The organism is Candidatus Thermodiscus eudorianus (assembly GCA_015521085.1).
Classification (GTDB): domain Archaea; phylum Thermoproteota; class Thermoprotei_A; order Sulfolobales; family Acidilobaceae; genus Thermodiscus; species Thermodiscus eudorianus.
In genome coordinates this window covers 56,439-109,958 of the sequence record WAOW01000001.1, presented here as the reverse complement: position 1 = coordinate 109,958, position 53,520 = coordinate 56,439, and the positions used below count along the sequence as shown (strand labels likewise).

The window sequence follows — 53,520 nt, the reverse complement described above, 5'->3', positions numbered from 1 at the left end:
GGACCCTCTGGCCCCGGGCTACTGGGGGACCCTCCCCTGGGGGACCGTGCGCCTCCTCAAGGGTGTCTTGGTTTGAAGGGGGAGTGTAGGGGCCTGGAGAGGAGGGCTTATGAGGTTATGAGTACCCCGGTTGTGTCGATCCAGCCCGATTCTACGCTTGAGGAGGCTAGCAGGGTTATGTACGAGAGTAACGTTGGTAGCGTTGTCGTGGTTGAGCCCGGGGGGAGGCTGGCTGGGATACTTACCAGGAGGGATGTGTTGTACCTGGTGGCGTCGGGGGAGGCTAGGAGGAACCCGAGGGTGTCGACTGTAATGGCTACCAGCGTCATAACGGGGAGCTTGGACGAGGAGCTCTCCAGCATCCTATCCAAGATGAAGACTGCCGGGGTCAAGCACGTGGTGGTAGTAGACGAGGAGGACAAGCCTATAGGGGTAGTGAGCATGTGGGACGTGCTCATGTCCGTCGCGAGGGAATGCCTAATGGACGACTACTAGCCCCCAACTAAACCCGGGGCTCGGCGGAGAAGAGGGTCCCTCTACCCCGTGGGGTGAGCGCTGTTGAACGTGCTTGTATTGGGTGGGTGCCGGTTCATAGGATACGATGCTGCTCGAACCCTCGCGGAGAGGGGTTATCGCGTGTCCGTCCTCGACGATAGGAGGTGTCCTGGGCCCGTTGAGGGGTTAGAGGTCCATAGGGCCGGGCCGGCTAGCGTGGGTTTACTGGACTATGTTAGGGGTGTCGATGTCGTCGTAAACGCCTATGAGTTCGAGGGCGTGAACGAGGCTAGGATGAGGACCGGCGATGCGTATAGGGCTAACGTCGAGCTCGCCTACAGGATACACGAGGCCGTGATCGGCTCCAGCGTCGAGAAGGTTATACACCTATCCACGGCCGCCGTCTATGGCGAGGCGGAGCACACGCCAATACCCGAGAGCCATAGGACCCTCCCCGTCAACTGGTATGGTGCTAGCAGGCTCGCAGGGGAGACTATAATATACTCGCTCTACACCGAGAGGCGAGTCCCCGTCGTCGTACTGAGGGTGTTCAACGTCTACGGGCCCGGGGAGTGGCTGCGAAATAATCCAGGTGTCGTGTATGAGTTCATAACAGCGGCCCTGGGGGGAGGCTATATTAGATTGGAGGGTGGTGGGGGCCAGGTGAGGGATTTCGTGCACGTGATAGACGTCGTGAGGGCTGTCGAGGAGTCTATGGACCTGGCCCCGGGAGTCTATAACGTGGGGTCGGGGAAGGGCGTGTCCATAAGGGACCTCGCCGACCTCATAGTCAGGATACATGGGGAGCCTGTCGAGGTCGTCATAGCGAACCCGAGGCCCGGCGACGTCTTGAGAAGCATCGCTGATATAGCTAAGATAACGGGAGCCTCCAGGTGGAGACCCCTCGTACCACTAGAGTATGGGCTTGAGAAGCTATACCAGCTATACAGGGAGAAGCTATCCACGGCGGCCCGATAGGGCCCGGCAGACCTCTCCCTCCAGGCCCCTAACCCTCCTATACAAGGCGCCGACGACCCGGCTGTTCACATACCTCCCATGGGGCCTCAACGCCCCGGAGAAGGTCTTGGGTATGTGCAGCAACTCGTGCAGCAGCGTCTTCAGCTTCCCACGGCAGTCGAGGCTATCAAACCTCTCCGAGACCACCTCTATCACATACCCGGGCTCTAGGCCCGCGACAATCCAGGGCCTCGGCAACCCGTAGATCCTGGCCACCACCCTCGTGGAGGAGCCTCTACTCCTCACGCAGTGGATCCTAGACGGGTCTATGTGTGGGAGTAGCCCCATTGATAGTATGAGTTTAATGGCCTCGCAGACGTCGTCGGCCCTCTCGTAGCGTACCCTAGGCACTAGAGGGACCCTCCGGGGCCCTACAAGACCCTTCCAAGGGCTAGCGAGGCTATCATGGCCCCGTAGATGTTTAGCGTGACCGGGTCGGTATCCACTATTACCTTGTCGATCTTGACCTGGCCTAGGCTGGCCTTTAAGAGGAGGTCCCTGTAGTTGTGCTCGTCGACCCCGGCGATGTACGCCAGGTACCTGGAGCTGGGCCTCGCCCTGGCCACCTCGTCCAGGGGACGGGCTGGTGTGCCTGTTAGCATGCTGTGGTAGAGGGCCGCCGCCTCTATGGATGGCGTGTAGAGGAGTCCCTCGTAGCCTCCCTTGGAGGCCAGCTCTATCTCCCTGGAGTACCTGGATTCAACCCACTCTAGCGCCTCTGGCAGGGCCTCCACCTCGCTCCGAACCCTCTCTTCCCGGGCGCCCAGGAGGCGGGGCCTCCAGAGGAGTGACGCTACCATCATCGTCATGAGGGGGTACTCGCCGGGTACCGTGATCCTTTTGGCGCCTGTCTGGTCGAGGGTCTCCTCGACGGCCGGGTGCATCTCGGGGCCTACAACGTAGGCTTCTAGTCCTAGCGCCGAGGCCGCCATTGCAACGTTCACGACTCTAACATCCCTATCGCTGGAAGTGTATGCTATCACGGTGCCGGTCTCCCGGTATGGTAGTATATGCACGCTGGCCAGGGCGGCGTGGGCTAGCGTGGTCCTCAGCCCGGCGTGTAGTAGTGTTATATAGAGTATGTGGGCCGCGGGCTTCGCGTCCCAGGTGTAGGTTATTATCGCGTCGTCCCGTATGGGGGGTCCCTCTAGCCTCCTGGCCTCCCTAATCGCCTCTAGTATGGCTTCCCTCGCTGTGTTAGACGAGTGCAATGTCGAGCGCCCTGCAACAGCTACATTCCTCCCGGCGGGGGTCCCTCCCGAGCCTTGGTATTAGCTTGTAGAGGATTTCCCTGGCCCTGGATACGTTCTGCTTCATTATCCTCTCGACCTCCTCGGCCGTGACCGGGTGGTCGGCCCACACGTCGTAGTCGGTCACCATGGCTAGGGTGGCGTAGCATATCTGGGCCTCGCAGGCCAGGTTCACCTCGGGGACGAGTGTCATGCCTATTATGTCGGCTTTGAACACGTCCTTCCACACCCTGCTCTCGGCCCTAGTCGAGAACCGGGGGCCCTCTATGCAGACGTAGGTCCCCTTGTCGTGGACCGGGTAGCCTAGGCTCCGTGTAGTCTCTACAATCTCCTTCCTTAGGTCTTCGCAGAAGGGGTCCGCCATGCTCACGTGGGCAGTCACGGGCCCGTCGAAGAACGTGTACTTCCTCGACTTGGTCATGTCGATGAACTGGTCCGGGACAACAAAGTCGCCGGGCCTATAGTCCATCCTCAGGCTGCCCACCGCCGACACGCTCACAATCCACTTTACCCCGAGGCTCTTCAAAGCCCATATGTTGGCCCTGTAGTTTATCATGTGGGGCGGGATCCTATGCCCCCTGCCATGCCTGGGCAGGAAGGCCACCGGCACACCGGATACCTTGCCCACGGTTATGAAGTCGCTCGGCTCGCCATAGGGCGTGTAGACGCGGACCTCAACGGGATCCTCCACAATGCCAGGATCATATAACCCGCTGCCACCGATTATACCCACGAGGGCCCTAGCCCCCTCGGGCCTCACTATAGTCCCAGAGACATAGGCCATCCTGCAACCCCGCCTACACGATACTATACCAGGCCACTATTAATCCATCCCGCCGAGGCCGCCAAGCCACTCCACGTATGAAAGGGCCCTGACAACCATGGTAGCGTAGAGGCCCCTCGGGAGGGAGACCCAGAGCCTGGCCCTAGCAGGATCCAGGACCCTACAGGCAAGCCTGCAAGGCTCGACCCCGACGGGCCTCATCGGGGCCCTAGCCGGCAGGATCCAGGGAGAGAGCGCCTCCCCAGAGAGAATCCTCCGGAGGAGCCTAGCCCAGTCGCCCCGGGACCAGTAGAGCCTCCTACTCGGGAGCCTGGAGGCCCAGGCAGTCCCCCTTTCAGGGCAGAGGGCCCCCGTCTCCCTCTCATAGACGAGGGGAGGGTCCCTCAGCCTGTAAACCGTGGAGACCATCCGGTTCCAGATGTAGGATTGGAGCGCCTCCACAGCAATCGACGCAGGTAGTCCCTTCAGAACCCTTAGAGGGTCCCCCGCGGCCCGGACCTCCCTGAGGGCTCTCTCCTCGTAGCCACCACTATAACTCCCCTGGAGGGGATACCTGTAGCGATACTCCGCGACTATCAACCCGTATCCGGCTAGCTTGAGGAGGAGGCCTACTAGGTGGGTGTTTGGCCTGTCAACGCCGAACCTCTGGGGGCCGTACAGGCCCGGTACAACCAGGCCCTTAGCGGCACTGCATAGGCCATCCGGGTCCCCCTCTACGATTTCAACGTCGAGGCGGAAGTTGTTCCACAGGTGGCCCCCCAGGGCCGGGGGCTTCTCTCTGTATCCCACTAGCCATGCCTTGAAGCCCCTCCCCTCCACTACCGTGGGAGGGTCCCTCCCGGCTCGGACAAACATGTACTGGTAGGTCACCGCGTTGGAGTCCTTCAAGCCGAGGAAGCGGACTTCTCCTCCGAGGAGCCTGGAGAGCTCGCGGGCCACCCGTAGCGTTGTGTGGCCCTCCTTCCCGACCAGGTATACCGCGTAGGGTCCCCTAGGGGAGGCTTTGATCCTCCTCTCGGCCACTATGAATCCCTTGGGCCTGGAGAGTCTTGAGACCATGGGTGTGGCTGGCTCGAACTCTAGTCCCCACAGCCTCTCCAATGCCCTCTCCAAGCCCCAGTCCAACCCTAGAGGGACCCTCCCCTCAACCGTGTGGAATGGGTAAGAGTATAACTATGCCAGTCATACTCCTCTCGGAAGTGGCCGCGGTGACTGGGCCCCTACTCGCCGAGGCCGGGTGTACGGCTCGCCGGTTGTTGAGGAGGTGGTCCTCTTACACTCCAGGAGCGGCCCACTCTAGTAGAGCTTGAGGGACCCCGTTATCCTGTCCACGAGCGCTGAGGGGGCCGGGCCTATGGCTACCGCCGTCCTGGTCCCCGGGGGTAGCTGTGTGTGCCCCGCGTCCACCACTATCGACGCCGGCAGGCCGTCGACCCTAGCCCTCTCATAAAGCTCTAGGAGCTCCTCCAGGCCCTCGACCCTCAGCACGACCTTCTTCTGCCCCTCCCTCCTCCAGGCCTCAAGCCACTCAAGCCACCTCCTATTCCTGGAGTCAAGTATCTTGAACACCGCCTCACACGATGCATGGGCTGCCTGGGCGGCGGCCTTCCCCCTACCCATGTCAAGGTCCCTCCTCAGGACTATCGCCTGCTTATACACCGCACGCGACCCCCATACCATTCTGGCTTGTATGGCGGCGTTAAGTTATAGCCCTCCACCCGGGCCTCTCCACCGTGGGGAGGCTGGTTGGCGTGGTTCGCCCTCGTAGTGACTAGCGATAGAGTCTACCGGGGGGAGAAGGAGGACAGGCTAACTCCCCTGGCAAGGGAGTACTTGGAGGAGATGGGCCACCTATTAGCGTATAGGAGGGTTGTCCCGAACAACCCCTTCATGATAAGACAGGCAGTTGTCGACGCCGCCAGCAGGGCCGATGTGGTCCTGGTGACGGGAGGAACGGGCCTGTCAAAGCGTGACGTCTCGATAGACGTGTTGGAGGCTATAGCCGACCGCCGGGTGCCGGGCTTCGGGGAGCTGCATAGGATGCGTAGCGTGGAGAGCGTGGGGCTACGAGCCACCCTCTCCAGGGCCTCCGCCTACATGATCGGAGGGACCCTCGTAGCCGTGTCGCCCGGTAGCCCCGACGCCGTTAGAGTGAGCCTAGAGATACTCGCCGAGATTGCCGGTCACGTCAGGGACATGGCCCGCGGCAAGAGCCACTGGGACGCCAAGGCCTGTGAGGGACATGCTTAAAACCCTCGGCGTAGTGCCTGTAGGGCTTATGGGAGGGCTGCAGAGTTGAAGGGAGACTACATAGTAGGGCGGCACGTCTACGGGAGCCTCTACGGCATACCAAGGGAGAAAGCCGTAGACGAGGAATACCTCAGAGACCTCATAAAAAGGGCCGTGGAGGCGGCCGGCGCCACACTACACGACTTGAAGAGCTGGAGGATTGAGGGAGAGAAGGGGGGCGTCAGCGTTATAGCCCTAGTCCTAGAAAGCCACGTGGCCCTCCACACATGGCCCCACTACGACTACGCCACATTCGACGCCTACACCTGCGGCGACAGTGCAGACCCATGGAAGGCCTGGGACCTCATAATCAAGGAACTCAAACCAAAATACTACACAGTAGGCTACACAGACAGGAGCCAACTCCCAGTAGAGTAGCGGATGCCAGTGAACGAGCCTATACACCGAACAGTACATAAACTAGTGTATCAATCCATACACAGGATCCGTTGACAATGTACACCCAAGGATAGGCCGCAAGACATTCTCCCTCATGGTTAGATTGCTGCCTATAAATAAATTTACTATCACTATAATCTATATTGTTAATGTTATTCTAATATATAGAACTAACTCCATACGTGCTAGGTGTATATCAAGGTGAGTCTATACTGGGAGCGTGCATGATATGGATAAACTTAATTTATTTACAATCGTCCTCGTAATACTATTCTTCCTTTCGACAACAGGACATGTAGCACAGGGCCAGCCAAAAGACCATTGGGACAGCCTCGTCACTCTACCCTCAGGAAACCTCGAATTAAGAGCCCTCGCATACTACAAGGACCTAACCGGCGAGGATAGGGTCTTCGCAGTCTACAGAGTAAGCTCGGAGACCGACTCCTTCTACATCGAATCCTTCTACTGGGATAGCGGGAAGGCATACCTTGCTGACGATACATATGAGACAGGCTACATAAGATACACAGGGTCCGGAATCCCCACATCGGCTACATGCAACGGCACATACCTCTACGTGGCGACCGATAGAGGATACATCTTTAAGATACCCGCGAAAACCTATGGTATAAGCGAGGAGCGCATAGAAGTCTACCAAATCACCTTACCCTCAGAAGTGTACCTCAACATTACTCGGATAAAGTATAATCCCGACTACGGGTTCATCGTATCTGGCTTCGACGGAGAGGGATATGCATACAGCATAATCTTCAATAGGTTCTCCTCGACGGGCTCCCCTGTCTATTATGCACTACAGTTCAAGTGGACTACCGATGCACTGATCGGGTTGGATGCAGGCGTACTCTATAACCCCGACGACGAGACATCCTACCTCTACAGTCTCATCGGCAGTAAATTAGGTGCACTACACCTGGACGTATTCGATATAAAAGCGGAGAATTATGTAACCACGTATAGGTTCACGAAGGAGGAATGGGCGACCAAATACATACCGGGACTCGCAATAAACGAAAGCAATCACTTAGTTGTTGCCGTGATGCCCTTCAAGAACACGGCTGGAGGGATTTATACAAGGGTCTTCGCGCTCCGCGCCGCGGACACACCGCTCTACTACAGGGAATACGGCTACGACAGCGGAGATCTGCTAATCGGGGTCAACATAGTCCCGGCATACAACGGGAAGATCTACATAACTGGGTCCTTCATGAAGGGCACGGGCAGCTACGATCTGTTCATGATGGAGCTTGACGGTAGAGACCTGGCCCCGCTAAAAGCACTCGTCTATTATGGATACTATAATGATATTGAAGTTAGAGCCTCTCAGTCGGTCATAACTGACTATATATTCCTCGGAGCGACTACAGACTCCTTTAGCGACGCCGAGGGGTCCACATCCGTGTTAGCCCTGCTAGCGAGTCCAGCCCAGAACGGAGGAGAGCTCTATAAATGGGTGACTGTACCAAGTTTCAGCGCGCCCAGCGATGGTCTAAATGTTGACTCATTGGGCACTCCTGTCGTCTCTAGCCCCACCTATGAGACGACAACCGAGATAACCCATGCAGGTGTCTCGGATCGGGTCTCGGCTGGGATAATAGACGTGATCGCGGCCACGGGGGATAACACTCCCAACAGCTATCTAGGCGACGATGTTACGGATCCTGTTCCTGTGCCGGAGCCTGTCTTGGCTGTTGCCGGGGTTTTGACAGGGATCCTGGTTGTTTTAGTGAGTCGTAGTAGGGCCTTGAGGGCCTAACTCTCGTTTAACTCTTTTTCAACCAGTGCCGCAGTTAGTTTTCGGTTAACTCTACCCTTTCTCGCGGGGGTGGTAGAGTTAAGGCCCAGTTAACTCTACCCTCCCAGAGTACAAATAAAATAATCAATATAAAATAATAAATAATGACTAAATAGCTTGGAAAAGACCGGTAACACCCCCGCCGGACAACGCCCCTACGAGACCCACACAATACAGCACACGTGGCGGGCAAAACCACCCAGACGCCACGGTACGTAACACCAAAAAACTAATACATGTACAGGGAAACAGGTAATATAAAGCCCAGGCCAACACCCAAGTCATGCCCCATTCAGCTATACAAGACAGTCCAGGGATAGGGCTAGGCGTTGATAGAATAATACCCTAAAACGACGCTATATATATATAAAAATAATTACTATACAAGGTAATACAGGCGGCCCCACGAGGAGGCCCTACAGGGGCTATGAGCTATATCAAGGGTAACCTAGTCAGCGCCCAGGCCCCATGGGGTAACACCAGGGTACAGTGTACCAGGCCCAGTACACTACCCGGTGGATTGAAGGGTGGATCGACTAGTACACGAGCCTCCCTCCAAGGCAACGAATACTAGGGTACTAAAGATGCCGGATAATCGAGGTGTAGTGCAGGGCATCCCTCTTGCCTACCCTTCCTCTCAACGCGGGTTGTGCGGGATAGCTTAATGGCGCTGTATCTGGCTAAGTGCTTTTATGGAGTGTAGCGCTATGCTAGGTAATGTGGGAGGAAGGTTGTCTAGCCCGGAGCTCTTGTCTGAGATCAGGGAGATAAAGGAGAGGCTTGCTAGGCTGGAGTCAATGCTGCGTTTTATCATGGAGAAAGGTATAGAGGAGGAAGAGCCTCTTCCGGATGAGATCGAGGCTATAGAGTCAAAGGACGAGCTAATTGACCTTAACGAAGTCAAAAGAAAGCTAATGGAAAAGTCCTAATGCGAGGGCTGCCTCGAACGATAACGAGGACCGACTTTTAATTCTGTAAACTAGATTCGGGGAGAGAAAATGGCCGGTTCCAAGCCTAAGGACGAATTTTCCTCATTTTTCAGTGTAAAGGTGAAACGCCGCGCCTTCAAAGCTCTAGAACCACTCCCCACAGATTACAAGCTTAGAGTACTAGAAGTACTCGATGAACTGTCGAGTAATCCTATCCCATACAAAAGATACGATCTAAAGAAGCTCAAAGGATACAAGGACACCTTTAGGATCCGCCTAGGAGACCTGCGCATCGTCTACACCATAGATTGGAGTTCGAAAAGCATCACAGTACACTACATAGGTCCCCGAGAACGCGCGTATAGATAACCGAGATGCACACCCCTAGAATTTCGAATACGTCCCGTAAAGACCCTTAAAAACCGGACTCGGAACCTACCCGTCTGTGGAGGAATACGAGGCAACTCCAAGCAAACTAGAAGAACTAGAATCTACCGGCTAGCTCCTCCAGCAATTTAACAGACACGTTATAGAGCACATCATCCGTCTCTTTACAGTTCAGATACGACAGCTTAACAGCCTCCTCAGCACTCCCAGCACCTGGAATATAATGCACCTCTATGATATCATAGTTGAGGCCCGCGTGGGCGACGAACACCCTGTGCTCAGGTTTCTTAACATTGCAATTACCGGTGCAGTTGTGGCACGAGTCCCTGCCCCCTGGAGGGATGCATACAGCCTCGCCTACACCCTGAGCTAAGTATCTGGCGGCTCGACTTACACGTATGTTCAAGTCATTGTCTCCAGCCTTACCACCCAATTCTATGTTAGATTTTGGCTCCGAAAGCAAAAATACCAAAGAAGAACCACAAAGCTTTCAATTCTATGTTAGATTTTGAAGCTACGGACTGCTGCTAACATGATTGTAGATTGCCAGCTTTCAATTCTATGTTAGATTTTCGAGGGGCTCAAAATGATCCACAGAATATACACAGAGATATGGCACTTTCAATTCTATGTTAGATTTTGATGTACACGTCCCGGTAGTAGACCGTGGAGTTCGGCTCCACGACCCTTTCAATTCTATGTTAGATTTTGATGGTCGAGGACTACATCGCTAATGTTCCAGCTGGCAACTATACTTTCAATTCTATGTTAGATTTTGCCATGTATGTGGCTAGTTGGAGGCCGGACTTGTAGCTTTCAATTCTATGTTAGATTTTGGGCTAAGCTAGATTATCCCAGGCTGGCTGAGGAGGAGCTTTCAATTCTATGTTAGATTTTGATACCTCGGTTGGCGGCGAACTATAGCAACTTCGTCATCTTTCAATTCTATGTTAGATTTTGTCCTTGTAGTTGGAGACCCTAATTGTATAACAAAACTGGACTTTCAATTCTATGTTAGATTTTGGATATGACAACTATCCGGAATTTGATATAGATGAATTGTATCTGTCCTTTCAATTCTATGTTAGATTTTGCACTTCGTCTTGAGGAATTTCTCTAGGAACGCGGGATAGGTGTAGATTCTTTCAATTCTATGTTAGATTTTGGGCAGCTAGCACTAGGGACCCTCCTCCCACCCTTACACTTTCAATTCTATGTTAGATTTTGTTCAGCGTCTTCACCAAAAACGAATAAACTATAATGACGTTGAACTTTCAATTCTATGTTAGATTTTGAGAACAGGTTGAGGGAAGGAAAACCGCTGGAGTAGGAACTTTCAATTCTATGTTAGATTTTGATAAACGAGAAATATATGATTATTACACCAGAATTGTTGTCCTTTCAATTCTATGTTAGATTTTGCTCCTCTTCCCCGCCATGGCTAGTACACCCGTACGCGGCCTTTCAATTCTATGTTAGATTTTGCTACGCCTCAGCCGATCGTATGGCTTATAGATTTCATCCTTTCAATTCTATGTTAGATTTTGAAGCGTAAACCTAGGGAGTACAAGAGGTTCAAGTATATCTTCTTTCAATTCTATGTTAGATTTTGGGGAAAGAGCCCCGGTCAAAGCGGAAATAAACGCCCCCGTTAGCTCTTTCAATTCTATGTTAGATTTTGGGGTTGGTAGATATGTGAGCGTTGATGGGGAGATTCGTGTTCTTTCAATTCTATGTTAGATTTTGTAGACTAGAAAAAGGAATATGACTATGAGACCATCTTTCAATTCTATGTTAGATTTTGCTATCGTGACTGCGAAGGAACGGGATGTCCGCATTGACCTTTCAATTCTATGTTAGATTTTGCTTAATTCATTGGCCAGGAGGAGGGGCCCCGGGGGGCTTTCAATTCTATGTTAGATTTTGATGGTTCTCAAGTAGAGGACCTCAAGGGAAGTGGTATACTTTCAATTCTATGTTAGATTTTGACGTATGCATTTCCTTCATCGTCTACGTCCACGCCATCAGCTCTTTCAATTCTATGTTAGATTTTGGCCATTGCTACTCTTTCTCTTGACCATAGTGCTGATGGCTGGCTTTCAATTCTATGTTAGATTTTGGCGCGGGGCTCGTCGCCAAGATGCTAGACTGCCTCGAAACTTTCAATTCTATGTTAGATTTTGCGCGACAATACTGGTCACGGGGCTAAGGCCGCACGAGGTAACTTTCAATTCTATGTTAGATTTTGTGTATAGTTCGGGCTAATGGTTTTCTTTAGGCCTCTTCTATCGGTCAGATTCCACGTTTAAAGGGGGCCTTTAACCCCCATTAAACACACATCCATACAGTGGATTCTTCATGGAGTTCATGGTATGGGTTGTCCTCATCATATTTATTCTTTTCCATCATTGTTGTATGTGTTTTGCCCGGCTGGGCCCGGAATTCCCGGGAATCCAGGGAATTCCACCCCACAACTGATGGTGAACGTGTAGAATTCCCGGGGACAAGGCCTAGTTTTTCCATTAACCCCCGGGGTATGCGGGTTACGCCTAATTCCCTGGAAATCAGGGAATTGGAGTTGTTGGGTGTATGGTTTATTATTGTTTTTCTTGTTGGTTTGTTTTGGGGATGATGTGGCCGACATAGTGGCTACCTGTTGTTGGGGGATGGCCTTGGGTCAATGGTCTGACCCTCTTGTGGTCGGGTTGGGGGTGTGGTTGGTTTGAGTGGTGGGGCTTGTCTTGTGGGTGTTGTGTCGGGGCTTCACGGTGTTGGTGTTGTCGAGGGGCTCATGTCTAGGCTTGCCGGGGTGTTTGAGGGTTATGGCGTCGTCTATAGGGGTGTCTATACCGGTCCCGGCGGGCTTCGTAGGGCTGTGGGTGATTGCCGGGCTGTTGCTGTCCTCGTGGGGAGTGGTGGTACCGAGCACGTGGTCTTGGAGGCCTTTGAGGGGTTTGGGGGTAGCGTGTTACTGCTCAGCTATGGTGGTAATAATAGCTTGGCTGCGGCTGTCGAGGTGTTGCCTGCTTTGAGGCTTCGGGGTGTTAGGGCTTCGCTGGCCCATCTGCGCGGTGATTTGGCTAGGGTTGCTGGGGGTTATGCGGCTGTCGTCGGGGGTGTTTCTAGGTTTAGGGGTGCTAGGGTTGGCTTGGTTGGCGGGCGCCCGCCTTGGATGGTGTATAGCGTTGTCAACCCCGAGAGTCTTGCAGGGCTGGGTGTTGAGATCGTCGAGATACCCCTTGAGGAGTTGTATGGGAGGTATCGTGGGGTCGGTGAGGGGGAGGCTAGGAGGGCTGCCGGGGAGTACCTGGGCTTTATTCGGGGTCCCTTGACTGTGGAGGGGCTTGTGAGGGCTGTTAGGCTCCACATGGCCCTTGAGGGGCTGGTCTCTGATTACGGGCTTGATGCGTTCACTGTGGAGTGTTTCAGGGTTATTGAGGCGTTGGACGTGTCGCCGTGCTTGTCGTTGGCTATTCATAATTCTAGGGGTGTTGTGGCGGGGTGTGAGGGCGATTTGAACGGGCTCCTGGGGATGATGGCCGCGTCTTACGTGTCGGGTGAGCCGGCGTTTATGGGTAACTTGGCGGACCTCGTGGATGAGCGTACCGCTGTCTTCGCCCACTGTACTGCTCCGTTGTCTGTTGGAGGCTACACCCTCACGACCCACTTTGAGAGTGGCGGGCCCTTGGGGGTGGCGGTTGAGCCCCCTGTCGGGTCTGTTGCTACCGTGTTGAAGGTTGACCCTGTTAGGGGGTGGTTTATCGTTTCTAGGGGCGTGGTTCTAGGTGGTGGGGGTCGTCCTGGCTTGTGTCGCTCCCAGTATGTTGTGGGGTTTGAGGGCGGGGTTGAGTGGATGGTTCGGGATAGCCCGGGTAATCATTACGTCGTGGTGTTGGGTGATTATGTGGAGAGGCTTGTGTTGGCGGGTGAGCTCCTCGGCTATAGGGTCTTGGTTAGGTGATCCCTTGCCTGGGCTTTCTAGCCTAGTCGTTCTTTTATCTTGTCTCTTAGGGTTGCTAGCGTGTCTATGAGGCTTGGCCCGTAGTGGGCTAGGCTGTCGGGCTCTAGTATTACTATGTTGCCTTCGCGGAGGGCTGTGGTCTTGTCGAGTCCCCGGGCTTTCAGGTCTTCCAGTATCTTCTCGTCTTTGTAGGGCTTGTAGGGGGCTTTCTCGTAGATTATGACCTGGGGGTCGTATTCTATTATCTCCTCTGGGCTCGGGTTGATTATCCAGGACTGCCTCTTGTCCTTGAAGGCGTGGTCTAGGCCTATCCTGTCGAGGGCGTCTCCTATGTAGCTGTTGGCCCCTATGCTGACCGGGCCTCCCAGGTCTATCTCGTAGTATGCCCTCACCGTTCCCCCTAGGGGTTTGATCTGTGCTAGCTTTTCTGTGAGGGTTGAGGAGAGCCTCCTGGCCCCTGCTATCTCCCCCGTCACCAGGCCTACCTGGACTGTCATGTCTATCACGCCTGGGACCGATACTGGTAGTGGGATTGGGTAGACCCTGTAGCCCTTCTCGTCGAGTTCTAGTGCGAGGCGTCTCTGGGCCCCTGTGGTGACTAGTATTAGGTCTGGGTTGAGCTCGTCTAGCTTCTTGTAGTTGACCTGGAAGTAGCTCCCCAGCCTCGGCTTCTCCTTGGCTCTCGGCGGCTTGTTGCAGAAGTGGCTTACCCCGGCTATCCTATCCTCTAGGCCGAGTAGGTATAGCGTCTCTGTTATGGCGGGTGCTAGACTCACTATCCTCTCCGGGTGCTCGGGGACTTCTACCTCCCTCCCCAGCACCTCCGAGTAGAGCTTCACGCCCACACTGGACACCCCATCCAGCCGCGTCTATAGCGTTTAAGTGATAGACTAATTAGCCCACGCCCATACAATAACACCACACGGGATAAATACACGCGGGCTTCACAGGGAAGTGATTCAAGATGCCCCCACTCTTCGACAAGAAGGAGCTTGAGAGGATTGAATCCGAGTACGAGAGGTGGGAGAGGGAGCTAGTACCCCAGTGGCTTAAGAAGCTGCCCGAGAGGATGAGCGAGTTCACGACACTCTCAGGGATTCCCGTCAAGAGGCTCTACACGCCAAGGGACCTGCGGGACTTTGACTACTTCGAGAAGCTGGGCTTCCCAGGCCAATACCCCTACACCAGGGGAATACACGCTACAATGTACAGGGCCAGGCTATGGACCATGAGGATGTTCTCCGGCTTCGGAGGACCCGAGGAGACCAATGAGAGGCTGAAATTCCTCATTAGGCACGGCGAGACGGGGCTCAGCCTGGCATTCGACTACCCCACGCTGATAGGGATCGACCCTGACGACCCGCTGGCCGAGGGGGAGGTCGGGATAGTAGGGGTGAGCGTCCCGAGCCTCAGGGACATGGAGATCATATTCGACGGGATAAACATGGGAGAGGTGACCACCAACATGACGATAAACCCGCCCGCACCAGTACTCCTAAGCTTCTACGTGGCCACCGCCGAGAAGCAGGGCGTGCCCCATGAGAGGATCGGCGGGACCACGCAGAACGACCCCCTCAAGGAGTTCATAGCCCAGAAGAGCTACGTCTTCCCTCCCGAGCCAGCGGTAAAGGTGGCGATGGACCTGATAGAGTGGAGCGTCAAGAACCTGCCCAAGTGGAACCCCATCAGCATATCCGGCTACCACATAAGGGAGGCGGGCTCGACTGCCGTGCAGGAGCTGGCCTTCACGATAGCCGATGGTATAGAGTATGTGAGGCAGCTCATCAACAGGGGGCTTGACGTGGACGAGTTCGCCCCGAGGCTCAGCTTCTTCTTCGACTCCCACATAAACTTCTTCGAGGAGATAGCGAAGTTCAGGGCGGCTAGGAGGATGTGGGCCAAGATAATGAAGGAGTGGTTCGGCGCCAAGAAGCCCAGGAGCATGTGGCTCAGGTTCCACACCCAGACGGCCGGGGTCAGCCTGACTGCCCAGGAGCCCTTCAACAACATAGTGAGGACCGCTATAGAGGCGCTGGCCGCGGTGCTGGGCGGGACCCAGAGCCTCCACACTAACAGCTTCGACGAGCCCTTCAGGGTCCCGAGCGAGCTGGCGGCTAAGATAGCGCTGAGGACGCAGCAGATAATAGCTTATGAGACCGGGGTGGCCGATACGATCGACCCCCTGGCTGGGTCCTACTTTGTGGAGTGGCTAACCGATGAGATGGAGGAGAGGGCGTGGAGGTATATCGAGAGGATCGAGAGGATGGGTGGGATGCTTGAGGCGGTAAAGAAGGGGTTCCCCCAGAGGGAGATAACCGAGGCGAGCTACCAGTTCCAGAAGGACGTGGAGGAGGGCAGGAAGTTCATAGTTGGGGTGAACATCTTCACGAGCGAGGAGATAGACGAGCTGAGGAACGTGCCCCTGCTAGAGTTCGACCAGGAGGAGATAGAGAGGAGGCAGAAGGAGAGGATAAAGAAGCTGAGGAGCACGAGGAACCAGCAGAAGTGGCAGAGGGCTTTGGATGAGCTGAGGAGGGCTGCCGAGAGGGGCGAGAACATAATGCCCTACGTGCTACAGGCGGCCAAGGCCTACGCCACCCTGGGAGAGATAATGGGCACGCTCAAGGAGGTGTACGGAGTCTATGTCGAGCCCCCAATCTACTAAGGCCAAGCTGGAGGCCCTCCTGGCCCCCAGGGAGAGGCCCTACAAGGTGCTAGTGGCGAAGCTGGGCATAGACGGGCACGACAGGGGGGCCAAGGTCATAGCGCGTGCATTGAAGGACGCAGGCTTCGAGGTCGTCTACACGGGGATAAGGCAGACGCCCAGGCAGGTAGCCATAGCGGCCGTGCAGGAGGACGTAGACGTCATCGGGGTGAGCATACTCTCGGGCGCCCACATGCACCACGTAGAGAAGCTGATGGAGGAGCTAGAGAAGCTGGGCGCCCGCGACATACCAGTAGTGGTCGGGGGGACCATCCCGGTCCCCGACGTCGAGCCCCTGAAGAGGATGGGTGTACGGGAGGTCTTCCTACCCGGCACTAGCCTGCGCGAGATAATCGATATCGTGAGGGAGCTGGCTAGGGAGAAGAGGGCCAGGGAAAAGTACTAGGCGGGCTTATACACAACCCCGGTTACCACTATATTTCCCCGGGCTACTAGTCTAGCCGTTCTTATAGGGTATCACCATCGACTAACACTATCCCTGGAGGTCCGTAGACTGTGCAGCTAATACACCTAGCAGACACCCACGTAGGCGCCAGGCCCTACCACCTAGACCGGCTTCAGAGGCACGTGATGGAGGCGTTCAACAAGGCGGTAGAGTATATCCTGGAGGTCAAGCCGGGCCTGGTCGTGGTAGCCGGAGACCTACTCGACAGGCCGAGGCCCGAGAACGAGGTCTTCATACACGTGCTAAGGAGCCTCAAGGAGATCGCGGGCAGGGGCGTGAAGGTGATCCTAGCCCATGGAGAGCATGATACGCCGGGGAGGAGAGACAGGACGATGCTTGAGGTCATAGCCGAGGCCGTGGAAGGCGTCTACGCTCCCAGGCCGGGCGGGTCCAGCGTGGAGGAGAGGGTCGCGGCCTCGATACTAGAGCTGGGAGGAGCCACGGTGGGCGTGTACCAGTTCTACAAGACCCATATAGAGAACCAGAGGGCCTTCGCCCAGAAACTACTACCACTGTACGGGAGGATGCTGGCCGCGAGAAGGAAGCCGAGGGTATTCGTCGCCCACATCGGGCTTGAAGGCGCCCTCATGCCCGACGCCGCGGTGGCTAACGTGAGGGACCTGCCGCGCGTGGAATACGCGGCGCTTGGCCACCACCACGGGAGGTGGATCATCAGGCCTGAGGAGGGTCCCTCCCTAGCCGTCTATCCCGGCAGCCTGTACCCGCTTAATGTTAGGGAGGCCAGGTCGCAGCATAAGCGTGGGCCTATACTGGTGGATCTATCGGGTGATGAGCCGGTTATACAGGAGGAGTATGGTGTTGTCGTTGCGAAGCATATAGTGGCCCCCGAGACCAGGCTAGAGGACCCGCTGCACGTCGAGGCCCGGTTAAGGGAGGCGGTTGCCAGGGCCCTCAAGGGGCGTAGGGGTGTTGAGGAGGCTGTCGTCCACCTCCCGGTTGCTCTGGCCCCTTCAGTACCCCGCGCCAGGGTGGAGTCATCCGTGTCTAGGGTCTCTAGGGCCTTGGGGGTTGTGGTTGTACCCCATATCCATAGGCTCGTCTATGGGGTCCAGGAGAGGGTTGCCGGAGACGTCGTGGAGGCCGGGTTGGATCCGGTGGAGCTAGTTAAGAGGCTCTACGGGGTGGGGGATGAGACTGCTAGGCTCGTGATTGCTTTGAAGGACGCCCTGGCTAGTGGAGACGTTGAAGAGGCGAACTCTATCATCGATAGGCTGGCTGAGAAGGGGGAGCTCCTAAGGATAGCCCGTGAGAAGGGGTTGAGGTGAGAGGAGGGGTTGACGCGTAGGTACAAGATCAAGAGGATCACGCTACAGAACATAACAACCCACGAGAACACCCAGCTAGCCCTGCCAGGCTCCGGCAGCCTAGCGCTTGTAGGCCCCAATGGGGCCGGTAAATCCAGTATAGTAGAGGCCGTGTATGCGGCCCTCACGCTGAAGACTCTCCGGGGCAGGGACTATGACCTCGTAACCAGGGGGCGGCGTAGTGGTGTTATCAAGCTGTTAATGGAGGCCGACGGCGACCTGCTTGAAGCCATTGTAAGGTACGAGGTGGGCGACCGGAGGAAGTCCAAGAGCGTCGCGTTGAAGAGGAACGGCAGGCTAGTGGCCAGCACTATACAAGACTACACTGCTAAGATGGCAGAGATACTGGGGATCAAGAACATACGCTCAAGAGACTACGAGGACCTCGTGAAGTCGACCACGATAATCCCCCAGGGCGGGTTGAGGAGTATAGCCGAGAAGATGTCAAGCCCAGGCGAGTTCAAGAAGCTGATAGAAGCCGCCATCGGCCTCCCCGACTACAGGAAGGCCCTCGAACAGCTGAACCGGATGACCATAACCTACAGGGACCCCCTGTACACCTACCCCGTGCCACGCATATCGACGAAAGACCTCAAGAGAATGGCCCAGAGCCAGAGGTACCGGGGCCTCAACAGGATACTCGAAGAGCTGCGGGAGAAGATGGCCGGCGAGAGGGAGAGGCTTGAGAAGAACAGGATAATGGCGGAGGCGCTCGAAAAGGAGCTGGCCACGGTGAAGAACCAGCTAGACACTATACAAGAGGAGATACGAGAGAGGGAGAGGAGGACTGTACAACTAGAAGCCAGGGCAAGGGAGCTCCGCAGGAAGAAGGAGGAGCTAGAGGAGCTCCGGAGAGAATACCGGGATCTCGCGGGGAGGCTGGAAGAGGCTGTCCAAGCTAGGAAAAGGCTGGAAGAGCTGAAGACGATAATCAGGCTGCAGGAATCCATAAACCGGTACTATAGGCTCCTCGCCGAGAAGGCCAGGCTAGAGGCCAGGCTGGGCGAGGTCAAGGCCATACTAGAGGATGCCAGGACCGTGGAGGAGGCCCTTGAGAGCGCGAGGGAATACGAGCGCCTCAACGAGAAGCTAAGGGAGTTGATCGACAAGCAACTGGAACTCTCCAAGCGGAAATCCTCTATAGAAGAGAGGAAGAGGCAGATAGAGGACCTAGCCAGCAGGACCAGGGCGCTCATCAGGCAAGCCAGCAAGAAACTGGGGGTAGAGGCTCCAGGCGATATAGAGGCTGGCTTGGAGGCGGTGAAAAAGGCGTATGAAGGCCTAGAGTCTAGGATAGAGGAGGCGAGGAAGAGGCTAGAGGACATACTCAGGGAGGAGGCCATAGCCAGGTCCAAGATAGAGGAGGCGAGGAGGGCCCTTGAAGCCGTGCTAAAGGCGACAGAACCCCGATGCCCAGTGTGTGGGAGGCCGCTCAACAAGGAGCATAAGTCCAAGGTGATAAGCGAGCTCAGGGACCGACTCGGCAAGGAAGAGGCCAGGCTAGAGGAGCTACGAGGCCTCTCCCATAGGCTGAGCATTGAGATAGAGAGGCTGGAGGGCCTAGCCGGGAGCGTCGAAAGGGTCATCAGGCTAGCCGAGGGCCTAGCCAGAGAGCTGGATGCCGAGATACATGCAAAGCTCGTAGAGGAGCTAGAGGAGATAAACAAGGAGCTAGCCGAGATACATAGAGAGATAGAGGAGAGTCGGAGGAGGCTGAAAGAGCTGGAGGAACCGTGGAGGCGATACCATAGCGCCCTAGAGAGGCTCTCTAAGAGGGGAGTAGATCCTTCTAACGTTAAGGCCCTGGAGCTAGAGCACGCTGAGCTGGAGGAGCGGCTAGGGCGGACGGAGGAGGAGCTAGAGGAGCTGAAACGGGAGATACTTGCTGTGACGGGCTCGGCTAGCATGGCTGATGCTAAGCGCCGTGTAGACAGGGCTGCGGAGGAGTTCTCAAGGCTCTCGTCTCTGGCGGGCCAGGTTGAAGTGCTGAGAGAGGGAATGGAGAGGCTCCAGGGCAAGATCAGGGAGTTGGAGTCCGAGGTTGAGGGCATTAGGGAGCTGGAGAAGGAGCTGGAGGGTATAGAGAGGGAGCTGGAGGAGTTGCAGAGGAGGAGGGAGGAGTTGGAGGAGAGGAGGGATGATGTCGTGAATGAGATAGCGAGGGCCAATAGGGAGATAGAGGATGCCTCCCGGGAGATAGAGCGTTTGAAGGGCGAGGTCGAGTCGTGGAGCGAGGTGAAGAAGAGGGTTATCACGGCTATGGTGGCTGGGGCCATATTGATGGATGTGCAGGAGAGGCTTCTGGAGAATGCTAGGCTCTCCATAGAGGGGTCTATGAGCGAGATACTTGAGAAGTTCGGGTTAGAGTACCACGCCGTCGACATACGGGATACTGAGAAGGGGTTCGAGGTCTCGGCGCTATCGAGGAGGGGGAGCCAGCCCATGCCCGTATCCGCGCTTAGCGGCGGGGAGCAGAGCGCTCTGGCCCTGGCTTATGTGATGGCGCTGCAGAGGACCCTGGCTTTGAGGGTCGGCTTCCTGGTATTGGACGAGCCGACGAGCGAGCTGGACATGGAGAGGAGGGAGACCTTGATGGAGTTGATCGGCAGGGTGTCCTCTGAGGGCGTCGCCGAGCAGTTGATCGTGGTCACCCACAATGAGGACGTTATAGACAAAGTTGACCAGGTGTGCCGTGTCAGCAGGCCGAGGGGGGTCTCCAAGGTAGACTGCGAGGATTGAGGGGAGGAGGACCGCGTTGCAATAATTTATAGGAGCCTCGGATACAGGCTCCGGGGGAGGAGAACCTGGTGTGGGAATGAAGCGCATCCCCCTATGGATCCCCATAAGGAGCCTGGGAGCCATAAACGTCTACGCATTCTACCGCGGCAGGAACAACGGGGTGTCCCTCGTAGATGCTGGCATGCTCTCGGGGAGGAGCATTCTAGACCTCGCGTGGGGCCTCAAAGGCCTAGGCTTCAACCTGTGTGATGTTGAGAAGGTTGTGCTAACGCACTTCCACGTCGACCATTCAAGCCTACTAGCACTCCTCCTATCGTGCGGCGTAGAGGTCTACATGGGGAGGAGGGACGTAGAGGTCGTTAAGGGCGGTGTGAGGAACTTCGTAGAGGCGGCGACAAACCTATACCTACAGCATGGGACGCCAGTCGAGGAGGTTGATGCTATGCTCTCAAACCATCCAGCCTTGAAGCTGGAGTACGCCTATGACAGGGTGAAGGGGGCCGATATACACGAGCTGAGGGACGGCGACACCATAACCCTGGGCGGTAAGAGGCTGGAGGTCATAGAGGCCCCGGGCCACACGCCGGGTAGCATACTATTGTATAGTAGGGGGACTAGGGAGCTGTTCACGGGCGACACCCTACTCCCCGGTATAACCCCCCACGTCACAATACACGACCCCAGCTCCGATCCCCTCGGCGAGTACCTGGAGAGCCTGGAGAGGATAAGCGGTATAGAGGCCAGGATAGCCTATCCGGGGCATAGAGAGCCCCTGGAGGACCCCCGGGCTAGGGCGTTGGAGTTGATCAGGCACCACCAGGAGAGGCTCTTGGAGATAGAGGAGCTCGTCAGGACGTTGGAGCCGGTTACGGCCTATGAGGTCGCTAAGAGGGTTAGGTGGAGGACTAGGTATAGCTCGTGGAGCATGTATCCTCCGCAGGAGAAGTTCTTCGCGATGGGCGAGACCCTGGCTCACCTGCGCAGGCTTGAGGTCGAGGGCAGGGTTGTCAAGGGGCTGGAGGACGGTATATACTATTGGCGTCCCGCCTAGATTGTAGGGTGTTATATACCTGTTTTCAATCCTCCTTTATAAAGGGGGCTGGGGTTCCGCCGGGGAGTAATTGTTGAGTGGTATAGCGGAGATCGTTGACGAGTGCGCCGACGAGTACATGAGGCTTTACACCCGGACGAAGATACGCGATATAGGTGTTGAGATGCACGAGGTCCCCGCGGGGCCGGAGCCCAGCGAGATAGAGGTCTACATAAAGAGCATCAGGGAGATCAGCATAGACGAGATACCAATAGTCAAGGGGATCCTAACGGCTTTCGAGGGGCGGAGGCTGATCATATACGAGTACGAGAATATAAGGAAGAGGGATGACAGGGCCAGGCTCGCCTCACGCCTCGTCGAGAGGGGCGTGGCCGAGGATAAGAGCTTCATACTAGTCATGCCCAGCCTCATGCCCGTCAGCCTGGCCACGTCGCTGCCCTACGAGGTCCAGGAGACTGTCGGCGATAGCCTCGCGCTGACGGTTAACATAGTCTATGATAACCTGCTCTACCTGCCGGAGTCCAGGAAGAGGGCTATCGAGATCGTGGCCAAGGAGAACAGCGAGGCCAGCTATGAGAGGGTCAAGTGGCTGAGGGAGGTGGCCGAGGATTCGGGTATCATGGTGGCCAGGGAGGTGTTCTTGTCTGACAACAAGGAGATATTCGAGTACGTGACCAGCCTGGGGCCCGATGGAATATACGAGAGGATACCCGTCAACAAACTGGCCACTTACATAATCGGCGTCTCACGGTGCCTGAGGATACCCGGTATAAGGGAGCTCTACCATAGGGAGGTGGTCAAGCACTTCATCTACGGCTACAAGGTCCCATTCCAAGACTTCGTCAGGCTCGCTAGGGTGATAGAGGGCTACAGGAACACCTATCCCGTCCCAAGCGGCCTGCTCTACAACGTCGTCTACAGGGGCGTGAAGACGCTTATAGCGGAGTTGATGAATAGACTGGGGCTACTCTAGAGGCTCTGAAGGGCTACTCCTCCACGTTCTCTGGCTCCTCGACTATCTTCGATCCAGCCACGACCTGGTCTATGCTGTGGATCACGCAGCCTAGCATGTCCAGCTTCTCCTTCACGGCGGTGAAGTCTATGCTCTCGCCCTCTATAGTCATGCTGAGGGTTATGGTCTCGACGTCGATCTCCTTGACCGTGAGGTTGACCCCCTCGATCCCCCTTATGGAGGCGACCTCCCTGGCGACGTCGATTATAGAGGGACCCCTGAGGGGCTTGAGGATGTCTAAGACCAGTCTCCTAACAGGGGCGGCCAACTTACAGCTATCCCTCCCATGTAGTAATCCCGGGGGCGGCACGCGATATTAGAATCTTATCCTAGGGACGGCCTGTTGCTCTACGAGCGAGGATACATAGAGCATTACCCGTTCGTCATACCCTTGAGGGACCCTCCCCTCCCACAAGTCGTCCAGTGCATGGTGGAGGTGCACTAGGAGGACCGCGTCCCTCCCGAACAGGCACTCTACTATCTGCTCCAGCACCCTCCTGCCCAGGGGGCTGCGCCAGTCGTGGGCCATTACACCCCTGGCCCGGAGCCCTACTCTAGCGGCTTCTGCTATAGGTGGTAGCTCGCATTGGCGGTGGAGTTTCTCCTTTAGTAGCTTTGGGAGTCTTTTGGGGTGGTCTATGAGTGTTTCTATGATGGATGCGGCCTCGATTGTAGTGTCTAGGTTGTATAGCTTGATGAGTCTTATCGCGTGGGTTATGTGGATCCTCCTGTCGGGCACCCTGTTAGACCCCCGGGCCTCCTGTGTTTCTCTGTGTCCTGGGGTCTCGGGCTTTATAATGGGGTCTTGTCTAGAGGAAACATTATATTGTCTATCGATACATGTCGGTTATCGAGGGGCCATTGTCTTGGAGTGCGCAGTCGAGGCCAGGGAGCTGGTGAAGGTATATCCAAACGGGGTTAGAGCCGTAGACGGGGTGTCCTTCTGCATAAGGAAGGGGGAGATCTTCTCCCTGCTGGGCCCTAACGGGGCCGGCAAGACAACGACCGTCAGGATGCTCTCAACCCTCATAAAACCCACATCCGGCGATGCACGGATACTTGGCTACAGTGTGGTGAGGGAGGCGAATAAGGTTAGAAGGGTTATCGGGATAGTTCCCCAGGACCTGACCAGCGATGACGAGATGACCGGGTGGGACAACGTCTACATACAGGCCAGACTCTACGGCTATAGGGGTAGGGAAGCCGAGGAACGCACCAGGAACGCCCTCAAGTTCATGGACCTACTAGACGTCGCCAATAGGAGGGTCGCTACCTACAGCGGGGGTATGAGGCGTAGGCTTGAAATCGCGATGAGCCTAGTCCACTCCCCCGAGGTGCTCTACCTCGACGAGCCCACCCTAGGGCTCGATGTACAGAGCAGGAGGCACCTATGGAGCCTCATAAACCAGCTGAAGAGCGAGGGAATCACCATACTATTGACCACGCACTACATGGAGGAGGCAGACTACCTCAGCGACAGGGTCGCGATAATAGACCATGGCAGGATAATAGCCGAGGGGACCCCAGAGGAGTTAAAGGCCAGGCTCGGAGGCGAGAGGATACACCTAGAGCTCGACTCTGAAGACAAGGCCAAAGAGCTCGCGGGCACGCTGGCCGAGAACGGGTGGAGCGTCAAGACCGTCAACTCCACCGTTATAGTCACGGTCTCCAACGCGGCCAGAGCCATACCAGAGCTCGCCAGCTATATAGGGCTGGCGAGGGAGGTCAAGATCGTGAAGCCAAACCTCGAAGAGGTCTTCATCGAGCTGACGGGCAGGAGGCTCAGGGACGAAGAGCCCATAGACGCCTTCCGCTACAGGGTCATGGCTAGGCGTGTCAGGAGGTGACTGGCATGGGGCTTATCGACGGGACCATCACCATACTCTCTAGGGAGGTTAGGAAGTGGATCGGTAGAAGGGCCGTATTCGTGGTCTCCATAATAACGCCGCTGATATGGATAGCGTTCTTCGGCAAGAGCATGAATATACAGGGCCTCATAGCCGGGAGGATCCCGCCAAACATACCGGCCCAGCTAGCCGAGGTCCTGAAGCAGGCATACGAGTACGCTCTGAAGCAGTCCTTCGGAACCACCGACTACTTCACGTTCTTCTCTGCAGGCATGCTAGCGGTCTTCAGCCTCTTCCAGAGCATGTTCAGCGGCATAAGCGTGATATTCGATAAGAGGCTCGGGTACATGGATAGGCTACTGGTCACGCCTATACCAAGGACCAGTATATTCCTCGGCAAGGTCGGGGCCACCCTGGTTAGGCTCTCGATACTGGAACTGCTACTCTTCGCAACGGCCCTGGCGCTGGGGATGCAGTTGAAGAGCGGCCTAGGCCTAGTCGACCTGGTGGCGGCTTGGGCCATTATAATGGTGCTCGCGCTAGGCCTATCCTCGGCCTACACGACGCTTAGCTTCTACGCCGAGAACCAGGAAGTCGTGTTCGCCGTCGGCAACCTAGTCAACCTACCTCTAATGTTCACCTCAAGTGCATTGTTCCCGGTGGAGCAGATGCCCCAATGGCTACAGGCGATAGCCAAGGTCAACCCGGTGACCTACGCCTCGGACCTAGTGAGATACCACCTCATAGGAAAGCCTGTCGACAACTACGCCGTCCACCTAGCCATACTACTGGCGATCAGCCTCACGCTCTTCATCGCCGGCATATACCTCAGCGTTAGGTGGATGAAGACCAGGTAGCCACGGCATCTCACAGGGCTCCACTCGGAGTATGGAGCCATCACCGCCTCCATACACTCCATCCTCCCTCAGGCAGAGCCTCTCCCCGTGCACGGGCGAGCCCGTGACTACCGTGTGGTACTCGCCGTTCTCGCCCAGAGGATCGGCCCCGACCCCGGTTAGGCGGGCCTCGATCTCCTCGACCGTCGATTCGTCTAGGATCGCCCCCAATAGATCCTCCAGACCCTTGACTACACCGGTGACCTTAGCGGTGAAGCCCTGCTCGATGATCTCATAGAGTAGCTCCCTGGTGTCCCTACCCCATAGAGGCTCCTTTAGCCGTGCTCCCGCCTCGGAGGCCAGGGACTCCATGTACCTTAGGTGGTCCTCTATGTAGACGTCTCCAGCTACTATGGTCGACGCGTTGAGCCTGGCTAAGACCCTGGCCGTGTAGCTCAACGCGCCTACGCGAGGGACCCTCACCACCAGGACAGGGACACCAGTTAGGGATAATGTCGCGATCGAGGCCTTCATGTTGACTATGTGGGGCGAGGGGACTGGGAACTCATATACGAGGAATAGGAAGAGGTCCGGGGGCCACTCCATGTATGACGCGTATAGGCTGTCCTTGCCTCCCGAGGCCAGTGCGATCTTCAAGTCAGACCCTCGAATATGCGCGGCCCCTGTCATGGTTAATATTAGCTGTATGTACCGCCACGAGCGCGTGGGAATTATATCGGGGGCCTTCATATACCAGGCTGGCAGGGCTTGAGCCCGTGGCTGGGGTAAAGTGATCGATAAGAGCATATGGAGGAAGGCCCTGGTAATAGCGCTGCCACTAATGCTCGCGGAGTCAGTCGACAGTATCCTCTGGCTAATGGACACGTACTTCGTCAGCAGGCTCGGAGACAATGCCCTAGCGGCGGTTGGCGTGGGAGGCTACCTGGGCTGGCTCACCTTCGCAGGGGGCAGCCTCTTCTACACCGGGGCACTAGTCCTGGTGGCCCAGGCGGTCGGGGCAGGGGACAAGAGTGCTGCCTCGAAGTCTTCCGGCGAGATACTTACCTCGAACGCGCTCCTCGGAGTGCCGGTGTTGGCGGCGATGTGGTACCTGGCCCCATACCTCGTCGGGTTCATAGCCGGGGCTAGGGTGGGTTATGATGTGAAGATGCTCTCCGTGGAGTACTATAGGGCTAGGCTCCTCGGGATCCCCTTCACCTACGCGGGCCTCGTCCTGGGAGCAGTGTACAGGGGTGTGGGTAGGACCAGGCCTGTGCTGTACGCGACCTTAGTCTTCGCTACCGTGAACGGGGTTCTAGACCCCATACTGATCTTCGGCCTCCTAGGGGTCCCCTCCATGGGTGTGGCTGGAGCCGGGTATGCCAGTAGCATTGCCAACGTCGTCTACGCCGCGATACTATACGCCATGGCTGGCCGCACGGTCGGGTTTAGTGTTAGGCCGCGGCCTCCGGGGAGGTATGCTTTGCTCGGGGCTAGGATAGGGTTCCCGGCGCTAGTGGAGAGGCTGGCCTTCGTGGGGGGCAACGTTGGGTATATAGGCGCCGTGGCTCGGTGCGGTGAGGAGGCCCTCGCAGCCCATACTGTGGGGGTTAGGGTCGAGTCGATCGCGTTCCTGCCCCTCTTCTCCATAGCCGAGGCCTCCGCCGCGCTGGCTGGCCAGGAGGTCGGGGCGGGGAGGGTCCCTCAGGCTAAAAGGGTTGGGTGGGAGGTCGCTAAGCTGAACGCGTTGGCTGGATCCATAGTGATGCTCGTCCTAGTGGCTCTGTCGGGCTACCTGCCCAGGATCTTCACCAACACCCCCAGCGTAGTCGACTTGGCCAGGCTATATCTCTGGATTGCTGGGGCGACCGAGCCAGCCCTAGGCGTGATCATGTCGATCGGGATGACGATCAGGGGCGCTGGCAATACTACCGTGCCGACCCTCATCAACCTAGTCGGGCTCTACCTTCTAAGGGTTCTCCCAGCGGGCATACTACCGCACTACATGCCGGCCGGCTACTGTGTTTTGGGCGCGTGGCTGGCCATGGGGATAGATGTCACTGGGAGGGGCCTGGCCATGGTCCTGGTGTTTAGGAGGTACTTCGAGAGGCTGGCCCGGAGGGTGGTCTAGGAGAGGCCTAGCCTCTGCCGGATCTGCCTGTCTATCTCTGCCCCGAGTAGCCTGGCCTTCTCTGTGGCTGCCTCCACAGTCTTTATCAGGGCGGCCTTCACGCTCCTCTCCTCTATGACCTTCAACGCCTCGATCGTCGTGCCGCCTGGCGTGGTGACCTCGTCTCTAACCTCGGCTGGGTGCACGGGCCTCTGCCTCAGCAATCCTACCGTGGCCTCGATCGTGTCGAGCACGGCGTTCGTAGACACGTCCCTTGGGAGGCCTACTGCTACTCCCCCTAGTATTAGGGCGTCTATGAGTATCGATAGGTATGCGGGGGCGCTCCCGACCAGGGCGGTCCACGGGTCTAGCCACTCTTCTGGAACCCAGTAGACTGTGCCGACGCATTTGAAGACTTCCTCGACTTCACGGGAGAATGAGCCGTCTCTGGGGCCGCTTAGAGCAGTCGTACTCCTCCTGATCATGACGTTGATGTTGGGCATGGCCCTGTAGACCTCTGCCGCCCTGGTGGCCTCGGTTAGAGTCTTGATTCTAAGCCCGGCGACCACCGAGACCAGCGCCTTGCCCTCCAGCACGTCGCCTATCTCCGGGAGTACTTGGGGTACATTAACGGGTTTCACGCTGAGGAGTACCATGTCCGCCTCAGACACCGCCCTCTTATTGTCTCTAATCGCCTTGACGCCCAGCCTCTTCATATTCTCCAGCGTGCCCTCACGCCTGCCAGTAGCTACTATCGTGTAACCGCACCTGGTTAGAGCGGTGGCCAGAGCTCCGCCGATCTTGCCCGCGCCGATAACCGCTATGACCGGCTTCACGGTAGTTCACCCATCAAGTCCCCGGTCAACCCCCGGGCTGTCTGGTGGATTCGTTCCCTGGCTTCTCATTTAACTGTGCACCGTGGCTACACACCCTTACCGGGGGAGTGCTGGTGTCTTGTAGCCCTTCACAGTCTTCGCCAGTATCTTCTGGGCCGCTAGGTAGTCTAGGATCTTTGCTATCATTTCTTTCTCGAAGTAATCCATCACTGTCTTGACGCCTTCGAGCTTCCTCCTATATATCAGGCCCTTGTCCACCAGGTCTCCTGGCCTGGCCTCGCCTCCAATGGATCCTAGATACTCTGCCACACTCGTTATCTGCCTGTCGAGTGCTCCCCTGTATCGTGACAGCTCCTCTAAGAGAGGGTCCCTCGTGTATGTGTACTCCTTGTGTGATGTCGTGTATGTCTTGGCGTCGAGGCCTGCTACCATGTCAATGTCAGCTATGAATGCTGTCAGCGAGGACTCCGGGTGCCCGTACCATGGGCCGAAGCCTGTGAGGTCTATGTCGGAGATGTGGGCGTGGCTTCCTATCAGTAGTATGTGGTGGCCCTTTGTATGGCCGTGGGCCGGTATGGCCTCGATCTCTACGGTGCCTATCCTTACGGTCTCCCATGGGTCGAAGGTCGCGGTGGGGACTGGAACCGTCTTGAGGTTGAATACCCTCCGGACGTAGTCGATCCAGTCCCTCCATATGGGTGGCGCGAACCTCTTGGCCAGCTCCTCTAGGGTTTGGAACTGGGCGTCGTAGCTTGGCATGTAAGTCTCCTTGCCTCGTAGCAGCTCGTGGTGTGTTACGTGGTCGGGGTGTATGTGGGTGTATAGCACCGCGTCTACCCTGTCCCTGACCGCCAGTATATTGTTCCTGCCACAGCCAGCGTCGACTAGCACCGTCTTTGGACTGGATTTTATTAGGAGACAGTTTGAGGAGGGGAACCTCCCCCTCCCAGGACCCACTATTAAGTGGATGGATTGAGTCAATCCTGGTCAACCGGCCAGGGAGAACCCTTATTCGTCGCTGGCCTTCTCGACACCTATGGTTACCTTGTAGCCGTCTATGTTCCACTCCTTAGTGTAGGCGTCTTCTGGAGGGTTCGTGTAGTTTATCGCCTCCGCCCTCGTCTCATAGGATATGTACTCCTCCATCTCCCTGGCAGCCTCTATGACTTCGTTGTCGCCCGTTAGCCACACCCGTATCTTGGCCTCGACCGGCAGGTCCATCTCCTTCCTCATAGCCTGTATCCTCCTGACCAGGTCCCTGGCTATGCCTTCGACGAGTTCCCTCCTGCCTATCCTCGCGTCAACCGCCACCAGGCCTATGTCCGTCTCGGCGACCGCTAGCCACTCGGGGTAGCCTGCCTTTATGTTGACGTGCCTCGGCTCAAGCACTATCTCCTCGCCGTCGATCACGGCCTTGTGGGCGCCCTTCTCCACTAGGTCCTTGGCGACCTTCTCCTTGTTCGCCTCTATGTACCCGACTATCTTCTTCGAGAGCCTTCTGAACTCGGGGCCTATCGCCCTGTAGTTGGGCTCCACGTCGTAGACCTTTAGGCCCTCGAAGAACTCCGGGCCGACGAGTTCTAGCTCCTTGGCGTTGGCTAGGGATAGTATCACCTTTCTGGTCAGCTCTAGCTTCCAGGCCTCTTCTCCCTTCTTGAGGGATACTATTACCCTTGAGACCGGCTGCCTCAGCTTTAGCCTCGCCTTGTTTCGGGCTGCGGCTACGGCCTCTACTATCTTCTTGGCCGTCTCCATGGCCTCCTCAAGCCTGGCGTCCCGTAGGCCTGGCTCCTCGCCCGGCAGGTCTAGTAGGTGTATGCTCACGGGGCCTTTCAATGCCTCCCTGTACATTAACTGGTAGATGTATTCTGTCGTGAAGGGTATGAAGGGCGCGGCTAGGAGTAGCCATTCCCAGAGGACCTTGTGTAGCACCGCGTAGGCCGCCTTCTTGGTCGGAGTCTCAGCCTCCTCCCATACTCTTCTCCTTATCAGCCTTATGTACCAGTGGCTCACGTCCTCTACCATGAACTCTCGGAGGGCTCTCGCCGCCTCGTGTAGCTTGTAGGATTTCATGGCCCTGTGGTAGGCCTCCTTTAGGTTTGAGAGCCTTGACAGTATCCACTTGTCCTCTAGCTCTAGCCAGTCCTTGTCTAGCTTCTCTAGGGGTTCCTCTAGGGGGTCGTATTTGTCTAGGCTCATGTAGGTTGAGGCGAAGGAGTAGACGTTCCATACTATGTTTAGGGCTCTACGCGCCTGCTCCATAGCCTTCCACTGGAATCTCAGGTCCTCCCACACGGTGTTCTGCATGCTCCATAGCCTGACGGCGTCCCTGGGCATGCGTGATATGAGTTCCGTGAACTCTATGTAGTTTCCTAGGCTCTTGTGCATCTCCCTCCCATGCTCGTCTAGGGCGAACCCGTGGACCAGTACTTTGAGGTATGGCCTCTCGTTGAACCCTATTATGCCGCTTCTCAGCAGGCTGAAGAACCATCCCCTTATCTGGTCGTGCCCCTCTACTATGAAGTCGACTGGCTTGAGGGACTCGTAGGGCTCCCTATTCTTGGGGTATCCGAGGCTCGCGTAGAACGCGACTCCGGAGTCGAACCATACATCCATTACGTCGGGGACCCTCTCCATTACCCCGCCACACTTGGGGCACTTCAGCTTGACCCTGTCGACCCAGGGCCTGTGGAGGTCCTCTGGCTCCTCCCCGCCCATCTCCACTAGCTCCTTAGTGCTGCCTATGACGTGGGTGTAGCCGCACTCCCTGCAACGCCATACTGGTAGTGGTATCCCCCAGAACCTCTGGCGTGATATGACCCAGTCCCTGACCTCCTTGAGGAGGTTGGTGAACCGGGTCTTGGCCCATTCGGGGACCCATTCTATGCGCTCGGCCTCCTCCAGTAGCTTGTCTTTTAGCTTGGATACCGCTATGAACCACTGGTTTGTGGCCCTTAGTACTAGTGGGGTCTTGCACCTCCAGCATATCGGGTACCTGTGGGTGACTGTTGACTTGTGGAATAGTGCCCCGAGCCTTTCTAGGTCTTCCATTATGGCCTTGTTGGCCTCCTTCCTGAAGTAGAGGCCCTTGTACTTCCCGGCGCCCTCGGTCATCCTGCCCTGGTTGTCTACCAGCGAGACTACTGGGGCCCCTACACGGTCCATGTTTATCTCGTAGTCTATCTCTCCGTGCCCGGGGGCCGAGTGGACGAGGCCTGTTCCCTCGGTCGCGACCACCGCCTCCGGGGCCATGACCACCCTGTGGTACTTGCTCAGCGTGTCCTGGGCTGGTACTATGCCTTCTAGCGGGTGCTTGTATTCTAGGCCCTCTAGGTCTTTCCCCTTGAACTCTTCGACTACCTTGTAGTCGGTGACCCCGGCTTCCTCCATCACCTTTTCAAGCCTCGCCTTGGCTAGTATTAGGTACTCGCCGTTGACTAGGACCTTGACATAGTCAAGGTCGGGGTGCGCCATTACGAACGCGTTCGCCGGGAGGGTCCATGGGGTGGTGGTCCATACTAGGAGGCTGGTCTTCTCCATGCCCTTAACGGGGAACTTGACGTATATGCTCGGGTCGGTGAGCACGGCGTACTCGCTGACCTCGTAGTCTGCCAGGGTGGTCTCACACCTCGGGCACCAGTGTACTACCCTGTAGCCCTCGTAGAGTAGGCCCTGTTCCCAGGCCCTCTTTATGAGCCACCATCCACTCTCTATGTAGTCTTTCTCGAAGGTTACGTAGGGGTTGTCCCAGTCCATGAAGACGCCTATCTCCTTGAAGTGCTCTGTCATGGCTTTCAGGTTCTCTAGCGCGAACCTCTTACAGTGCTCGACGAACTTCTCGACGCCCACCTTCTCCACTATCTCCTTCTTGGTCCATATGCCGAGCTCCTTCTCTATCTTAACCTCTATCGGGAGCCCGTGCGTGTCGTAGCCGGGCTTGTCCCAGACGCGGTAGCCCATCATCCTATGGTAGCGGAGGACTACGTCCTTGATCACCTTGTTCCAGGCGGTGCCGACGTGTATACTCTTAGCACTGGCATAGGGCGGACCGTCTAGGAAGTAGAACTTCCTGTTAGACGACTCAGACTTCTCCTTGACGAGCCTATAGACCCTGTTCTCAGCCCAGAACCTCTTAACCCAGTCTTCGAGGCCGAACTGGTCGTAGCGGACCCTTGAGAGCCTATCACTTATAGCCGGCAACTCTATCTCCACAGGAACGGGTTTATGGATTGACAAATAAAGCCAACGATAGCCGCCGAATATACCCCTACGGGCACACGACGGGGCGAGGATACACCTAGCCGGGCTCATTATTTAGCTTATCCATTATCATCTCCCTGATAAGCCTCGGGTCAACGGCCCTCTTACCCACCCGGCGGATGACCTGGCCCACTAGGAAGTCAAGCGCCTTACCCCTGCCGCTCCTATAGTCGTTGACCGCCTTCGGGAAGCTCTCAATGACCTCCTCGACAATCTCCTCAAGATTACCCGCCTTCTCGGGGAGTACCTCCTCAAGCCGGGCCCGGGGATTAGCGGCTAGCCTGGGTACGACCAGCCCCGTGACGGCCTTCAACGGGTACTCGCCCCTGGCCACGAGGAGCACTATCTCCGAGAACGTCTCCGGCCCAGGCCAGTTCCCCGGGTCATAGGGGTCCCTCTGTAGATCCTTCAAGGCGCCCTTATAGTCCACGCCTATCAGCCTAGCCAGGACAACGGGGTCAACGCCCTCTCTCCCGGCTGCGGCCTTGAAGATATTGGCGGCGTGCTTGACCTGGATTATACTCCACGCGACCTCCCTAGGCACGCCCATCGACACCATCGACTCCAGCAGGCTCCTAGGTAGCTCCGTTAGAAGATCCTCCGCCTCCCCTAGTAGCGGCTTGGTGAGGATCATTGGCAGGTCGGGGTCCGGCATGTACAGGTATTCTTCTTCCTCCTCCTTGTGGCGTAGTGGCTTGGTCAGCCTCCTCGCGGCGTCCCAGTGCCTGGTCTCCCTGTTGACCGTCCCGCCCCGCTCTATTATGAGGCTCTGCCTACGGTACTCGTATTGGAGGGCCCTCTCTACCTCGTGGGTCGAGCCTATATTCTTCACCTCGACTCTCTCGCCGCCCTCCACGCTTATGTTGGCGTCAACCCTGAAGGCCCCCTCTAGGCGTGGATTCGTGGCTCCGATATACTCCAAGTTGAGCAACAGGTACTCTACAAAGGCCCTGGCAGCCCTGGGACTGGGGATATCGGGCTCCGTCACTATCTCCAGTAGGGGGACCCCGCTCCGGTTATAGTCGACCAGGACGTAGGGGCTTGATACAATGCTACCCTCGGGGTACACGGAGCGGCCGGGGTCCTCCTCCAGGTTGACCCTCCTAATCCTAACCCTATGCCACTCCCAGGACTCCGGGTCGAGGTACTCGAAGGAGCCCCCCATGCACACCGGGGCCCCGCCAGCCCTCTCATACTGAGTTATCTGGTAGTTCTTGGGGAGGTCCGGGTAGAAGTAGTGCTTCCTAGTGAAGACAATGGCCCCGGGTATCCTACAGTTGAGTATCCTGGCGGCCGCGAGGGCTAACACAACGGCGCGCCGCGAGGGCACCGGCAGGGCTCCCGGGAGGCCTAGGCAGACCGGGCAGACGTTCGAGTTGGGGGGCAGTCCCCGGTAGTTGCTCTTACATGAGCAGAAGAGTTTTGACCCGGCCTCCGTCAGCTGCACGTGGACCTCAAGGCCTATCTTAGCCTTCACCAGCAGCCACCCCCGCCAAGCCGGTTACCTCCTCTACTAGGAGGCCTGCCTCGAAGAGCGCCTCCTCGCCCCAGGGCCTGGCCATCAACTGTAGCCCCACGGGTCCCTCGCTGGTCAGGGCTATCGGGATCTGGAGCGCTGGCACCCCGGCCAGGTTTGCCGTGACGGTGGCTAGGTCTAGAGCGTAGAGGCTTAGAGGGTCCCTCAGCCTCTCGCCTAGTAGCGGAGGTGTCACCGGGCTCGTGGGCGTCGCGACTAGGCACTCCCTTGTGAGCTTCAGCATCTCGTCCCTGACCAGCCTCCTTACACGGGTCGCCAGCACGTAGTACTCGTCCCTGTAGCCCTCGCTTAGAACGAACACGCCCATCGCTATCCTCTTCCTGACCTCGGCGCCGAATAGCATGGACCTCGCAACTATATTCTGCCTCTCCCAGCCTGGCTCCCGTATGCCGAGGCAGTTGTATAGGCCTCCATCGTAGCGGGCTAGGTTGCTGGCCGCCTCCGCCATCGCTATTATGTAGTATGTTGGGAGGACGTACTCCTGTAGCTCCAGCGATACTGTCTCGACCTCTACGCCCTCCGACTCCAGCCTCTCAATTACCCTCTCGAACTCCCTGGCTACCTGCTTCGAGGACGCCTCTAGGACCTCCCTCACAACGCATAGCTTCAAGCCCCGGGGATCGCTTGGGGACAGGGCGGCGGGGTCTGGGGGTTTGCTTTCCAGGCTCGTCGCGTCCAGGGGGTCGGGCCCCGCTATGACGCTGTATAGTAGTGCCAGGTCTCTGACGCTCCTCGCCATCGGGCCTATCTGTTCCAGGCTGTTGGCGTAGGGTATTAGTCCTCTACGGCTGACGGCGCCGTAGGTGGGTTTCAGCCCTACCGTCGCGGTGTAGGCTCCTGGCAGCCGTATGCTGCCCCCGGTGTCGCTGCCCAGCGCGAGGTCTACTGCCTTGTAGGCTAGGGCTGCCCCGCTCCCGCTACTGCTTCCCCCGGGGACCCTCCTCGTGTCCCACGGGTTCCTGGTTGGGCCGAAGGCGCTGAACTCGCCTGTGCTGCCCATTGCGAACTCGTCCATGTTGGTCTTTCCCACAATAATGGCGCCTTGCTCTAGTAGCTTGTCGACGACGTGTGCATTGTATGGAGGCTTGTAGCATTCCAGCATCTTGCTGCCGGCAGTGGTGGGTAGCCAGTCTGTGGATATGTTGTCTTTAACCGCTACTAGGACCCCCTCTAGCCTACGAGCTTTCCCCTGCTTGATCCTTCTACGCGACTCCTCCGCTAGCCTGCGGAGATTCTCGGGGTCTTCTAGGGTTATGAACGCGTTTATCCCTGGCTCTAGCCATTCGATCCTCTTCAGGGCCTCTTCTAGCCTCTCGACCGGGTCGTAGGATTGCGATGCTAGGGCTTCTAGGAGGCTCTGGGGGTCCCTCAAGCCTTACCCCTCCAAGGGAGTTTTACGTAGCCCTCCTCTAGCGTGACCCCCAGCTCCTCTACATTGACCTGCCCGTATCCTTCCCCCTCCCTGAGCCTGGATTCCACTTCCCAGACGTGGTATAGAGGTTCAACGCTCCCGGCGAGTTCCCTTGCTTTTGATAGCCTCGCGAAGAAGCTCCTTATAGAGTCTATGGAGCTGCAGTCTTCTTCTGAGAGTTTGATGCGGGCGAGTTTGGAGAGCTGTTCTAGGATCGAACTACAATCCTCCACTCTGTGCCCCAAGGAAAGGGGATGCGGTTGACCTGGGTTAAAGGCGTAACGTTGCGTGAAGGAGAAAGTAGAGGGTGGAGGCCGTGGTTTACTCGGAGCCGGCCTCTCTCCGGGCCTCCTCTATCAGGTCTACTATCTTATCGCGTGGTATCGTCCTGGAGGGGTATTCGGGTATTATGCCCTTGGGCCTTATGAAGAGTACTATGAGTATGAGGGCGGCGACTAGTATGTATTCAAGGGCGTTGGCGAAGTTGCCTGGGTCTATCCCCACGGCGTCCACGTGTAGTACTGAGGCTATCTGGTTCTTGTAGATCCTTATAGGCCCTATCAGCAGCGCGCCTACCACTACTGAGGCGAGGGCGGCTCCCTTGTTGCTGCTCATACCGCCCAGTATCATTAGGGCCCAAGGCCAGAAGGTCCAGAGCACCCTGTCGAATATGCTCATGGCCGCCACGCTGGAGCCGGCTATCCATGGTGAGAAGCTGTATGATACCCCGGCTAGGGCGGCTAGAGCGCTGCCGATTATCATGGCGTCCCTCCTGACCTTGGCTATGTCCTTTCCTATGGCCTCGGCGCTCTCCTCGTCGTCCCTCACCGCCCTGAATAGCCTGCCGCTGGGGCTGTGGTATAGCCTCTCAAGGAGCAGGTATACGCCTACTGCCAGGAGTAGTACGAAGACCGTTGACCAGAGGCCTGCGTTGCCCGTGAAGCCGAAGGCGTTTGGCACGGTGAGGCCTACGGTGGGTGTTGAGCCCATTAGGGGCTTGTAGTACATGACGAATATCCTGGTGCCCTCGCTCGCGGCCAACAGCATTATAGCCAGGTAGTCTCCCCTCAGCCTTAGCGCCGGGTATGAGGCTAGCCAGCCTAGCAGGCCTCCGAGTATTAGGGCTACTATCACTGAGAAGAGTATGATTACCAGTGAGACGCCTGGCATGCTTGGGAGTATCTGGTTCACATGGGCCATTAGCTCCGTGTTGTTCGTTATAGTCATCTTGACGGCTTCCCATGGGGTTAGGCCTAGCTGGCTAGCCGCGGCCGCGGCGGCTATCCTGGCTGAGAGGTTCCCGACCACTATACCTCCTACCGCGAAGAACATTGCGTGGCCGAAGTCCGGTATGCCGGTCATCCCTGCCTTGACGTTTAGGGCCGCGGTTAGCACGTAGTAGATTGCTATGAAGCTTATGATCTCCTCGAATAGTACTTCGAGGTTGACCATCGCCCTCTACACCCCCTCCTCCTTCCTAGAGAGGATTCTCCTTAGCCTGCCGCTCTTTATCAGGCCGCTCAGGCCCTCTGGAGCGAAGAGCAGGGTCAGCGCTACCGCCAGCATTGATATGACCTTGCTGTACTTGAAGAGCTCTGCGTTGCCGGTGAGTACCGCTAGCCAGTTCGGTATGTAGAGTTCGACGAACCCGATTAGAACTCCGCCGCCTATGCTGCCGAATATACTGTTTACTCCCCCTATTATGCTGCCGGCGAAGGCGCTGACTACTATCTCGTCGGCCGGGCTCGTCGCTGATATGGGCTTCAGGCTCCCGGCTCCCGCGGCCATGAGCATTAGGTAGCCTGCTAGACCTGCTGTCAACCCGCTGATTATCCATGATATCGCGTATACCTTCTCTACGTTGATGCCGAGTACCTCTGCTAGCGGGGGGTTCTCGACGCTGGCCCTCATCTTGACTCCGAGCGTTGTCTTGAATAGTAGTAGGTACAGTGATAGGCCTAGTAGTATTATGAGGGCTATTGAGAACAGGAAGGAGCCGCTTATGAATGTGCCGCCCTTCGTCACAACTATCACGTCGTAGCTGGTCATGCTCATCTTCGTTGACAGTACCCCCACGTCGGCGAGTATCTTCCTTATATCGACGTGCGTGTTGTATATGAAGAGGGCCGCTACCAGGAGGAAGTCGTAGGCTAGAGTCGCGATCATAAGCATGAGGAAGTCGGCCCCCCTCTTTGATAGGGGCTTCAGTATCCCGTAGTACTCTACGAGCGCTGCTATGACGCCGAATACCATTGAGACTACTATGCCTATGGCGTAGAACTCCCATGAGAAGGGCACTGTCGTGGCCCCAATGAACGTCTCCTTGGGGGTCAGGTTGGGCCCTGTCCCGGTTGACTTGGCGTAGTACGCCATTAGCGTGGCTGAGGCATAGGCCGCCACCAGGCTTAGCCTCGGGTGGGCGAAGTTGAACACCTTGGTGGTCATGTAGATGAGCGTGATCCCTAGGCTCAGCAGGGCTAGGACGCTTGCGTATATCGTGGTGCTCATGAACAGGTTCCAGTCCACGGGATCTCCACCTCCTATACTCCCAGCCCCAGGTAGATGCGGGCCAGGTCCTTCCTGGCCATCAGCTCCTTCGCGGGCCCGTCGAAAACAACTCTCCCACTGACGACTAGGACTCCCTTGTCCCCTATCTCTAGCCCCGCCTTGGTGTTCTGCTCCACTAGCACTATCGTGTAGCCCTGCTCGTTCAGCCTCTTGACGTTGGCTAGCACCTCCTTTGCTATCTTAGGCGCTAGTCCTGCTGTTGGCTCGTCTATTAGGAATAGCTTGGGCTTCCTGATCATGCCGATCCCCATGGCGAGCATCTGCCTCTCACCGCCGCTCATAGTACCGGCCTTCTGGTCCATCCTCTCCCGTAGCCTTGGGAAGGTCTCGAACACCTCGTTTATCCTCTCCTCCAATACGTCCTTCGGGAGGTCGTGGCCTGCCAGCCTCAGGTTCTCTATGACCGTGAGGTTGGCGAATATGTTGTTCAGCTGGAATATGAACGCCATCCCCAGCTTGGCCCTCTCGTGGGGGGCCATGTGGGTTATGTCCCTGCCGTCGAACAGCACCTTTCCACTATAGACTGTCGTGAGGCCGAAGAGCGTCTTCAACAGCGTGCTCTTGCCGGCCCCGTTAGGGCCTACTATGACTGTTATCTTGCCCGTGGGTATCTCTAGGTTGACGTCGAAGAGCGTCTGCAGCTTCCCATAGCCGGCGTTGACGTCTATGAGCTTCATTATGGCGTCTCCGTTACCCTGGGCCACGGCTAACCACCCAGATAGCTCTCCAGGACCATGGGGTTGTTGAGCACCTCTTCGGGAGTCCCCTCGGCGATCACCCTGCCCATGTTCATCGCGTAGGCATAGTCCATGTACTTCGCTACCAGGCCTATCCTGTGCTCTATTATGAGGAATGTTATGTGCTTCTCCCTGCTGAGCTTGATTATCTTCTGGAAGAGCTCCTCGACCAGCCTCGGGTTGACGCCGGCGGCCGGCTCGTCCATGATAATGGTGTCGGCGCCCTTCATAATCGCCCTAGCTATCTCAAGGAGCTTCAACTGGCCGCCGCTCAGCTCGCTAGCCCTTACATCCCACTTGGGGAGGAGACCAACCCATTCTAGGATGGATAAGGCCCTCTTAGTCGCCTCCTCCTCGAAACCAAGCCACCTCCCCCTAGATATCCCGGCCAGGTAGGGGTTCTCCCCCGGGTTCCCCTCGGCCGCTGCAAGAACGTTCTCCAAGACGGTTAAATTCATAAAGGGCCTGGGGATCTGGAAGGTCCTAACCATGCCCAGCTTAACCCTGTCATGGGGCGGGATGTGGGTTATATCCCGTCCCTTGAATATCACCTTCCCCTCGTCCGGGGGGATGAACCCTGAGACTACGTTGACCAGCGTGGTCTTCCCGCTCCCGTTGGGGCCGATCAACAGGGTGATCCTGCCCCTGAACAACTTGATATTGACCCGGTTCAGCGCAACTATGCCCCCGAACCTCTTCACCAGGTCACGGGTCTCAAGTACAACTCCCCCCTCGGGCGGAGCCCCCTTAGCCCGGTCTTGCACGCCTGCCTGAGACACTTTCTTCACCCTTTAATGCGGGTGTCTACGGGCTTCTCATGGCTGGTTGTAGGGGGTCTAGGAGACGACTATAAATCCGCTACCTCCTCGTGGACAAGGATTTAGAGGGAAAAATTATTGTCAAAGAAAGGAGTTGAGTGTATGGTAGGCTAGAGGGCTATTTCTTGGCTAATGCTATTGCAGCTATTATTATGATGATAATGATTATGATGCCTACTATTAGCCCGGTGCTGGTGCCGCCCTTCTTCTCCTCGGTGGTAGTGGTCTTAGCCGTCTCTGCTGGTGAAGCTGTTGTCGTAGTCGGGGATGGTGCTGCGGTGGTGGTCTTGGTCGGGGATGGGGCGGGGGCGAATGTCTCCTGGAATAGGTCTAGGTAGGTCTTCCCGTTCGGTAGCTTGATGAAGACTACCTTGTCCTCAAGGCCCTTGTACTGGCCAGCCTTGACCCAGTCGTACTTTGCCCCAGTTTTCATAACGACCCAGAAGTCGTAGTCGGCGGTGGCCCTGTCGCCAGCGTCATTCAGCGGGAACTTGCCGGTTGCAGCATACTTCGCGAACTCGTCGCTCTGGACTACCTGTGGTATGAGCTGCTTGACCTTGTTGACTAGCTGGTCCATGTCGTCTGTCTGCCCGGCCTGTAGTATTGCTAACGCGATGGCTACTACAGCGTCGTGTGCTGCCAGGGCGTATGCGTCGGGCTCTACGCCTAGCTTCTGCTTCACGTACTGGGCGACCTTAGCCTGCTCGTCCGTCGCGGCTGGGCTGAAGATCGGGTTGATGAAGAGCACCTTCGAGGAGAACTCGCCGCTGACAGGGTCGCTTACTATCTCGGTTAGCAGGGCTGTACCGTCGCTGCCAATCCAGGCTACTTTGCCAGTGTTGGGGTACTTCCTAGCCTCTATGAAGAGGTCCTTGGCCTCGTTGAAGGCTATCAGTATAACTGCGACCTCGTTCGGCTTGTATTCCTTGAGCAGCTTGCCTAGCTCGTCGTTTAGGTTCGTGGCTATGCTTGAGAAGGCTGGGCTCTCGGCGTTGTAGCTGTACACCTTAGCTACCTCGACTCCCCTGTCTTGGAGCACCTTCTTTGTGGCCTCCATTAGCCCGTTGCCCCAGGTATCGGCCCTGTTGATTATGACGACCGCCTTTAGGCCTAGCTTCTCGGCTAGCGCACCTATGGCCTTGCTCTGCACGTCGTCGGCTGGACAGAACCTGAAGACGTTGTCGTTGGGTATGGCCAGCTCTATGGCGGTGCTGCTCGGGCTGATTATGAGCACGTTCTGCTCGTCAGCGGTGCCCTTCACCTTCTTAACCTCTGCGCTGGTCATTGGCCCGACCACGAACTTGACTCCCTGGGCTACCAGTGAGCTCAGCTTCTGTACCGCCACGTCGGGCTTGGTCTGCGTGTCCTCAACCACGAGGTTTAGCCTGAACCAGGCGTTCTTCTCCTCTAGGTACTGGTTCATCTCTTGGACCGCGAATTCTACCGCGGCGTTGGCTCTTTCTCCGTAGCTCTGTAGGTCTCCTGTCAGTGGTAGTAGGCCGCCTATGGTGATTGTTACCGGCTGTGAGTATGATACCGCTGCCATGACAGGGGCTATCGTGAATAGTGCCAGTAGGATTGCCGCTATCCATTTCATGCCCACGAAGCGCACACCCCACTTCAAAGGGATATCTTCGTCGATACCGGTAGCAGTGTCCAGTTAAAATATGCTTTGTATCTCATGTGAAAATATATTATAACCATTACCCGCCCAGGGATAATACCATAAGACCTGCATCCAAAGCCACAATATGATATACTGTTTTTGCCATCTGGGCTTCCGGGTTAAAACAGGGAGCCAAAGCGAATACCACCCCGGGTACAGGGTCTTGGACAAGATACGAGTACACCTAGTGGCATACACGAGGGAGGGCGACAAAATCATAGCAGCCGCGTCGAAGCTGAGCCTCTCAAGGAAGGACGTCCAAAGCCTCCTATCAATGAAGGATGAGGAGGTGGAGACCTGGATAAGGGAAACCTGGAGGAGGCAACACTTCAGCCCGTGGGAGCACTCAAGCTACACGTGGATAGCCGAAGGCTGCTCCCGGGTATGCACGCACCAACTAGTCCGGCACAGGATAGCGAGCTATACGCAGCAGAGCATGAGATACACTGAGGGGACTCTAAGGGACATAGCCCTGAAGGCGTCGAGCCTCCTGGGACTCGACTGCCCGCCCTCGCCTAAGAGATTCCCCGAGAGGGACGCATACAAATGCTACTCCAAGGCACTCGGCATGACAGACAGTCTAGACGATGAAACCGTGGTGTCTCTGGCGAGGGAGGCCTACGTCTTCCCCCCGAGCATGGATAGCGACCAGCTAGTGGAGACCGCGAAGCACTATCTACAGGCCACATCTATGTACTACAAGCTACTCGCGAGAGGCGTGCCCAGAGAAGACGCGAGGTTCACTATACCCCATGCAGTTAGGAGCAGGATAATCGCCACCATGAACGCCAGGGAACTAGTCCAATCCTTCCTACCGCTCAGGATGTGCACCCGGGCACAGTGGGAGATAAGACACGTCTCATGGCTCCTATGGAATAAGCTGGTACAGGTCCATCCACGACTCTTCAAGTGGACAGGGCCCCGCTGCGTCTTCCAGGAGAATACAAGCAGGAGGGACCCCCAGCCACTCGCCAACTACATTGACGGGACAGCCGGGTTCACGATCAATAGATGCCCCGAACTCGTGCCACGGGAGGGGATAAGGGCCTGCCTCCTATACGCCTGGAGGTTCACCAACGGTAGGCCAGTATAGGCGGGGCGACCGGTGTCTGGGAGCGGGGGTGGCGGTGTTATTGTTTCTTGGACTTGGAGAGGAAAGCCCTGGCCTCCTCTATGAATTCCTCCCTCTCGGCCAGGGCAACGAGGTCTTTAGCCCTCTCAAGCCACGACATCTTATCCCTCCTCAACGGTCCCAGGAAGGCGTCTACCGCCCGGCCTCCAGCGGACTCCAATTGAGCGGCTAGCCTGGCTACCGCTTCTAGCGCCGAGTCCAGGTCCTCGAATACACTGGACACTATGCCTAGGCTGCGGGCCTCCTCGACGCTGACCCTCTCCATGGCGAGCCCCAGCTGGGCTAGCCTGGCTGAGCCGTTCTGCGCCGTCAACCCGGCTAGCATCGGGGGTATCAGGCCCCATCGCAGCTCGGGCCACTGTAGCCAGCTCCCTTTAACTGCATACACCAAGTCAGCGGCTAGCGCTAGCTCTGCGCCGCCCGCCACAGCTGGGCCGTTCATCACGACTACAACCGGCTTCCACGAGTCGAACCCGGCGATGCTCCCCCGGCAAGAGACTATTGCCTCTAGGAACTCCTTGAATCGCTCGAAGAGCCTTCTAACGTCGCCTGCTGTATTGGCGTTCGCGATCTCTTCGAGGTCCATTCCGGCCGAGAAGAGTCTTCCCTCGCCCCTTATCGCTACTAGGCTTGCTATGCTCCTGCACCCTTCGAGCGTCCTGTTCCTCAGTTCTTGGAGCGTCTCTGAGTCGAAGCTGTTCAGTTTATCTGGCTTGTCTAGGATTATCCAATACACCTTGCCGTCTAGATAGGACTTGACCATTGTATAGACCACCTCGTTACCCAGGCCTTTCTAGAGGGTTAAATCGATTGCACGGGAAGACGGCCTGGTGGACGGCTGAGCGGAAAGCCTAAAACCCTAGAAGGCTTTAACGAGTCAATACGGAGGGTGCCGCGGTCGCCTAGCCTGGTTAGGGCGCCGGCCTGCTAAGCCGGTGGGGGAGACCCCGCGCGGGTTCAAATCCCGCCCGCGGCGCCACCAGTGGCCCCCTCACTTCTAGCTTGGAAGCTTTAAACGAGGGCTAGTGTGCTCCGGGATCATCTAGGAAAAATAGTTTAGGATAAAAATATAATGGATGGGGCTAGGCTTAGCCCCTCAACGCTCTCGGGACACCGTCCTCCAGTAACCTGAGCTTGACTGGATGGTATAGCTTCTTCAGTGGAGTGACGTGTATCGACGACTTCCTCGGGTAGAGCAGCCCCTCCAGGGCGGCTCCAAGTATAGCGTCGCGGTTCAAGGGTTCCGGTAGTAGGAGCACTCCTTGACAGCCGTAGGGTCTCGCTAGCTTGCGCTCTAGACTATCTACTACATTGTATATGGAGTAGAGGGACCCTCTCAGGGTAGCTGTATGGGCTCCGGATCTGAGTATGATCCTCGATGGGCCCCTCTCCAATCCCTCCTCCAGGAGAGAGGCTGCACGGTACAGCGCATCTTCGGGCGTAGCGGCCTCCACACAGATTCTTCTAACGGGGGCCTGTATCCCCGCTATGTCCCTGTCATAGCTGGCTCGTACTACCGGGGCGTACCTGGCTCCTAGCAGTTTGAGGGCCTCTATGCGGTGGTGCCCGTCTATTACCGTGTTGGTTTCTTCCTCTATGATTAGTGGCCTGTAGAGCACGCCTATCCTAGCGAGGCTCCTGGCTATATCGGCTACGCGTCCCTTATCGACGTCCTCGTGTGGCCTGAGCTCGGCGAGCCTGACGAGCTCAACCCTATACTCCACAATAGGCATCAGCCCTCCTGTAGGCCCGGCAGGTATGAGAGATCCGGCTTCCCCAGCTCAGCATCAACCAGCTTCCCGGCTAGGTAATCGTCGTATCCCTTTAGGTCTAGCAGGCCGTGGCCGCTGAAGTTAAACACGATAACCCTCTCCTCGCCTAGGCGCTTGGCCTCAAGGGCCAGGTCTATAACGGCCTTCACCGCGTGAGCCGTCTCCGGGGCGGCTATGAAGCCCTCGGCCCTCGCGAATTCCAGAGCCGCCTCGAAGACCTCCGTCTGCCTGTAGGCCACGGGCTTCACAATCCCATGGTTTACTAGTATGCTTAGCGTAGGGGCGACTCCATGGTACCGCAGTCCGCCCGCGTGTATGGGTGGCGGGACGTACTTGTGGCCTAGAGTGTGCATCTTGAGCAGTGGTGTTAGCCCCGCCGAGTCCCCATAGTCGTACGTGTAAACGCCCCTTGTCATCGAGGGAGCCGCCTTGGGCTCCACGGCTATTATCTCGGCGTCCAGCTTGCCAGCGAGCTTCTCCCTTATGAAGGGGTAGGTGAACCCGGCGAAGTTGCTCCCGCCGCCAACGCATCCCACGAGGTGTGTCGGCGGCTCCTCTCCGAGGTGTTCTAGCTGCTTCATGGCTTCCTGCCCTATCACGGTCTGGTGTAGGAGCACGCTGTTGAGCACGGATCCCAGCGAGTACTTGGTGTTCGGGTTCGAAACGGCGTCTTCGATGGCCTCGCTTATGGCTATGCCGAGGCTACCCGGGTTGCCGGGGTCCTCCTCTAGGATCTTCCTCCCTACGCTGGTGTATTTGCTCGGGCTTGGTACGACCTCAGCGCCGTAGGCCTGCATTAGTATCCTGCGGTATGGCTTCTGGTGGTAGCTCACCTTGACCATGTAGACTCTTACCGTGACACCGAAGAGTGCTCCCGCCAGGGCCAGGGCGCTGCCCCACTGTCCGGCTCCGGTCTCGGTTGTAAGCCTTTCTATGCCCTCCTCCCTCGCCATGTGGGCCTGTGCTAGCGCTGTGTTTACTTTGTGGGCTCCAGTCGGTAGTACCCCCTCGTACTTGAAGTATATCCTGGCCGGCGTGTCAAGCCTCTCTTCAAGCCTCTTAGCTCTAAGTAGTGGGGTTGGCCTGCCCACCTCTAGGTATGCTCTGAGCACCTCGTCTGGTATTGGTATGTAGCGTTCGTTGCTGGTCTCCTGTCGGACCAGTTCCTTGGGGAAGACTGCTTCAAGCTCTCTAGGATCTAGTATGGATCCGTCTGGCTTCCTAGGTGGTGGTAGTGGGCTTGGAAGGTCGGGCACGATGTTGTACCAGGAGGTGGGGATTATATCCTCGGATTGAGGAGCGCGGAGTCCGCGGGGAGTTAACCCCATTGGGGCATCCTCATCACCTCGTCGGCCTTCATGGGATACCCCTACTCGGTATAAATAGATGGGCGCCGGGCTTGCTAGTGTCCCCATGTATGGACCCAGGGCTATCCCCGGCTTAAGCCGTCCATGCCCTTCACGGTCCCGGCTAGCTTGTGTAGGAAGTCCCGGATTCTCTCGTTGGAGCTTATTATCTCGTGTGGCTCCCCCTCGGCGATTATCACGCCGTTCTCCATGTAGAGCATCTTGTCGGCTATCTCAAGGGCGAAGTCCATTTCATGGGTCACTATTATCATCGACTTGCCCAGGCGCGCGACCTCGTATAGCGCGTCGAGCACGTCGAGCCTAGACTCGGGGTCCAAAGCACTTGTGGGCTCATCGAGCAGGAGGAGGTCGGGGTCCATTGCGAGGGCCCTTGCCAGGGCCGCCCTCTGCTGCTGCCCACCACTCAGCTGAGAGGGATACCGGTCAGCCAGGTCTTCTATGCCGAAGAGCTTCAGGTACCGTAGCGCGGTTTCCCTAGCCTTGTCGGCCTGCACCTTCTTGACGACCCGCAGTGGGAATGTGACGTTATCTATCACCTTCATGTGGGGGAATAGGCCGTAGTGCTGTGGTAGGTAGCCTATCCTGGACCTTATACTCCGGAGCTTTTTCTCGTCGCTGATCCCGGTCACGTCTACTCCCTTGAATATTATTTTTCCCTTGGTGGGCTCGACTAGCCGGGGTATGACCTTTAGTAGTGTTGACTTACCGCTACCACTCGGCCCCGCTATGACCACGTTCTCGGGGGTGTCAACGGTTAGGCTGACTCCGTGGAGTACTTCGTGGCCCCTGTATCCCGCGTGTATGTCTAATAGTTCAAGGGTCTTCACTTTACCCACCTCTCGTAGCCTGGTATGGCCAGCTTCTTCTCGGTGGACTTGGATGCCTTCATGAACGTGTAGGATACTGCCAGGTAGATTAGTGCAACCAAGAGGTAGGCTTCTAGGGCCCGGAAGGTTGCGGCCGTCATGAACTCTCCCACCCTGGTCAACTCCATCACCCCTATAACGCTCGCCAGGGCGCTCTCCTTCAAGAGCATGACGTACTCGTTTGTCAGCGCTGGTATAGCGTTCCTCACGGCCTGTGGCAGCACTACGTGCCGGAGTATCTGGGCCTCACTCAAGCCGAGGGATCTTGCGACGAGCAACTGTTCCTCTGGGACCCCCTTTACGGTTGACCTGACTATCTCCGCCTGGTATGCTCCGCTGTTTAGCCCTATCGCGAGCGTGGCGGCGGTGAAGGCGTTCATCTTTATACCTATACTGGGTAGGCCGAAGAATATCATGAATATTTGTACTAGGAGCGGCGTTCCCCGGAAGAACCCTATGTAGGCCTCTGCAAGCGACTTCACGGGCCAGGGCGCCAGGAACCTCATGAAGCTGAGCAACATGGATATCGTGAAGCCTAGGGCGAAGCCTAGGATTGCTATTGCTATCGTCCTGCCCAGACCCTCTAGGAGGAGGTCCGCGTATGTTAAAGCTAGGTCCAGCAATCATGGACGCCTCCCGGGTAAAAGAGGTGTATTTGCTTGGGGGTCCCCCAGGGGGTCTAGCTCTGGGTTGCGAGCCACTTCGATATCTCCTGGGAGACTATCTGGTCGAACTCGCCGCTCTGCTTCAGGTCCCAGATGACCTGTGATACCTGTTGTTTTAGGTCTAGCGCGTACTGGGGGACTACGACTGCGCTGCAGCTGAAGAAGGGTATGTTGTCGATTATGGTTAGGTCCTTCTCCTTGGATACAATTATCTTGGCGACGTCTGGGGCTACTATCATTGCGTCTATCTGGCCGTTCTTCAGTGAGAGAGTCATCTCGGGATAGACCCTGTCGAAGGTTACTATCTCCGACTTGTCGCCGAAGTACTCCTTTGCCAGGTCCTGCTCGGTAGTGGCCAGCTGGACTCCTATCTTCTTGCCCTCAAGCCAGCTGTAGCCGTTGTAGGAGTCCGCGTCGGATGCCTTGATCACTATAGCCTTCCCCGACTCGCACCTGTAGGGTATCGTGAAGTCGACTGCCTGCAATCTCTTAGGCTTCATGGCCACGTCTGCGATGACGATGTCTACGTCGCCCCTCTGGACGGCCTCGAATAGGGCTGCGAACTTCATGTCCTTTATCTCTAGCTTGACGCCCAGGGCGTCGGCTATCTTCTGGGCTAGGATCATGTCTATGCCAGCGAATTTCCCGTCGGGGGTCACGTACTCGTAGGGCGGCCAGTCGGCGCTCGTGCCGACTATCAGTACTCCCCTCTCTTTGATCTTCTCTAGCTGGTTATGGTGTAGTTTGAACTGTTCCGGGACTTCCTCCTGGGCCGACGAGGATTTACCCCATACCACGATGAGGGCTCCCGCGAGTATTATGGTGAGTACTATGAATGCGAGGGCCACGGGCTTCCATGCCACAGCCATAGGCGTTCACCTACCGCCTGTAACTATATCGTATCATTTATATACATTATTGATACATATGTAACGCTTTTATAAGACATGATACAAACGTAACAGCAGGAGGGACCCCAATTTGAGTGGAAACGCGGCCGAGCTAGTCCGGGAGAGGATAACGAGGGACCCCTGTCTAAGCGATTGCCTGGCAAGGGGGATAGTGAACATCAGCGAGCTGGCGAGGCAAATCGCCAGAGAGATCCGCGAGACCCGGAGGGTAGAGGTAAACCCGGCCGCCGCAAAGATAGCGCTTCACAGGCTAGCCAAGAAGCTCAAAGGCACTATGAGGAGTAGAGTCGAAGAAGTCCTCTCCAAGTCCACCATAATAATACACGACTCCGTAACAATACTAACCTTCCCCGGACACCTAATGCCAAAAGCCCTCTCGGTAACCTCCCAGGTCGCAGAGAATGCGCGCTTCATACAGGTGACACAGGGCTTCAAGCAGGTGACACTAGTAGTATCGTCTGAAGACGTCGACTACATAGTGTCTAGGATAGGCAAGCCCCTGGAGAGGATAGACGAGCAGACCGCGGTGGTCATGGTCAGCCCCGAGGACATAATCACCACGCCCGGAGTAATCGCGTACATAACCAGCTACCTTGCCGGGAACGGGGTCAATATAACCCAGATAATATCATGCTACGTGGACACGATAATAGTGGTGGACTCGCGAGACGCGCTGAAAACCTACAACCTCCTAAGAAACTTAGTATACACCACGCCGGAGTCAAATGTTTGACAGCCTAAACATATACATTAACATAATATTTAACACGGAAGCCGGGATACACTATAGACTCGATCAGCCATGTGCAGAGTCCTCTTCGCCAGAGCCCAGGACGAGGGTGTAAATACTCTAGGGAGCCTTATACACCTACACTATAAGGCGTCGGCGGAAGACCCCCTACTAGCTGAGTTAACGGGGGGAGACGGGCGCCACTGCCACGGCTTCGGGGCGGCCCTGCTAGTCGATCAGGGTAGGGGCTGGGAGCTCCACTACTACAGATATGACGCATACGACTACACTAGAGACTACGAGGATTCCTGTAGGCTGAACCTTGAAATGCTTCAAGAGTACTCTAGGCGCCTCGCAGAAGTCGTTACAAAGGCCCGCCGGGTCCTGCTCCTCCTCCACTCGCGCAGGGCCAGCAGGGGCATGCCGCGTGGAGTCTTGAACACCCATCCCTTCAACGCTGGCATAGCTAGGGAGAAGAGCTATGGAGAACTTTACCTGGCCCACAACGGGAGTGTGCTCGCTGATGCAGTCGCCGAGGAGCTGGGCCTGGACCCTAAATCCTATACCGACTCCCACCTCATAACCCTGTGGATCGCCAGGAGGATCAGGGAGGGAGCTGGCCTCCTGGAGGCGGTAGAGGAGGGGGCTAGATTCGTTAAACGCGCATACGTCATAGGGTCCCTACTGGTCGGCCTAGGCGGCGAGCCTCTACTGGCCTATGCCGGAGTCCTGGCAAGGGGCCTAGACGATGCTAGGAAGCGCTACTACACGCCGTACCTGGCCTATGGAGAGGGTCTAAGGGCCCTCGTCTCGCCCACTATAAAGATGTATGCCGAGGAAGCCGGGCTGGAGGTAGAGTATGAGGATGCTGGTGGGGTAGGCCTGTTATAGCCTCCGCCTAGAGCCGGGAGGGCTATTGGATTAGCTCCCTGATCTTTTCCCGTAGAGCTCGCTTGTTTATCTTCCCCGTGGTGGTCATTGGCAGTTCATCGACGCGTACGATGTAGTCTGGGATCCAGTACTTGGCTATTCTACCCTCCTCGACGGCCTTCTCAAGATGTCTTCGTATATCGAGTTCACTAGCCGTGCCCACATACACCGCGGCTGGCCTCTCCCCCCACTTCTCGTGCTCCACGGGTATGACTGCCACCATGGATACTCCCTCGACCTCGCTTATTATCGACTCCAGTACACTGGTCGGTATCCACTCGCCACCGCTCTTGACGGCGTCCTTGATCCTGTCAAGTATAGTGAATCCCCCGTCCTCGGTGGGAGAGCCTAGGTCCCCGGTCCTGAACCACCCGTCGATGAATGACCCGGCGGTCTTCTCGGGGTTCTTGTAGTAGCCCTCGGGCATCCAGGGACTCCTATAGTATATCTCGCCTATCTCCCCGGGGCGAGCGGGGCTCCCGTCCTCCTTAACGATCTTCACCTCCGCGTAGGGTACTGGGTGGGTCACCAGCCTGGCGTCCTCCTCGCTCGTGTGGTCCGTGAGTATGGATAGACTCACCGCGAGCATGTCCGTGGCGCCGTAGATCATCGTTATCCGTATGCCCCTCGCCCGGGCCAGGTCCCAGTACTTCTTTGGCAGTGGCGACCCGCCTATGATTGCCTTCAGCCCGTCGAACTTGGCCCCGGTCTGTAGTATCATGGCCAGCATCGTTGGGACAGCGTTGAACCAGGTCACCTCCTCCTCCCTTATCTTCTCCACGATGGCCTCGGGGTCGAACTTGTCGACGAACACTAGCTTGGCCCCTATGAAGGGTGCGATGAATACACTGCCCCATGAGAGTATGTGGAACATTGGTATCAGGGAGAGTATGACGTCTCCACTCGACAGCTTTGCCGGGGTCTCGTATAGGCTCAGCTGGTGCGCTATTGAGAGGCCTCCCTGAACCATCTTCCACTGCTTGTATAGGACGCCCTTAGGCTTCCCGGTGGTGCCGCTCGTGTAGAGGAGCACGTAGTCGGCGTCCGGGTCCGGGCGTCCCTCGTAGGGGGCTGTGTCGAGCCAGGCCTGGTAGTCCTCTAACCGTAGCTCTAGTATTCCGGGTTTGAGCCGTGCCAGGTCCTTGAAGGGTTGCGAGTATATGAAGGCCTTCGCCTCAGCCTCCTCCAGCATATCCTTTATCATTAACGGCGGCTGCCTGAAGTTTATCGGCATCAGTATCGAGTTAGTCAGAGATAATGCGTATACTAGCTCCATGAACCGCACACTGTTCACATCGGCCACAGCGACTACGTCGCCCTCGCCTATCCCCTTAGACCTGAGGAAGCCGGCGAGCCTCCTGACGCGGTCAAGCATCTCCCTGTAAGTCACGCGTCTATCCGGGCCTACCACCTGGCGGTTCGGGAAGAGACTGGCACCTCTTTCTAGGGGATACAGGATCGAAGGGAAGCCCAAGCCCTCAACACCGGGACACCGATGTATTGGCGGTGATAAATAACGTCTCGCCCGGGCGCGATAACTCGGTTATACCGTGACCGGGGTTATCACTCGGTCTAGTAGCTCTCTCGCCTCCTCCAGGGTCTTCGGGGTCTTCACGTGTTGCATGATACCGATGACCCTGCACTCCCCCGAGGTTATCTCCAGTGCCTCCTCTATGCTCTTCCTCTGCACTTCCAGGAGGCCTATCTCCCTGGCCTTATCCTCTGGGAGGACCCTGTTCACGACGAGCATCCTGCACTTTATGTTCAGCTGCCGTAGCAGGTCTATTGTAGTCTTGGCCTCGTATACGGGCAGGGGTTCCGGCGTTGCTATGATGGCCGTGGTCGTCCTCTGGCTATCGGTCATCTGCTTCCACAGCCCCTTGTACCTGTCGTAGAGTTCTTGGAGCTTCGCCAAGACCGGGTCCTTCAGCTCGACCTTCCTACCCATGGCCCTGGCCATGGCGTAGCGTAGGCTGACTATCCTGGCTCGTAGCTCGTGGAGCTTCTCTATCCAGAACATGTGGAGCCGCGGCAGGTTTAGGATCCTGTGCGTGACCCCTGTGGGCGGCGTGTCTATGACTATGTAGTCGTAGTCGGAGTTGTATAGCTCCTCTAGGATCCTCAGGAAGACCTCTTCCTCGAAGCCCGGCGCCATTTTAACAGCTTTCACGACGTCGTCTAGATTGACTATGGTTAAGCCCGGCATGACCTGGCGCAGTAGCAGCGCGTACTCGTCGGAGAGCTTCTTGGCGAGAGGCGCTATATCATACTGTACCGCGTACAGGTCACCCTCTATCCTCTCGACGCTCAGGGGCTTATTCAAGCCTAGATACTCTAACAGGTGCTTCGCCGGGTCGAGGCTCGCGATAAGGGTTTTACCGTGGCGCGAATATATGAGTCCAGCTAGTATACTGAAGGTGGTCTTTCCCACGCCACCCTTGCCTATCGTTATGAGCACGTGCCTGCCGCTGGCCCCCTCGACTAGGTACTCCTCCAACAGGTTCCGGAGGCTGCTCACCATTCTCCACCTAGCTCGGAGAAGTAGTCGGCTAGCACGTCGCTCCCAAGGAAGTGCCTCTTCTCCATTATAGATATCTCGTCCTTCAGGAGCGGGGCCAGTTCCATTGAGAGGCCCAGGGGGACTATGTGGAGGCCTACGAGTCCTCCTATGACTAGGCTTAGGAAGGCGTTCTCGGCTTCGAGATACTCCAACTCCAGTACCGATACGCTGTCCTGCTTCATGGCCTGGAATATTCCCTTTACGAGTAGCGTGAACTCCTTTAACAGCCTGGATAACGCTTGGGGTAGAGGCATGCCGATACTCCACCGTATAATATATGTTGTCTCCGGGCGGGGAGAAAAAGTTATGGTTTAGGAGGTTTATGCCGTCTTCTTGAACATCAGTCCCTTGACGAAGTAGTATATCAGTAGGAAGTCTAGGGCTAGTGACACCACTACTATGCTGCCAGCGCCATACTTCTGTATAGTCGGGAGCCCGGGTAGTACGACTACCGTCCACCATAGCAGTCCGAGTGTCACAGTTATCCACAGGAACCAGGCCGGTATCTGTATCAGCCAGTTCTCGGCGCCTCTGACCTTTAGTATAGAGTAGACCCATAGTGCAGTCGTTAGCAGAGCAAGTGCCGCTAGTAGCTGGTTTGTGCCGGCGAAGGCTGGCCATACCACGTTGAAGGCAGCGACCTTCTTGCCTCCTATCGTCACCTCTGGGAACGCGAGGGCCCATCCCAGGAAGACTGCTAGGAAGGTTGCAACGAACCTGTTGGTCAGCACCTTGTAGGCTCCGAGGTTCTTCTCCTGTAGCCAGTCGAACATCTCCTGCCACGCGAACCTGGCTAGCCTCGTGGCGGTGTCTAGAGTTGTCAGTATGAACGTCGCTAGTGCTATTGCGGCGAAGAGCTTCGTCAGGCTGAACACGTCGTTGAAGCTTAGGCCGAACCTGGATAGGGCCTTGGCGGTCATGTAGCCGTAGCCCACTACGAACCTGGATACCTTGTCTAGCTCTAGTATGCTAGTCTTGTATGCCACCCCGGTTAGCTCGGGGGCTGCCCATGCCAGGCTTATTGGGGTTATCACTGCCAGGCTGGATACAGCGCCCTCAGTTAGCATGCCCCCGTAGCCGATTAGTAGGGCGTCTAGCTCGTTCGACAGCTGCTTGCTTGTAGTGCCGGATCCCACGACGCTGTGGAATCCGCTTAACGCTCCACACGCTATTATGAGTGGTATAGCCGGCCAGAAGGGTGTTGGGTGGCCTCCGATGATCTTAGGGGACCAGCTCGTGTAGGCTGGGCCCGTGAACTTTAGGTCTCCGACGAGTAGAGCGCCTACTATGGCGAATACGACGAAGAACCATAGCAGGTACGCGTTTAGGTAGTCTCTCGG

At 56.8% G+C, this 53,520-nt stretch carries 51 protein-coding genes, 1 tRNA gene and 1 CRISPR repeat array (1 of these 53 cut by a window edge); of the genes, 21 read left to right on the top strand and 31 right to left on the bottom strand.

Annotated features, from left to right (window positions below; all coding sequences use genetic code 11):
- Window positions 1-72: 72 nt before the first annotated feature.
- Both F7C38_00575 and F7C38_00570 read left to right on the top strand, forming a co-directional pair.
- The gene (locus F7C38_00575; protein MCE4600047.1) at window positions 73-495 is read left to right on the top strand and encodes a CBS domain-containing protein; all 423 of its coding nucleotides are present in this window, start codon (window positions 73-75) and stop codon (window positions 493-495) included.
- A 69-nt stretch (window positions 496-564) separates the two neighbouring features.
- Entirely contained in the window at window positions 565-1,473 is a 909-nt protein-coding gene (locus F7C38_00570) for an NAD-dependent epimerase/dehydratase family protein (protein MCE4600046.1), read from the top strand.
- Here the strand turns inward: F7C38_00570 and F7C38_00565 are convergent.
- From F7C38_00565 to pth2, 5 genes are all read right to left on the bottom strand, one after another.
- Window positions 1,453-1,863, bottom strand: a complete 411-nt coding sequence (locus tag F7C38_00565; GenBank protein ID MCE4600045.1) for a metallopeptidase — start codon at window positions 1,861-1,863, stop codon at window positions 1,453-1,455. The two genes, F7C38_00570 and F7C38_00565, sit on opposite strands and share 21 nt — an antisense overlap.
- A gap of 20 nt (window positions 1,864-1,883) precedes the next feature.
- Window positions 1,884-2,723: a hypothetical protein gene (locus F7C38_00560; protein ID MCE4600044.1), complete on the bottom strand. Its 840-nt coding sequence runs from the start codon at window positions 2,721-2,723 to the stop codon at window positions 1,884-1,886.
- Window positions 2,710-3,546: an S-methyl-5'-thioadenosine phosphorylase gene (locus F7C38_00555; GenBank protein MCE4600043.1), complete on the bottom strand. Its 837-nt coding sequence runs from the start codon at window positions 3,544-3,546 to the stop codon at window positions 2,710-2,712. The genes F7C38_00560 and F7C38_00555 overlap by 14 nt, the downstream gene beginning before the upstream one ends.
- 39 nt (window positions 3,547-3,585) lie before the next feature.
- A complete protein-coding gene (truD, locus tag F7C38_00550; GenBank protein MCE4600042.1) occupies window positions 3,586-4,659 on the bottom strand; it encodes a tRNA pseudouridine(13) synthase TruD in 1,074 nt (357 codons plus the stop codon).
- 183 nt (window positions 4,660-4,842) lie between these two features.
- On the bottom strand, window positions 4,843-5,226 hold the full coding sequence (gene pth2, locus F7C38_00545) for a peptidyl-tRNA hydrolase Pth2 (protein ID MCE4600041.1): 384 nt from the start codon (window positions 5,224-5,226) through the stop codon (window positions 4,843-4,845).
- Between the two features lie 66 nt (window positions 5,227-5,292).
- Between pth2 and F7C38_00540 the strand changes: the two genes are divergently transcribed.
- From F7C38_00540 to F7C38_00520, 5 genes are all read left to right on the top strand, one after another.
- Window positions 5,293-5,796, top strand: coding sequence for a molybdenum cofactor biosynthesis protein MoaB (locus F7C38_00540; protein MCE4600040.1), 504 nt, complete (start codon window positions 5,293-5,295; stop codon window positions 5,794-5,796).
- 45 nt (window positions 5,797-5,841) lie between these two features.
- Window positions 5,842-6,213, top strand: a complete 372-nt coding sequence (gene speD / locus F7C38_00535; protein MCE4600039.1) for an adenosylmethionine decarboxylase — start codon at window positions 5,842-5,844, stop codon at window positions 6,211-6,213.
- A 250-nt stretch (window positions 6,214-6,463) separates the two neighbouring features.
- Entirely contained in the window at window positions 6,464-8,008 is a 1,545-nt protein-coding gene (locus F7C38_00530; protein MCE4600038.1) for a hypothetical protein, read from the top strand.
- Window positions 8,009-8,778: 770 nt separating this feature from the next.
- Window positions 8,779-8,976 (top strand): hypothetical protein, encoded by a 198-nt coding sequence (locus F7C38_00525; protein MCE4600037.1) that lies wholly within the window; start codon window positions 8,779-8,781, stop codon window positions 8,974-8,976.
- A 69-nt stretch (window positions 8,977-9,045) separates the two neighbouring features.
- Window positions 9,046-9,345 (top strand): type II toxin-antitoxin system RelE/ParE family toxin, encoded by a 300-nt coding sequence (locus F7C38_00520; GenBank protein ID MCE4600036.1) that lies wholly within the window; start codon window positions 9,046-9,048, stop codon window positions 9,343-9,345.
- Window positions 9,346-9,460: 115 nt separating this feature from the next.
- On the opposite strand, the gene F7C38_00515 is transcribed toward F7C38_00520, so the two are convergent.
- Window positions 9,461-9,769 (bottom strand): hypothetical protein, encoded by a 309-nt coding sequence (locus F7C38_00515; GenBank protein ID MCE4600035.1) that lies wholly within the window; start codon window positions 9,767-9,769, stop codon window positions 9,461-9,463.
- A 20-nt stretch (window positions 9,770-9,789) separates the two neighbouring features.
- A CRISPR array of direct repeats spans window positions 9,790-11,611; the repeat unit is 24 nt; unit sequence CTTTCAATTCTATGTTAGATTTTG.
- Window positions 11,612-12,085: 474 nt separating this feature from the next.
- Here F7C38_00515 and F7C38_00510 point away from each other — a divergent pair.
- Window positions 12,086-13,324 (top strand): hypothetical protein, encoded by a 1,239-nt coding sequence (locus tag F7C38_00510; GenBank protein ID MCE4600034.1) that lies wholly within the window; start codon window positions 12,086-12,088, stop codon window positions 13,322-13,324.
- A 17-nt stretch (window positions 13,325-13,341) separates the two neighbouring features.
- Here F7C38_00510 and F7C38_00505 read toward each other — a convergent pair whose 3' ends face one another.
- A complete protein-coding gene (locus tag F7C38_00505; protein MCE4600033.1) occupies window positions 13,342-14,169 on the bottom strand; it encodes an ABC transporter substrate-binding protein in 828 nt (275 codons plus the stop codon).
- 119 nt (window positions 14,170-14,288) lie between these two features.
- Here F7C38_00505 and F7C38_00500 point away from each other — a divergent pair, with 119 nt between their 5' ends.
- The 6 genes from F7C38_00500 (at window position 14,289) to F7C38_00475 (ending at window position 22,582) form a co-directional block, all read left to right on the top strand.
- Window positions 14,289-15,989 (top strand): methylmalonyl-CoA mutase family protein, encoded by a 1,701-nt coding sequence (locus F7C38_00500; GenBank protein MCE4600032.1) that lies wholly within the window; start codon window positions 14,289-14,291, stop codon window positions 15,987-15,989.
- The gene (locus F7C38_00495) at window positions 15,967-16,434 is read left to right on the top strand and encodes a cobalamin B12-binding domain-containing protein (protein MCE4600031.1); all 468 of its coding nucleotides are present in this window, start codon (window positions 15,967-15,969) and stop codon (window positions 16,432-16,434) included. The genes F7C38_00500 and F7C38_00495 overlap by 23 nt, the downstream gene beginning before the upstream one ends.
- A gap of 110 nt (window positions 16,435-16,544) precedes the next feature.
- Entirely contained in the window at window positions 16,545-17,780 is a 1,236-nt protein-coding gene (locus F7C38_00490) for a metallophosphoesterase family protein (protein ID MCE4600030.1), read from the top strand.
- Window positions 17,781-17,789: 9 nt separating this feature from the next.
- Entirely contained in the window at window positions 17,790-20,558 is a 2,769-nt protein-coding gene (locus F7C38_00485; GenBank protein MCE4600029.1) for an SMC family ATPase, read from the top strand.
- Window positions 20,559-20,634: 76 nt separating this feature from the next.
- The gene (locus F7C38_00480; protein MCE4600028.1) at window positions 20,635-21,609 is read left to right on the top strand and encodes an MBL fold metallo-hydrolase; all 975 of its coding nucleotides are present in this window, start codon (window positions 20,635-20,637) and stop codon (window positions 21,607-21,609) included.
- Between the two features lie 73 nt (window positions 21,610-21,682).
- A complete protein-coding gene (locus tag F7C38_00475) occupies window positions 21,683-22,582 on the top strand; it encodes a hypothetical protein (protein MCE4600027.1) in 900 nt (299 codons plus the stop codon).
- Between the two features lie 13 nt (window positions 22,583-22,595).
- Here the strand turns inward: F7C38_00475 and F7C38_00470 are convergent, their stop codons facing one another.
- Complete coding sequence (locus F7C38_00470) at window positions 22,596-22,889, bottom strand: DUF211 domain-containing protein (GenBank protein ID MCE4600026.1); 294 nt, start codon at window positions 22,887-22,889, stop codon at window positions 22,596-22,598.
- 48 nt (window positions 22,890-22,937) lie between these two features.
- Window positions 22,938-23,360, bottom strand: coding sequence for a hypothetical protein (locus F7C38_00465; GenBank protein ID MCE4600025.1), 423 nt, complete (start codon window positions 23,358-23,360; stop codon window positions 22,938-22,940).
- Window positions 23,361-23,487: 127 nt separating this feature from the next.
- Here F7C38_00465 and F7C38_00460 point away from each other — a divergent pair, with 127 nt between their 5' ends.
- Together F7C38_00460 and F7C38_00455 are read left to right on the top strand one after the other, a co-directional pair.
- Window positions 23,488-24,468, top strand: a complete 981-nt coding sequence (locus F7C38_00460) for an ATP-binding cassette domain-containing protein (GenBank protein MCE4600024.1) — start codon at window positions 23,488-23,490, stop codon at window positions 24,466-24,468.
- 5 nt (window positions 24,469-24,473) lie between these two features.
- Window positions 24,474-25,325 carry an ABC transporter permease gene (locus F7C38_00455; protein ID MCE4600023.1) on the top strand — a complete coding sequence of 284 codons (852 nt, stop codon included), beginning with the start codon at window positions 24,474-24,476 and terminating at the stop codon, window positions 25,323-25,325.
- Here F7C38_00455 and F7C38_00450 read toward each other — a convergent pair.
- Window positions 25,254-25,961 carry an ATPase gene (locus F7C38_00450; GenBank protein ID MCE4600022.1) on the bottom strand — a complete coding sequence of 236 codons (708 nt, stop codon included), beginning with the start codon at window positions 25,959-25,961 and terminating at the stop codon, window positions 25,254-25,256. The genes F7C38_00455 and F7C38_00450 overlap by 72 nt on opposite strands.
- A gap of 133 nt (window positions 25,962-26,094) precedes the next feature.
- Between F7C38_00450 and F7C38_00445 the strand changes: the two genes are divergently transcribed.
- Window positions 26,095-27,435 carry an MATE family efflux transporter gene (locus F7C38_00445; GenBank protein ID MCE4600021.1) on the top strand — a complete coding sequence of 447 codons (1,341 nt, stop codon included), beginning with the start codon at window positions 26,095-26,097 and terminating at the stop codon, window positions 27,433-27,435.
- On the opposite strand, the gene proC is transcribed toward F7C38_00445, so the two are convergent.
- The 11 genes from proC to F7C38_00390 form a co-directional block, all read right to left on the bottom strand.
- Entirely contained in the window at window positions 27,432-28,250 is an 819-nt protein-coding gene (proC, locus tag F7C38_00440; GenBank protein MCE4600020.1) for a pyrroline-5-carboxylate reductase, read from the bottom strand. The two genes, F7C38_00445 and proC, sit on opposite strands and share 4 nt — an antisense overlap.
- Window positions 28,251-28,346: 96 nt before the next feature.
- A complete protein-coding gene (locus tag F7C38_00435) occupies window positions 28,347-29,231 on the bottom strand; it encodes an MBL fold metallo-hydrolase (protein ID MCE4600019.1) in 885 nt (294 codons plus the stop codon).
- Between the two features lie 27 nt (window positions 29,232-29,258).
- A complete protein-coding gene (ileS, locus tag F7C38_00430) occupies window positions 29,259-32,450 on the bottom strand; it encodes an isoleucine--tRNA ligase (GenBank protein ID MCE4600018.1) in 3,192 nt (1,063 codons plus the stop codon).
- A gap of 97 nt (window positions 32,451-32,547) precedes the next feature.
- Window positions 32,548-33,987, bottom strand: a complete 1,440-nt coding sequence (gatB, locus tag F7C38_00425) for an Asp-tRNA(Asn)/Glu-tRNA(Gln) amidotransferase subunit GatB (protein ID MCE4600017.1) — start codon at window positions 33,985-33,987, stop codon at window positions 32,548-32,550.
- On the bottom strand, window positions 33,977-35,419 hold the full coding sequence (gene gatA, locus F7C38_00420) for an Asp-tRNA(Asn)/Glu-tRNA(Gln) amidotransferase subunit GatA (protein MCE4600016.1): 1,443 nt from the start codon (window positions 35,417-35,419) through the stop codon (window positions 33,977-33,979). The genes gatB and gatA overlap by 11 nt, the downstream gene beginning before the upstream one ends.
- On the bottom strand, window positions 35,416-35,691 hold the full coding sequence (locus tag F7C38_00415; GenBank protein MCE4600015.1) for an aspartyl/glutamyl-tRNA amidotransferase subunit C: 276 nt from the start codon (window positions 35,689-35,691) through the stop codon (window positions 35,416-35,418). The genes gatA and F7C38_00415 overlap by 4 nt, the downstream gene beginning before the upstream one ends.
- 88 nt (window positions 35,692-35,779) lie before the next feature.
- On the bottom strand, window positions 35,780-36,910 hold the full coding sequence (locus F7C38_00410; GenBank protein ID MCE4600014.1) for a branched-chain amino acid ABC transporter permease: 1,131 nt from the start codon (window positions 36,908-36,910) through the stop codon (window positions 35,780-35,782).
- Between the two features lie 6 nt (window positions 36,911-36,916).
- Window positions 36,917-37,984, bottom strand: coding sequence for a branched-chain amino acid ABC transporter permease (locus F7C38_00405; protein ID MCE4600013.1), 1,068 nt, complete (start codon window positions 37,982-37,984; stop codon window positions 36,917-36,919).
- 14 nt (window positions 37,985-37,998) lie between these two features.
- Complete coding sequence (locus F7C38_00400) at window positions 37,999-38,730, bottom strand: ABC transporter ATP-binding protein (GenBank protein ID MCE4600012.1); 732 nt, start codon at window positions 38,728-38,730, stop codon at window positions 37,999-38,001.
- A 2-nt stretch (window positions 38,731-38,732) separates the two neighbouring features.
- On the bottom strand, window positions 38,733-39,542 hold the full coding sequence (locus F7C38_00395) for an ABC transporter ATP-binding protein (protein MCE4600011.1): 810 nt from the start codon (window positions 39,540-39,542) through the stop codon (window positions 38,733-38,735).
- A 157-nt stretch (window positions 39,543-39,699) separates the two neighbouring features.
- Complete coding sequence (locus F7C38_00390) at window positions 39,700-41,178, bottom strand: penicillin-binding protein activator (GenBank protein MCE4600010.1); 1,479 nt, start codon at window positions 41,176-41,178, stop codon at window positions 39,700-39,702.
- Window positions 41,179-41,410: 232 nt separating this feature from the next.
- Here F7C38_00390 and F7C38_00385 point away from each other — a divergent pair, with 232 nt between their 5' ends.
- The gene (locus tag F7C38_00385; protein ID MCE4600009.1) at window positions 41,411-42,340 is read left to right on the top strand and encodes an FAD-dependent thymidylate synthase; all 930 of its coding nucleotides are present in this window, start codon (window positions 41,411-41,413) and stop codon (window positions 42,338-42,340) included.
- A 37-nt stretch (window positions 42,341-42,377) separates the two neighbouring features.
- Here F7C38_00385 and F7C38_00380 read toward each other — a convergent pair whose 3' ends face one another.
- Window positions 42,378-43,142 (bottom strand): enoyl-CoA hydratase/isomerase family protein, encoded by a 765-nt coding sequence (locus F7C38_00380; protein ID MCE4600008.1) that lies wholly within the window; start codon window positions 43,140-43,142, stop codon window positions 42,378-42,380.
- Window positions 43,143-43,270: 128 nt separating this feature from the next.
- Between F7C38_00380 and F7C38_00375 the strand changes: the two genes are divergently transcribed.
- Window positions 43,271-43,358, top strand: a tRNA-Ser gene (locus F7C38_00375).
- Window positions 43,359-43,467: 109 nt separating this feature from the next.
- On the opposite strand, the gene F7C38_00370 is transcribed toward F7C38_00375, so the two are convergent.
- The 5 genes from F7C38_00370 to F7C38_00350 all read right to left on the bottom strand — a co-directional run bounded on the left by F7C38_00370 (window position 43,468) and on the right by F7C38_00350 (window position 47,918).
- Entirely contained in the window at window positions 43,468-44,103 is a 636-nt protein-coding gene (locus tag F7C38_00370) for a ParB N-terminal domain-containing protein (protein MCE4600007.1), read from the bottom strand.
- Window positions 44,104-44,111: 8 nt separating this feature from the next.
- A complete protein-coding gene (locus F7C38_00365; protein MCE4600006.1) occupies window positions 44,112-45,479 on the bottom strand; it encodes a TrpB-like pyridoxal phosphate-dependent enzyme in 1,368 nt (455 codons plus the stop codon).
- A gap of 101 nt (window positions 45,480-45,580) precedes the next feature.
- Window positions 45,581-46,345, bottom strand: coding sequence for an ATP-binding cassette domain-containing protein (locus F7C38_00360; protein MCE4600005.1), 765 nt, complete (start codon window positions 46,343-46,345; stop codon window positions 45,581-45,583).
- Window positions 46,342-47,007, bottom strand: a complete 666-nt coding sequence (locus tag F7C38_00355) for an amino acid ABC transporter permease (protein MCE4600004.1) — start codon at window positions 47,005-47,007, stop codon at window positions 46,342-46,344. The genes F7C38_00360 and F7C38_00355 overlap by 4 nt, the downstream gene beginning before the upstream one ends.
- A gap of 56 nt (window positions 47,008-47,063) precedes the next feature.
- A complete protein-coding gene (locus F7C38_00350) occupies window positions 47,064-47,918 on the bottom strand; it encodes an ABC transporter substrate-binding protein (GenBank protein MCE4600003.1) in 855 nt (284 codons plus the stop codon).
- A gap of 112 nt (window positions 47,919-48,030) precedes the next feature.
- Here F7C38_00350 and F7C38_00345 point away from each other — a divergent pair, with 112 nt between their 5' ends.
- Window positions 48,031-48,693 (top strand): ACT domain-containing protein, encoded by a 663-nt coding sequence (locus tag F7C38_00345; protein MCE4600002.1) that lies wholly within the window; start codon window positions 48,031-48,033, stop codon window positions 48,691-48,693.
- Window positions 48,694-48,762: 69 nt separating this feature from the next.
- Complete coding sequence (locus F7C38_00340) at window positions 48,763-49,581, top strand: class II glutamine amidotransferase (protein MCE4600001.1); 819 nt, start codon at window positions 48,763-48,765, stop codon at window positions 49,579-49,581.
- A gap of 22 nt (window positions 49,582-49,603) precedes the next feature.
- Here F7C38_00340 and F7C38_00335 read toward each other — a convergent pair whose 3' ends face one another.
- From F7C38_00335 to F7C38_00320, 4 genes are all read right to left on the bottom strand, one after another.
- Window positions 49,604-51,094, bottom strand: a complete 1,491-nt coding sequence (locus F7C38_00335; protein MCE4600000.1) for an AMP-binding protein — start codon at window positions 51,092-51,094, stop codon at window positions 49,604-49,606.
- A 69-nt stretch (window positions 51,095-51,163) separates the two neighbouring features.
- Window positions 51,164-52,138 (bottom strand): ArsA family ATPase, encoded by a 975-nt coding sequence (locus tag F7C38_00330; protein ID MCE4599999.1) that lies wholly within the window; start codon window positions 52,136-52,138, stop codon window positions 51,164-51,166.
- Window positions 52,135-52,434, bottom strand: coding sequence for a hypothetical protein (locus F7C38_00325; GenBank protein ID MCE4599998.1), 300 nt, complete (start codon window positions 52,432-52,434; stop codon window positions 52,135-52,137). The genes F7C38_00330 and F7C38_00325 overlap by 4 nt, the downstream gene beginning before the upstream one ends.
- Window positions 52,435-52,500: 66 nt before the next feature.
- Window positions 52,501-53,520, bottom strand: partial view of a carbon starvation protein A gene (locus F7C38_00320; protein MCE4599997.1) — the 3' portion only. 759 nt of this gene lie beyond the right edge of the window; only the last 1,020 of its 1,779 coding nucleotides appear in the window; the start codon falls outside the window, past its right edge; it ends in the stop codon at window positions 52,501-52,503.

What these genes read in the sequence shown, in the direction of transcription:
- F7C38_00555 (MCE4600043.1), bottom strand. Translation starts at nt 3,546, where the DNA reads ATGGCCTATGTCTCTGGGACTATAGTGAGGCCCGAGGGGGCTAGGGCC.
- pth2 (MCE4600041.1), bottom strand. Translation starts at nt 5,226, where the DNA reads ATGGTATGGGGGTCGCGTGCGGTGTATAAGCAGGCGATAGTCCTGAGG.
- F7C38_00530 (MCE4600038.1), top strand. Translation starts at nt 6,464, where the DNA reads ATGGATAAACTTAATTTATTTACAATCGTCCTCGTAATACTATTCTTC.
- F7C38_00520 (MCE4600036.1), top strand. Translation starts at nt 9,046, where the DNA reads ATGGCCGGTTCCAAGCCTAAGGACGAATTTTCCTCATTTTTCAGTGTA.
- F7C38_00500 (MCE4600032.1), top strand. Translation starts at nt 14,289, where the DNA reads ATGCCCCCACTCTTCGACAAGAAGGAGCTTGAGAGGATTGAATCCGAG.
- F7C38_00495 (MCE4600031.1), top strand. Translation starts at nt 15,967, where the DNA reads ATGTCGAGCCCCCAATCTACTAAGGCCAAGCTGGAGGCCCTCCTGGCC.
- F7C38_00480 (MCE4600028.1), top strand. Translation starts at nt 20,635, where the DNA reads ATGAAGCGCATCCCCCTATGGATCCCCATAAGGAGCCTGGGAGCCATA.
- F7C38_00455 (MCE4600023.1), top strand. Translation starts at nt 24,474, where the DNA reads ATGGGGCTTATCGACGGGACCATCACCATACTCTCTAGGGAGGTTAGG.
- F7C38_00410 (MCE4600014.1), bottom strand. Translation starts at nt 36,910, where the DNA reads ATGGTCAACCTCGAAGTACTATTCGAGGAGATCATAAGCTTCATAGCA.
- F7C38_00390 (MCE4600010.1), bottom strand. Translation starts at nt 41,178, where the DNA reads ATGAAATGGATAGCGGCAATCCTACTGGCACTATTCACGATAGCCCCT.
- F7C38_00380 (MCE4600008.1), bottom strand. Translation starts at nt 43,142, where the DNA reads ATGGTCAAGTCCTATCTAGACGGCAAGGTGTATTGGATAATCCTAGAC.
- F7C38_00365 (MCE4600006.1), bottom strand. Translation starts at nt 45,479, where the DNA reads ATGGGGTTAACTCCCCGCGGACTCCGCGCTCCTCAATCCGAGGATATA.
- F7C38_00350 (MCE4600003.1), bottom strand. Translation starts at nt 47,918, where the DNA reads ATGGCTGTGGCATGGAAGCCCGTGGCCCTCGCATTCATAGTACTCACC.
- F7C38_00340 (MCE4600001.1), top strand. Translation starts at nt 48,763, where the DNA reads ATGTGCAGAGTCCTCTTCGCCAGAGCCCAGGACGAGGGTGTAAATACT.
- F7C38_00325 (MCE4599998.1), bottom strand. Translation starts at nt 52,434, where the DNA reads ATGCCTCTACCCCAAGCGTTATCCAGGCTGTTAAAGGAGTTCACGCTA.